Origin of the sequence: Virgibacillus sp. 6R (assembly GCF_001895305.1) — a bacterium.
Taxonomy (GTDB): domain Bacteria; phylum Bacillota; class Bacilli; order Bacillales; family Amphibacillaceae; genus Virgibacillus; species Virgibacillus pantothenticus.
Genome location: NZ_CP017762.1, coordinates 980418 through 1038088, shown reverse-complemented (window position 1 = coordinate 1038088; position 57671 = coordinate 980418). Strand labels below are relative to the sequence as shown.

General features: G+C 38.5%; 48 protein-coding genes, 1 other RNA gene, 1 pseudogene and 1 other annotated feature (1 of these 51 only partly in view). Of the genes and pseudogenes, 37 read left to right on the top strand and 13 right to left on the bottom strand.

Annotated elements, in window-relative coordinates:
- The 3 genes from BKP57_RS04760 to BKP57_RS04755 form a co-directional block, all read left to right on the top strand.
- Positions 1–179 carry the 3' portion of a GNAT family N-acetyltransferase gene (locus BKP57_RS04760; RefSeq protein WP_072741075.1) on the top strand. The gene continues 319 nt to the left of window position 1, outside the view, so 179 of the gene's 498 nt are visible here — the last part of the coding sequence; the start codon falls outside the window, past its left edge; the stop codon is at positions 177–179.
- Between the two features lie 71 nt (positions 180–250).
- Positions 251–397 (top strand): hypothetical protein, encoded by a 147-nt coding sequence (locus BKP57_RS21905; RefSeq protein WP_156875273.1) that lies wholly within the window; start codon positions 251–253, stop codon positions 395–397.
- A 241-nt stretch (positions 398–638) separates the two neighbouring features.
- A complete protein-coding gene (locus BKP57_RS04755) occupies positions 639–1145 on the top strand; it encodes a GNAT family N-acetyltransferase (RefSeq protein ID WP_050350108.1) in 507 nt (168 codons plus the stop codon).
- Here BKP57_RS04755 and BKP57_RS04750 read toward each other — a convergent pair.
- Positions 1140–1373 carry a hypothetical protein gene (locus BKP57_RS04750; RefSeq protein ID WP_050350109.1) on the bottom strand — a complete coding sequence of 78 codons (234 nt, stop codon included), beginning with the start codon at positions 1371–1373 and terminating at the stop codon, positions 1140–1142. The two genes, BKP57_RS04755 and BKP57_RS04750, sit on opposite strands and share 6 nt — an antisense overlap.
- A 125-nt stretch (positions 1374–1498) precedes the next feature.
- Here BKP57_RS04750 and BKP57_RS04745 point away from each other — a divergent pair.
- The 4 genes and pseudogenes from BKP57_RS04745 to BKP57_RS04730 all read left to right on the top strand — a co-directional run bounded on the left by BKP57_RS04745 (position 1499) and on the right by BKP57_RS04730 (position 4235).
- Positions 1499–1902, top strand: a pseudogene (locus tag BKP57_RS04745) (NUDIX hydrolase).
- Positions 1903–2389: 487 nt separating this feature from the next.
- Entirely contained in the window at positions 2390–2935 is a 546-nt protein-coding gene (locus tag BKP57_RS04740) for a GNAT family N-acetyltransferase (RefSeq protein WP_050350110.1), read from the top strand.
- A 92-nt stretch (positions 2936–3027) separates the two neighbouring features.
- A complete protein-coding gene (locus tag BKP57_RS04735; protein WP_072741074.1) occupies positions 3028–3957 on the top strand; it encodes a phosphotransferase in 930 nt (309 codons plus the stop codon).
- A 53-nt stretch (positions 3958–4010) separates the two neighbouring features.
- A complete protein-coding gene (locus BKP57_RS04730) occupies positions 4011–4235 on the top strand; it encodes a hypothetical protein (RefSeq protein WP_050350112.1) in 225 nt (74 codons plus the stop codon).
- Positions 4236–4737: 502 nt separating this feature from the next.
- On the opposite strand, the gene BKP57_RS04725 is transcribed toward BKP57_RS04730, so the two are convergent.
- Positions 4738–5094, bottom strand: coding sequence for a carboxymuconolactone decarboxylase family protein (locus BKP57_RS04725; protein ID WP_072741073.1), 357 nt, complete (start codon positions 5092–5094; stop codon positions 4738–4740).
- A 503-nt stretch (positions 5095–5597) separates the two neighbouring features.
- On the opposite strand from BKP57_RS04725, the gene BKP57_RS21900 reads away from it, so the two are divergent.
- From BKP57_RS21900 to fosM, 3 genes are all read left to right on the top strand, one after another.
- Entirely contained in the window at positions 5598–5798 is a 201-nt protein-coding gene (locus BKP57_RS21900) for a hypothetical protein (RefSeq protein ID WP_128743281.1), read from the top strand.
- Between the two features lie 226 nt (positions 5799–6024).
- The gene (locus BKP57_RS04720; RefSeq protein WP_050350114.1) at positions 6025–6576 is read left to right on the top strand and encodes an NADPH-dependent FMN reductase; all 552 of its coding nucleotides are present in this window, start codon (positions 6025–6027) and stop codon (positions 6574–6576) included.
- A 74-nt stretch (positions 6577–6650) separates the two neighbouring features.
- On the top strand, positions 6651–7076 hold the full coding sequence (gene fosM, locus BKP57_RS04715) for a FosM family fosfomycin resistance protein (RefSeq protein WP_072741072.1): 426 nt from the start codon (positions 6651–6653) through the stop codon (positions 7074–7076).
- Between the two features lie 347 nt (positions 7077–7423).
- On the opposite strand, the gene BKP57_RS04710 is transcribed toward fosM, so the two are convergent.
- The gene (locus tag BKP57_RS04710; RefSeq protein WP_083547191.1) at positions 7424–7834 is read right to left on the bottom strand and encodes a DUF6376 family protein; all 411 of its coding nucleotides are present in this window, start codon (positions 7832–7834) and stop codon (positions 7424–7426) included.
- A 260-nt stretch (positions 7835–8094) separates the two neighbouring features.
- Between BKP57_RS04710 and BKP57_RS04705 the strand changes: the two genes are divergently transcribed.
- The 9 genes from BKP57_RS04705 (at position 8095) to htpG (ending at position 20385) form a co-directional block, all read left to right on the top strand.
- Positions 8095–8832, top strand: a complete 738-nt coding sequence (locus BKP57_RS04705; protein WP_050350117.1) for a hypothetical protein — start codon at positions 8095–8097, stop codon at positions 8830–8832.
- A gap of 868 nt (positions 8833–9700) precedes the next feature.
- Entirely contained in the window at positions 9701–11122 is a 1422-nt protein-coding gene (locus tag BKP57_RS04700; protein WP_050350118.1) for an MDR family MFS transporter, read from the top strand.
- A gap of 229 nt (positions 11123–11351) precedes the next feature.
- Positions 11352–11563: a binding site (T-box leader), on the top strand.
- Between the two features lie 150 nt (positions 11564–11713).
- The gene (gene proB, locus BKP57_RS04695) at positions 11714–12805 is read left to right on the top strand and encodes a glutamate 5-kinase (RefSeq protein WP_072741070.1); all 1092 of its coding nucleotides are present in this window, start codon (positions 11714–11716) and stop codon (positions 12803–12805) included.
- A 403-nt stretch (positions 12806–13208) separates the two neighbouring features.
- A complete protein-coding gene (locus BKP57_RS04690) occupies positions 13209–14456 on the top strand; it encodes a glutamate-5-semialdehyde dehydrogenase (protein WP_050350120.1) in 1248 nt (415 codons plus the stop codon).
- A 331-nt stretch (positions 14457–14787) separates the two neighbouring features.
- Positions 14788–15117 (top strand): chaperone CsaA, encoded by a 330-nt coding sequence (gene csaA, locus BKP57_RS04685; protein ID WP_050350121.1) that lies wholly within the window; start codon positions 14788–14790, stop codon positions 15115–15117.
- An 88-nt stretch (positions 15118–15205) separates the two neighbouring features.
- Positions 15206–16567: an FAD-binding oxidoreductase gene (locus tag BKP57_RS04680; protein WP_232231323.1), complete on the top strand. Its 1362-nt coding sequence runs from the start codon at positions 15206–15208 to the stop codon at positions 16565–16567.
- 280 nt (positions 16568–16847) lie between these two features.
- Positions 16848–17117, top strand: a complete 270-nt coding sequence (locus BKP57_RS04675; protein ID WP_050350123.1) for a hypothetical protein — start codon at positions 16848–16850, stop codon at positions 17115–17117.
- Between the two features lie 356 nt (positions 17118–17473).
- Complete coding sequence (locus tag BKP57_RS04670; RefSeq protein WP_050350124.1) at positions 17474–18421, top strand: nucleoside hydrolase; 948 nt, start codon at positions 17474–17476, stop codon at positions 18419–18421.
- An 83-nt stretch (positions 18422–18504) separates the two neighbouring features.
- Positions 18505–20385: a molecular chaperone HtpG gene (htpG, locus tag BKP57_RS04665; protein WP_050350125.1), complete on the top strand. Its 1881-nt coding sequence runs from the start codon at positions 18505–18507 to the stop codon at positions 20383–20385.
- A 631-nt stretch (positions 20386–21016) separates the two neighbouring features.
- Here the strand turns inward: htpG and BKP57_RS04660 are convergent.
- The gene (locus BKP57_RS04660; protein ID WP_050350126.1) at positions 21017–22111 is read right to left on the bottom strand and encodes a branched-chain amino acid aminotransferase; all 1095 of its coding nucleotides are present in this window, start codon (positions 22109–22111) and stop codon (positions 21017–21019) included.
- Positions 22112–22258: 147 nt separating this feature from the next.
- Here BKP57_RS04660 and BKP57_RS04655 point away from each other — a divergent pair, with 147 nt between their 5' ends.
- Entirely contained in the window at positions 22259–23053 is a 795-nt protein-coding gene (locus BKP57_RS04655; protein WP_072741069.1) for an HAD family hydrolase, read from the top strand.
- A 699-nt stretch (positions 23054–23752) separates the two neighbouring features.
- On the opposite strand, the gene BKP57_RS04650 is transcribed toward BKP57_RS04655, so the two are convergent.
- The 4 genes from BKP57_RS04650 to BKP57_RS04635 form a co-directional block, all read right to left on the bottom strand.
- Positions 23753–24457: a hypothetical protein gene (locus BKP57_RS04650; RefSeq protein ID WP_072741068.1), complete on the bottom strand. Its 705-nt coding sequence runs from the start codon at positions 24455–24457 to the stop codon at positions 23753–23755.
- A gap of 321 nt (positions 24458–24778) precedes the next feature.
- Positions 24779–26209 carry a Na+/H+ antiporter NhaC gene (nhaC, locus tag BKP57_RS04645; protein WP_072741067.1) on the bottom strand — a complete coding sequence of 477 codons (1431 nt, stop codon included), beginning with the start codon at positions 26207–26209 and terminating at the stop codon, positions 24779–24781.
- Positions 26210–26819: 610 nt separating this feature from the next.
- Positions 26820–28406, bottom strand: coding sequence for a phosphoglycerate dehydrogenase (gene serA / locus BKP57_RS04640; protein ID WP_050350130.1), 1587 nt, complete (start codon positions 28404–28406; stop codon positions 26820–26822).
- A gap of 189 nt (positions 28407–28595) precedes the next feature.
- On the bottom strand, positions 28596–29750 hold the full coding sequence (locus BKP57_RS04635) for a pyridoxal-phosphate-dependent aminotransferase family protein (protein ID WP_050350131.1): 1155 nt from the start codon (positions 29748–29750) through the stop codon (positions 28596–28598).
- 405 nt (positions 29751–30155) lie between these two features.
- Between BKP57_RS04635 and BKP57_RS04630 the strand changes: the two genes are divergently transcribed.
- From BKP57_RS04630 to ssrS, 5 genes are all read left to right on the top strand, one after another.
- Positions 30156–30923 carry an HAD-IIB family hydrolase gene (locus BKP57_RS04630; protein WP_050350132.1) on the top strand — a complete coding sequence of 256 codons (768 nt, stop codon included), beginning with the start codon at positions 30156–30158 and terminating at the stop codon, positions 30921–30923.
- A gap of 110 nt (positions 30924–31033) precedes the next feature.
- Positions 31034–31732 (top strand): CBS domain-containing protein, encoded by a 699-nt coding sequence (locus BKP57_RS04625; protein ID WP_050350133.1) that lies wholly within the window; start codon positions 31034–31036, stop codon positions 31730–31732.
- A gap of 304 nt (positions 31733–32036) precedes the next feature.
- A complete protein-coding gene (locus tag BKP57_RS04620) occupies positions 32037–32651 on the top strand; it encodes a 3'-5' exonuclease (RefSeq protein ID WP_050350134.1) in 615 nt (204 codons plus the stop codon).
- 91 nt (positions 32652–32742) lie between these two features.
- On the top strand, positions 32743–32883 hold the full coding sequence (sspL, locus tag BKP57_RS04615; RefSeq protein ID WP_072741066.1) for a small, acid-soluble spore protein L: 141 nt from the start codon (positions 32743–32745) through the stop codon (positions 32881–32883).
- A 239-nt stretch (positions 32884–33122) separates the two neighbouring features.
- Positions 33123–33306: non-coding RNA, 6S RNA (gene ssrS / locus BKP57_RS04610), on the top strand.
- A gap of 274 nt (positions 33307–33580) precedes the next feature.
- Here ssrS and BKP57_RS04605 read toward each other — a convergent pair.
- Positions 33581–34474 (bottom strand): LysR family transcriptional regulator, encoded by an 894-nt coding sequence (locus BKP57_RS04605; protein ID WP_050350135.1) that lies wholly within the window; start codon positions 34472–34474, stop codon positions 33581–33583.
- A gap of 249 nt (positions 34475–34723) precedes the next feature.
- On the opposite strand from BKP57_RS04605, the gene hutG reads away from it, so the two are divergent.
- The 8 genes from hutG to BKP57_RS04565 all read left to right on the top strand — a co-directional run bounded on the left by hutG (position 34724) and on the right by BKP57_RS04565 (position 45010).
- Positions 34724–35680 carry a formimidoylglutamase gene (hutG, locus tag BKP57_RS04600; protein ID WP_050350439.1) on the top strand — a complete coding sequence of 319 codons (957 nt, stop codon included), beginning with the start codon at positions 34724–34726 and terminating at the stop codon, positions 35678–35680.
- Between the two features lie 105 nt (positions 35681–35785).
- A complete protein-coding gene (gene hutU / locus BKP57_RS04595) occupies positions 35786–37444 on the top strand; it encodes a urocanate hydratase (protein ID WP_072741065.1) in 1659 nt (552 codons plus the stop codon).
- Positions 37445–37743: 299 nt separating this feature from the next.
- Positions 37744–39024: an imidazolonepropionase gene (gene hutI / locus BKP57_RS04590; RefSeq protein ID WP_072741064.1), complete on the top strand. Its 1281-nt coding sequence runs from the start codon at positions 37744–37746 to the stop codon at positions 39022–39024.
- Positions 39025–39219: 195 nt separating this feature from the next.
- Positions 39220–39657: a histidine utilization transcription antiterminator HutP gene (hutP, locus tag BKP57_RS04585; RefSeq protein WP_050350138.1), complete on the top strand. Its 438-nt coding sequence runs from the start codon at positions 39220–39222 to the stop codon at positions 39655–39657.
- A 33-nt stretch (positions 39658–39690) separates the two neighbouring features.
- Positions 39691–39993, top strand: coding sequence for a hypothetical protein (locus tag BKP57_RS04580; protein ID WP_156875272.1), 303 nt, complete (start codon positions 39691–39693; stop codon positions 39991–39993).
- A gap of 27 nt (positions 39994–40020) precedes the next feature.
- Positions 40021–41502, top strand: coding sequence for a histidine ammonia-lyase (gene hutH, locus BKP57_RS04575; protein WP_050350139.1), 1482 nt, complete (start codon positions 40021–40023; stop codon positions 41500–41502).
- A gap of 903 nt (positions 41503–42405) precedes the next feature.
- Positions 42406–43392 (top strand): NAD(P)H-dependent flavin oxidoreductase, encoded by a 987-nt coding sequence (locus BKP57_RS04570; protein WP_050350140.1) that lies wholly within the window; start codon positions 42406–42408, stop codon positions 43390–43392.
- 28 nt (positions 43393–43420) lie between these two features.
- Positions 43421–45010: a long-chain-fatty-acid--CoA ligase gene (locus BKP57_RS04565; RefSeq protein ID WP_050350141.1), complete on the top strand. Its 1590-nt coding sequence runs from the start codon at positions 43421–43423 to the stop codon at positions 45008–45010.
- A 653-nt stretch (positions 45011–45663) separates the two neighbouring features.
- Here the strand turns inward: BKP57_RS04565 and BKP57_RS04560 are convergent.
- On the bottom strand, positions 45664–46569 hold the full coding sequence (locus BKP57_RS04560) for a glutamate biosynthesis transcriptional regulator GltC (RefSeq protein WP_072741062.1): 906 nt from the start codon (positions 46567–46569) through the stop codon (positions 45664–45666).
- Between the two features lie 148 nt (positions 46570–46717).
- Here BKP57_RS04560 and gdhA point away from each other — a divergent pair, with 148 nt between their 5' ends.
- Positions 46718–48100: an NADP-specific glutamate dehydrogenase gene (gdhA, locus tag BKP57_RS04555; protein ID WP_050350143.1), complete on the top strand. Its 1383-nt coding sequence runs from the start codon at positions 46718–46720 to the stop codon at positions 48098–48100.
- Positions 48101–49072: 972 nt separating this feature from the next.
- Complete coding sequence (locus tag BKP57_RS04550; protein WP_072741061.1) at positions 49073–50254, top strand: M20 family metallopeptidase; 1182 nt, start codon at positions 49073–49075, stop codon at positions 50252–50254.
- Between the two features lie 327 nt (positions 50255–50581).
- On the opposite strand, the gene BKP57_RS04545 is transcribed toward BKP57_RS04550, so the two are convergent.
- Both BKP57_RS04545 and BKP57_RS04540 read right to left on the bottom strand, forming a co-directional pair.
- A complete protein-coding gene (locus BKP57_RS04545; protein ID WP_072741060.1) occupies positions 50582–51349 on the bottom strand; it encodes a tyrosine-protein phosphatase in 768 nt (255 codons plus the stop codon).
- 730 nt (positions 51350–52079) lie between these two features.
- Positions 52080–52283, bottom strand: a complete 204-nt coding sequence (locus BKP57_RS04540; RefSeq protein WP_072741059.1) for a hypothetical protein — start codon at positions 52281–52283, stop codon at positions 52080–52082.
- Between the two features lie 188 nt (positions 52284–52471).
- Here BKP57_RS04540 and BKP57_RS04535 point away from each other — a divergent pair, with 188 nt between their 5' ends.
- Positions 52472–54238: a sigma 54-interacting transcriptional regulator gene (locus BKP57_RS04535; protein ID WP_232231320.1), complete on the top strand. Its 1767-nt coding sequence runs from the start codon at positions 52472–52474 to the stop codon at positions 54236–54238.
- A gap of 246 nt (positions 54239–54484) precedes the next feature.
- Here BKP57_RS04535 and BKP57_RS04530 read toward each other — a convergent pair whose 3' ends face one another.
- The gene (locus BKP57_RS04530; RefSeq protein ID WP_072741058.1) at positions 54485–55402 is read right to left on the bottom strand and encodes a class I SAM-dependent methyltransferase; all 918 of its coding nucleotides are present in this window, start codon (positions 55400–55402) and stop codon (positions 54485–54487) included.
- Positions 55403–55913: 511 nt separating this feature from the next.
- Here BKP57_RS04530 and BKP57_RS04525 point away from each other — a divergent pair.
- Complete coding sequence (locus BKP57_RS04525; RefSeq protein ID WP_128743289.1) at positions 55914–57575, top strand: acyl-CoA dehydrogenase family protein; 1662 nt, start codon at positions 55914–55916, stop codon at positions 57573–57575.
- The last annotated feature ends 96 nt before the right edge of the window (positions 57576–57671 follow it).

Sequence of the window (57671 nt, the reverse complement as noted above, 5' to 3'; positions counted from 1 at the left end):
GTATAGCTATAAGCGAGGGTGCAGAGATTTATATCAATGTCGAGAAAGAGAATACGATTGGCAGACGTTTTTATGAAAGGAAAGGCTTTAAAGTAGTAGAAGAATTCACGGAAAATTTTGCTGGGCATTTATTGCAAACGATTCGCATGGTGCTTTATCCGCATAGAGTGCAAAGCTGAGTCACTGCCTCCATATAGGTATACCATACAGACTCTGCAATTGGAGAGCTGTCGAAAGGATGAAAAGCCAGATGAGAATGTATCGTTTTTCAACAGACTATGGGATGCAAATCACACGGTATCAATCAAAACAGTTGAAGATTGCGCCGATATTACAACTTTGTAAAGCTTCACTTCAAATGAGCTGTATGTATATTGAACCAGGGTATAAATGGTGAACACCCTGCTTTGACGGATCAGTTGTTTTTAGTGGTTGCAAGGAAAAGGTGAAGTAAAAGGAAACAATCGGCATTTTATTTCTGTTCAACAAGGGGACGCTATTTTTTGACGACAAGGAGAACACCATGTAACACGATCGGAACAAGGGTTGTCATGGAAGCAGAGATCCCAAATCTACCACACTATATACGTGCAAGATAAATGACAGACCTGAAATAAAACAAGAAAGGTGGTGTGCTGTTGAAAATACGAAAGGCGAATATAGATGATGCTGCTTCCATAGCCAAAGTGCATGTGGATAGCTGGAAATCAACCTATGTAGGGATTTTACCTGAGGCATTTTTACAAACGTTAACGTATGAGCCAAAAAGATGGCAGGAAAATATAAGGAAACAAACTATCTATATAGCTGAAGATCAGAGTGGCCACATAGTTGGATTTGCTATCGGTGGCAAAGAAAGGACAGGGAATTATTCTGAATATGAGGGGGAACTCTATGCGATTTATCTATTAGAGGAGCATCAAGGAAATGGCATTGGAAAAAGGCTATTTCAAACAGTAGTGAACCAGCTTCATCAAGAGAGGATTAACTCGATGGTGGTGTGCGTATTGGCTGAGAATAAGGCAGCGTATTTTTACGAAGCAATGGGCGGGAAATTAATCCATCGTACACAGCTGAATATTGGTGGTCATGAATTACCGACGCTTGTATATGGGTGGAAAGATATAGCGTTTTATCCCTTATAGGTGCTGTAAGACTCCAACTTCAAGAAGTGGATAATCTGTATTGCAACCAAGTCTAAGTTTGAAGATAACAGCACCTACATACCCGATTTGTTCAGAGGCCTTTAGGTCATACCCTTGCGTTCTAACAATAAGTGGGGGATGAATGAAAACTTTCACTGATTGAAGATTCACTTTATTTGCAGGAGTAAGCTTCTTTTTAGAATCGACAGCGTAACCTTTAATGTGCATACTTCATTTGGTTATATGTGTATATACCCGCGGTGCTTGTGAATACCGCTCTAGTTAACAGATAAGGGAAATCGTCCGTCCGCAACATGAATTTAAAATAAAAACGAATAAAGGAGGTTTAAAGACTGAAAAGAATAACTGGTGCTGCAGGAGTTTGTGTAAACGACAGGAACCAAATGCTCATGGTGTTGCAGGGAAAACCTGAAGAGAAGAAGACATGGACAGTGCCAACTGGGATAACAGAACTTCACGAAACGGGAGAAGCCTGTTGTATTCGCGAGGTAGTTGAAGAAAAAGGGTATATTGCGAGAATTAGCAAACATCTGTATACAAAGAAAAGTGCAAGCATTGACACTATTATTTAGTTCAGGTAACAGGTGGAGATATGAAAATGGATGACCCAGATGGTCTAATCTATAATATTGCATGGAAAACGAAGGAGGAATTAGATCAATTGCTACTTACTTTTGAAGAAAACCGTAATTTTTTAAAGTCCTGTTTTCAAGCAGGTAGGGCCAATGAATGTTGATGATACTTTTATAGCTACGTGTGGAGTTCCAATGCCTGAGTATAGAAATGGGAGGCATATGGGCTCTATTAAAAAAGGAGAATGACCAATGATTTCTTATGATGGTCCACGTTTACTGGAAATACTTTTTTGTGTTTTGCTGGTCATTTTCATTGGTCATGTTTTTATAACGAAAATGCTCGCTCCAATATTTAGTGCATCGTAAAATTTTTTCTCGCAAACAAGAAGGAAATCGCAAACAAAAAAATAGTAATAGGGTTAAACGTATTCATGTCTATTGTTGGAGTGATCTCACTCACCTAAATAGGGAATGATCTCAATATCTATTTTCTACTAGTTCTATTCATCATCTATTATGTCGTTCAACTATATTTTGAATGGAATGACATGAACCATAATTTTGAGAGTGTGTGTTAATGGTTAGTGTTAGCGTGATTATTATTGAAACCAAAATTTTTGGTTTGCTATTTAAATAGGGGGGAGCAATTTGCAAACTAAGCTATCCATACGACCATTAACAAAGTTACATAAGCCATTACTTGTGAAATGGCTGTCTGATCCTGAGGTATTGCAATTTTACGAAGGAAGAGACAAGCCGTTTAACATAAATATCGTTGAGTCTGAATTCTATACAAACGAGCCTTTTTTATCCCGTCGTATCATATATTTCCATAAAGCTCCTATCGGCTACGTGCAATATTACCCCATTAATAAGACTACAAGTAATTTAACTGCCCTTGTAGGAAAATGCGCTTACGGTATGGATCAATTCATAGGAGAAGCTGATTATAGAAATAAAGGGATTGGAACAGTGCTTGTTAAAAAGATAGCAAAGTTTCTCATGGAAGAACAGGACGCTCATAAGGTTATCCTTGATCCACAAGTGGAGAATGAAAGAGCGGTGGCATGCTATGAAAAAGCTGGATTTAAACGCGTTAAAAAATTATTGGATCATGAGTTCCATGAAGGAAAATACCGCGATTGTTGGTTGATGGAATGTAAGAAAATAAATGAAGATGGCTCGGCAAAATAAAAACGATACAACAATTATCCATGTAACACACATTGCAATGCTGTGAATGCTTACAGCGGACTAAAAACAATTTATTGAAAGGTAAGAACAGTATGCAAGCTATTAAAATTCTTGAACAATTTCATATTTCAGCAACAAAGAAGCCTGTAAGTATATATCCTTATTCTCCTGTTTACCACGTCCATTATGAAGGTGAGGATGTCATTGTTAAGAAAACCCAAAAAACGCTTGAACGAGCGCGTGCATTAGCAGCATATACGCAGTTTTTGCAAGAAAATGGCGTCCTCGTTGTTTCACCAATAAAAATGGACGTAGACAATCCACAAGAAATTGGTCCGGATTGTTATGTTGTATACCCATTTATAAAAGGAGAAAAGTACCGTGCGTCAAACGAGCAAATATATACTGCTGGAGCTTTATTAGGGAAAATTCACGCGCTATCGCCTGCAAAAGATCCATACCTGCTTTCATCATATAATGTGTATGATTTTACCAACGAGGAGGTAGAAGAGAGTGTACAATCCATTGCAAAGCACGCACAAACCAATCATGTTTCTCTAAATATAGCGGTACTAAAAGAAAAATTACTATCCTGCGTGTCCATGCAAACAGAACTGCGACAGCTCTCATTACCTCACGTATTAACACCGCATGATTATAAAGCGAATAATTTAGTATATACACCTGAACCTTACTTGATTGATCCGGACAATGCTGCAAGGGTTCCGCGTATCTTTGATTTAGCTTTAGCATTACTACTATTTCATAATGAAATGAATACAGCACCTGATATTGTTTTTACTCTGGAGCAATGGAATGCTTTCTTAGCTGGTTATTATAATTATGTACAACTGACTGATTTGGAAAAACAATCATGGGATATCGCATTAAAGCATGTGTTTTTAGATGAAGTAATGTGGCTCATGGCAGAGGTCCCTGAAGACTGGGAAAAGCAATCGCAGCGAAAGCTTTTTTTAAGTGTGGTTGATTTGTTTTTAGAAAGTAAAGCTTATCAACTTTAACATATAGCGAGGGAGTAGTTTGGGGGAGACAGCCTAAATCATTATCTATTTACATGACACTTGGCATAATTAGCGTGCTACTTACAGCTTGCACGCAAAAAGATAAAATAGTGCTGGACAAAGCAGAACTTTCAATGTATGAAACAATTTTAACTGGTACCATTACAGGCGGTCATGTGGGTCTCCCATTAGATATAAAGGGAAAGAGAGATGATGACATTACCATTGCAATTGATCATTATCAGCATAGTAAGCGAGTAGAACGGTTTGAGAACTGACCGCTACTATTCCGGAAGATGAACTGAATCAACCTGTAGAGCTGTTTGTATTCAAACAAAGTCTGAGAAAAACTGGATGTCGGCAATCATGTCCGAGTCTGGACAAACGAAGCTAGAATCAGAAGTTCATATGAACGATAGTAAAAATGCTGCTTCTGCTAGGGCAGGGGTTTTAGAGACCATAGAGCTGTAATGATGATTTGGAGCAAGTGGCTGCTTCATTTGTATGTAGAAACCAAAACCATGCAGGAGTAAGAGATATCATTGAAACGGAAGAGGACTTACAAAATGGCAACCAATTATGAAAATATAATTATCGTATTCGTAGAAATTAATTAACTTGACTGCTTACATGATCTCGTCGTATGAATCGGAAATGAAACCCTATCAATAGGAGAGATAGAAGTCCTGTCTAGCAGAGTTTGGTTTCAAATCATACTGGCTAAGAAGATGATTATATAGTGATATTCCCTAAGAAGAAACTTTAGGGAATATCCTATTTTTAAGTGGTTAGCTCTGCGATGCATTCTTGGACAAGCGTTACTGCTGCTTGACTCATGGATGCACCACCACCAAATGCTGCTGTAACAGCAGTTGCTTCTAATATTTCTTGTTTTGTACAACCTTGATCTAAACAACCTTTCGTATGATAAATGATGCAATATTCATTCTGAGCATGAAGGCTAATTCCTAAGGCAATTAGTTGTTTTGCTTTAGCAGAAAGCTCACCTGCTTGAAAGCATGCTTCTGTAAAATCATTGTACTTATCTGTAAATGCTGGCATTTGCTTTGCAAAGTTGTCTACACCTTTTTTATATGCCAATAATGTTTGTTCTATAGAGCTCTTGGCTGCTCCCATGACTTCCACTCCTTTTCCGGAAAATATAGTGTTAGTTTGACCAAAAATAATTAGACTAAACAAGGCAAGTATAAAACAGTTACATTTGAAATCGTAATACTTCGTTTTAAAAGAATCGAAAAAGGGAAAGAATTTAAACAAGTTAATCACAATGTAGCTTTACACTGTTCCTATTTTGCTAGTACAGGCTGCAGTTTTATCCGTATACAAGGTGTTGTAAGACTCCGACTTTAGGAGTTGGATAAACTGTATAGCAACAACTCTAAGTAGGAGATAACAGCACCTAAATGCTCTATTTCGTAAACGGCCTTTAGGTCATACCATTACGGTACTAACAATCAGTGTGGGATGAAAGAAAGCCCCTGATGGAAGCTTCACTTTATGGCTGTAAATCCTTACCTTTAATAGGCAGTGAATATGGAATGCAGAATGAAGACAGCAAATAAACGCCATGCTCTCGATGCCGAAAAATAAACTTTAAAAGTTAAGTATCTCCCGCTTTCATGCAGGTAGGAGAATCGGAAAACGCCATTAGAACAAGTTTCACTTTAATTCAAATATGCGATAAACTAGAGATGCGAATTGGAGGAATATCTATGAAGAAATTAATTCGAAAATTAATCAAGTATGGACCAGTAATTTATCCAATAATTAAAAAATATCTTAATAAGCGAAAGGCTAAAAAGAAGTACCATGGCGAGTAATGCGAAAGTATTGGTGTGGCCAATTAAACTAGGTATACTTAAGTGGAAAAGTATACAATCATAGCGATAAATGAGGCAGCGGCTAAAAGTAAATTGGCTTACTCGTTAAGCGAAATGACAGGCGCCTGTAATTGCTCGTTCTCATCTAGAACAGTTTCCTTGCTATTTAAACTAGCTTTTGCTATCAATAAATAAGGCAAATACTTAAATGCAGGAGGCAATTAGAATGAAAATCGCAGCAATAGTAGGCAGTAATCGACAAAGCTCTTATAACATGAAGCTTGTACGATTTTTACAAGCAAGATATACGGATAAAGTGGAGATCGAAATTCTTCCAATAGATCAACTTCCGTTTTATAATCAGGACGAGGAATTAAATCCGCCAGTAATTGTAAACGAAATAAAAAATAAAATACAAGTAAGCGATGGGGTGCTAATTGCGACGCCGGAGTATAACAGCTCTATTTCCGGAATGTTAAAAAATGCACTCGATTGGTTTTCCAGAGTGGAACAGGTAATGGTGAATAAACCGACAATGATTATTGGTGCCTCCATGGGGATAATGGGGACTATTCGAGCACAAATGCAACTTCGGCAAATTTTAAATTCCCCTGGGATAGGTGCTTTAACTTTACCAGGAAATGAAGTGTTCATTGGTGCTATTCAAAATAAAATGGATGAGCAAGGACGTTTAACAGATGAGCCGACCATCCAGTTTATGGATACGGTTCTGGGTAACTTCATAGAATGGGCTGAAAAAACAAAGGTTTTTAGTTAAACACTTACTATTTAAAACTTGCTTTCTTTATGAAAGCAAGTTTTTGTATAACACTTCTAAAAAGGAGAATGTAAATGACACTCAAGGGGATTAATCACATTTTATTTTCAGTATCTGATTTAGAACGATCGATTACATTTTATCAGCACGTGTTTGCTGCTAAGTTATTAGTCAAGGGAAGGAGTACTGCATACTTTGATGTAAATGGGATTTGGCTAGCGTTAAATGAAGAAAAAGATATCCCTCGTCAGGAAATCCATCATTCGTATACACATATTGCTTTTTCAATTGACGAAGCGGATTTTGACAGGATGTACCAAAAATTACAAAGGTTGAACGTAAACATTTTAGAAGGAAGATCAAGGGACGAGAGAGATAAAAAATCCGTTTATTTTACTAATCCAGACGGGCATAAGTTTGAATTCCATACAGGTACACTAGCTGATCGATTAGCTTATTACAAAGAAGAAAAGCAGCATATGGAATTTTTTCTTGATTGAAGGGTGCCATAACACTCTAATTTCGGGGCGCCTGAACAGGCACAATGGGAGATAGTGGCACCTGAATTTCCGATTCGTTCAAAAGCTTTTAGGTTCCCTACCCTTGCAGTACGAACAATCCGATGAAATTCCCCCATGTTAAAAGGTTATTTTCTGAATATATAACGGCATCTTTTATCCAGAATGCCGTTATTTTAAAGGATAAAAATGGAGCGAATCACTTTTTTTCCACTTTTAAGATACTGGAGGCTGTTTTCTGTAATAGTTATAAAGAAGTACATAGGTGGACGAGAACTTGTACATGTCTTGTATTTATCATAGGGCAAAGGGAGATTCTATATTTCACTTTAAAGTTCGAGTTGCTCGATTTGATTTTGCAATGAATTAATGTTTTCAATGGTTTGGTATATTTCAGTATCTTTTACTTGTTCGAAAGTTAGCTCACCATGGTCAATTAAACGATTCATTTCATCTAATAATGGTTCACTTTTGCTTCTTAACTCCTGATGAATATCTTCTGCAAACTTTGGAGGATCAAGATTAATAAAATCTGTTATCGTTGTTTGTAAATTCTCTAAGCGCGTCATTAGCTGATCTTCTTCTAAGGAAGAAGCTTCCTCTATAAAATTGTTTAAGTCATTAAGATACGTTGTTGCTTCGTCTACATAGTTTAAGGAATTCGATGCTTCTTCTAAAATGCTGCATCCGCTCAATAATAAAAATGAAAAACATAACATGCTAAGAATAACTTTTTTCATACTAACTTAATCCTTTCTTTGTTCAGATTTGGAGTAGTTGTTCTTATAAAAACGGTAATCGTGTAACTTGCATAATATTATTTTTTGGCCTATCATGTGAATTTTTTTGAAATAGAAAACAAACAGATCTGTTTTTGACTGTCTACTCTAATCTATACGAAAAAGTTGCCCTTTAAGTTTCAAGTAATTGGTACTAATGCTTATTATAAGATATGGCAAAACTATTTAATTGAGAGCAATTACAGTAAAGGATGATTGGTATGAAAAATAAACGATACATCGTTATTATGGTACTTGGAATACTTTTTATATCAGGAGTTCAAGCAAAAGCATCCTCCTATACTTATGAACCTTTAACAGAAATAACGGAATTTAAAAACAAAGAGCATCAACGATATCATGAAGCTTTGTTAATGTATACAGCGAAAGAATTGGGAATTGATGTAGAAGGAAAGACAACAAAAGAATTAAAACAAGAAGTAGAGCAGATGACTTTGGAGCAAGCAACTAAAAAATTTGCGATTCAAGCAGAAGGGAAAGACAGAGAGCAATTAAAACAAGAAATTCTGCATGCGCAATTGGTGCAGAAGGCAAAACAGCTTGGAATTAAAAGCGATGGAAAATCGTCTGAAAAATTAGCGAAAGAGGTGAACGAGAAGTTAGTGAAAAGGAAAGCAGAACAATTAGGGATTAACATTGAAGGTAAAAAGTACCAACAGGTAAAACAGGAACTTATTCAATTGGAAGTAGAAACAGAAGCAAAACAGCTTGGAATTAAACCTCAAGGAGAGAAAATGGATCAATTGATTCAAAATGTACACGAGGCTAAATTATATCATACCGCAGAGCAGTTAGGGTTACTTACCATGAATAAGACTTCAGCTAAATTACTGGAGGAAATTATTGTAAATCATGCAACAGAAGCGAAAAAACTAAAACTATATCCATTTCAAAATGGAGAATTCCATAGCTACCTCCATTATAAATTTGAGGCTTAGAGCAAAGTTCCTGGAAGAACAATTTGTATTAGAATGGAAGCACCTTCTAACAAGCTCCATGATCGATTCACTCAATTAACCAAGAGTGGGGTAAAGACTCCGCTAATGGAAGTTTCCTTTTATCCCAATGGCTGTAAGTTTTCCCCTGCAAATTTAGAGAATGGAAACCAATAAAGCGACTAAACTGGAAAATTCAGCTGAAGTCTCATGCCCAATTCGCCCAATTAACCAAGAGCGGGGTCTCCCCTCCTGTTAACAAAAGTTTCTCTTCATGATAAAACGTATTGGTTTGTATCGTTTTTATGATATGGTATGATGTTAGTTATGTCACATAGCGGACAGGAATTTTTTGTGCTAAGATAAGAAAGTATAAAATTAGGTGCTTGGAGATAATGAAATAACCGACTAGCCACTTCCGGCGCATGAGCCCAGCAACGATGCGACTCTAAAAATGCGCCCTACGATAAGTCATCATCCATTCGTCGCTAAGAGGAAGGCCGACTAAAAGCGGGTTTGCGGCCCAGACGTCGGCATACCCCTGTTTTAGTGGCATCATTCCTTTATCTCCGTTGATTCGTTCCATTCGCTACGTTGCTAAACGGGCGCCCCGGCCTTTGTTCCACTATAGGAAAGTATAAGATTTTTTTGGTTTATAGTATAAGAAAAACAAAGGATTCCGCCATAAGTCTTGACGACAAGCCAAGTTTTTCTAATATTGGTTGGTATTGCCTTATACACGCGGATGGAAAGTGCTTGTATAAACTGTTACATTGGATGCAATATACAGAGTTTCCGTACGCCTAAGGAAACGGTTTTAGTTATATATCTTGCTTCCATAAATGCAGATATTTAGCCAGAAGGGAGAGGTTTGGTGAGTTCAGAAAACGCAACAGCAACAAATCCAAGAGAAATAAACAAAGTGCCACTGCTGATTGTCCTTATTTCAGGGGCGTTTGTCGCCATCTTAAATCAAACGTTATTAGCAACTGCATTACCCAAAATTATGCAAGATTTACAGTTAGATGCGAATACTGTTCAATGGTTGCAATCCATCTTTATGCTGGTAAACGGAATTATGATTCCAATTACGGCATTTTTGATCGAACGGTTTACGACAAGAGGTCTTTTTATAACTGCATTAAGTATATTTGCATTAGGAACAGCAATCTGTGCTATAGCTCCTAATTTTTCCGTATTAATGATCGGGAGAATCGGCCAAGCTGCAGCTGCTGGGATAATGATGCCGTTAATGCAAACAATATTGTTTCTCATTTATCCAATTGAAAAACGTGGAACTGCAATGGGAATGTTCGGGATGGTCATTGCCTTCGCTCCAGCTATAGGACCAACACTATCTGGTTGGTTAGTAGAACACTTTCCTTGGAGAAGTGTGTTTTATGTCGTATTACCAATTATCGTTATCGATATCATCGTTGCCTATTTTATTTTGAAAAATATTACCAACCAAACATTTCCAAAAGTCGATGTTATATCGATCATCCTGTCTACGTTAGGCTTTGGCGGTTTATTGTATGGATTTAGTGCGGCAGGTAATAGCGGTTGGGGAAGTGTACAGGTGGTTGCGTCCATAGTTGTTGGGGCGATCACGTTGACCATTTTTATTTGGCGGCAATTAAAATTAGAAGAGCCAATTTTGGAATTCCGTGTATTTCGTAATCCAGTTTTTTCATTGACAACTGCATTAGGAATGGTTACCTTTATGGCGATGATCGGTGCTGCAGTTATCATTCCTATCCTTGCACAAAATATGCTTGGGTTCACTGCTTTAGAATCTGGTTTAATGTTATTGCCTGGGGCGATTGTTATGGGTGTGATGAACCCAATCACTGGAAGGTTATTTGATCGGTTTGGTGCACGTTGGCTTTCAATAATTGGGCTATCCATTGTTACTGTAACAACATTTATGTTTACAAATTTATCAATAGATACATCATTTGCATATATCGCAATGGTTAACGCTATCCGTATGCTAGGAATAGCGATGGTGATGATGCCTGTTACAACAGCCGGTTTAAATAAACTCCCTATCCACCTCATTCCACATGGAACAGCGATGAATAACACGATGCGCCAAGTAGCTGGAGCTGTTGGAACAGCGTTGTTAGTAACGGTGATGACAAATGCTGCTCTACCAGAACAAGGTGTTCAAGGCATGATTCGTGGTGTGAATATTTCATTCATTGTAGCAGGATTGTTCGCGATTATTGCCCTTATCTTATCCTTTTTTATCAAATCAGGATCCGATTCGAAAGTTCGTATTGGAAGATAAAGCGAAACTCCAATCAGTTGGGGTTTTTTAATCCCTCTGATTGTTCGTACTATAGGGGCACATCCTAAAGGTATCCGAACCGAATTAGCATTTACTCGTTGTTGGAACCTCCACTTATTCTACGGAGTTTTAAGGGTGGAATTGGCATTTTTACTGCCAGCTGATGCGACATAAATTGAAAAAACAGTTGACATTCTTCGCTTTTCTATCCATAATATTATAAAAATACAGTTGAACGGTAAGAAAGGATTAGTATGTGGTCCATTCAGTGCCAGAGATGGGGAGTTAACAGCTGGAAGCTCCCTACACGTGAATCCACAGAACCTGCCTTTTGAGTCCCATTGAAAATGGGCGCTATATTCGGCGTTATAGAAGAAAGCGGGATGTCTTTACGACATTCAACATAGGTGGTACCGCGGAAGAAGCTCTTTCGTCCTTTTATACAGGATGAATAGGGCTTTTTTTACAATCATATAAATGAATTGATCAATAACGCAGCTTAGTAGCAGTTACCCTTTTATAAAATAACCTAGAGGTACTGCTTTTAAATTCATAGAATATAAAAAGATATTGGGAATAGGAGTATGCAAATTGAGTAAACAGAGAGTCGTTGTGAAAATTGGAAGTAGCTCGTTGACAAATGCGCATGGGGAGATGGACGAAGCAAAGTTAGCGGAACATGTCCAGGCCATTGCAAAGCTTCGCCAATTGAACCATGATGTTATTTTAGTTTCGTCAGGCGCTGTGGCTGCCGGTTTTTCACAAATAGGCTATGCCTCTAGACCTGTCACATTGAAAGGAAAACAAGCAGCAGCTGCTGCAGGGCAAGGGTTGTTAATCCAAGCATATATGGAGAAATTTGCAGAACATGATTTACGAGCTGCGCAATTACTTTTAACACGAGACGATTTTAAAGATCGAGAACGATATAAAAACGCGTTTAATACATTGATGGAATTATTAGAACGCAGAGTCATTCCGATTATTAATGAAAACGACACCGTATCCATTAAAGAACTTACGTTTGGAGATAATGATATGCTGTCTGCTCTAGTAAGCGGTATTGTACATGCAGACCAATTAATTATGTTAACCGACATTAATGGTTTATATAATGAGAATCCGCGCCAAAATCCACATGCGATAAAATACGATTATTTAGATCGCATTACAGAAGAAATGATTGCCCAAGCTGATCAGCATGGATCGTCTGTTGGTACAGGTGGAATGAAATCAAAGCTGGAGGCAGCAAAAATGGCCTTATCATTGGGGGTCAGTGTATTTATCGGTACTGGTAAAGGAGGCGAAAAGCTGTCGCAAATTATTGAAGGAAGTGGCGATGGCACCTATATTACTAATCCTACCAAAGGCTCCATTACAACGAATAAACAATGGATTGCCCTTCATTCGGAGCCAGTAGGTCAAGTATATGTAGATCATGGCGCTGAAGAAGCTATCCTATATCAAGGGGCGAGTCTTTTAGCTGCTGGAATACGTAAAGTACAAGGTGATTTTATAGCGGGAGATGTCGTAGAAGTGTATGGCAAAAATGGATTAATTGGGAAGGGAGAGGTAAGCTGTTCGGCAGATGTCGTTATGAAAGAGCTACAATTAAGAAGTTCTGATAAAGATTGTCTATCCTCACGGGTGATTCATCGAGACCGCTGGGTAAGGTTAACCTAAACAAAAGTAGTGTAACTATAGGATTATGGTTACTAGAAAAGGATTATTTAAATATGAAATGTAAAAAGGCCTGCGGTGATATGTCAAGTAGAAAATAAATATGAAGTTATCAAGGTACAATTTGTTTAAAAAAGGCATTAGGAAACTAGACCAATAATTAAATGTAAAGTACTGGAAATGGATGACGCAAGGCGGTAACTCCTGTGGGAAAAGCATGAGCCCCGGACCCTGCAACGAGCGCTCGAGGGAGGAGGCTCAAGCAGAGCTTCGGAAAGCGTCCGCCTGTAGTGTAAAGCAACGGTTTCAGGCGCACGTATAAATTCTCAAGCAGTAAAACAAATAAAATATAAGAAACAATGGGCGAAAAAATAACGCCGAATATAATCTACGAGGAGGTATTTCTATGTCTGAAGTACAGCAAAAAGGAAAATTGGCAAAAGCAGCGAGTTATCAGTTAAATGGTGTAACAACAGAGGAAAAAAACCAAGCGTTGCAGTACATTGCAGAACAGCTGATACAGGATAAGGAAGTAATTCTAAAAGAGAACCAAAAGGATTTACAAGAAGGGGAAAATAACGGCATTTCAAAAGCAATTTTAGACCGGATTATGCTGGACGATACTAGAATTGAAGCTATGCACGATGCAATTTTTCAACTGATTGATTTAAATGATCCAATTGGTGAGGTACTCGAAAGCTTAGAAAAGGATAATGGTCTTCGTGTGGAAAGAAAGCGGGTGCCTATTGGTGTTATTGGAATGATTTATGAAGCACGTCCAAATGTAACGATCGATGCAGCAACACTGTCATTAAAAACGGGTAACGCAGTTATCTTGCGGGGAAGTTCATCAGCTAAGTATTCCAATCAAGCTTTAGTAGCTTCCATTCATCAAGCACTCGCGAAAAGTAAACTTCCAGTGGATGCTGTCCAGCTAATTGAGGATACGAGCAGAGAAACCGCCCAGCAATTATTTACATTAAATGAATACTTAGATGTGTTAATCCCCCGAGGAGGAAAAAAACTGATTCAGTCGGTTTTACAATCCTCTACGGTGCCTGTTATTGAAACCGGAGCAGGTAATTGTCATATATTCATTGATGCTTCCGCAGAAAAAAAATTAGCTATGAAGCTTGTTTTAAATGCAAAATTACAGCGTCCATCTGTATGTAATGCAATTGAATCGTTACTAATCCATAAAGATTGGTTTAAAGAACATGGGCTTGCACTATTGAAAACATTAGCTGAGAATCAAGTTGCGATTTATGGGGATGAAAATGTGTGTGCAGTCTTTTCAAAGGCTAAGCAGGCAACCGAAGAGGATTGGTATACGGAATATCTGGATTTAGCAATCAGCGTTAAATTAGTATCCTCATGCGAAGAAGCAGTAAATCATATTAATAAGTATGGGACACGACATTCCGAGGCCATTATTACAACTGACCATGCCAATGCAGTTTATTTCCAGCAACATGTGGATGCAGCTGCCGTGTATCATAATGCTTCTACAAGATTTACAGATGGATTTGAATTTGGCTATGGAGCAGAAATAGGCATCAGTACACAAAAATTGCATGCAAGAGGACCGATGGGTTTACCAGCGCTTACCTCGAGTAAGTTTTATATTTATGGTCAAGGGCAAATAAGGGAATAGTAGAAAAAAGAAGAGGCGCGCTAAGCCTTGAAGATTCGCGCGCCTCGCTGCGATTCCTTTTTGCGATAGAATTTATCCTGTATATAAGTTGCTGTAAGGCTCCCACATCAGGAGTTGGATAATCTGTACTGCAACAAGTCTAAGTGAGAGTTAATGGTACCTAAATGTCCTAGTCCGTAAGAGGTCTTTAGGTCATATCCTTGGGCTACTAACCATCAGCGGAGGATGAATGAAAACTCCCACTGATGGGAGATTCACTTTATCGTGGATGTAAGATGTATAACACTTCTGCATCATGATGAAAGGTTTAATTTAAAATGGAGGCGTTAACATGGCGAGTATAGAAGATTTTCAACAATTGGATATGCGAATAGGAACGGTGAAAAAGGCAGAACCTTTCAAAGAGGCAAGAACACCTGCAATTAAGCTCCAGATTGACTTTGGAGAATTGGGCATAAAACAGTCTTCTGCTCAGATTACCAAGCGCTATGAGCCAGAAGATTTAGTAGGAAGGCAAGTAGCAGCAGTTGTTAATTTTCCACCTCTGCGAATAGCTGGCTTTAAGTCTGAAGTGCTTGTTTTAGGCGGAGTACCTGAGCAAGGGGACGTTATCTTATTAGCACCTGATGTCGAAGTAGCAAATGGCACACGTATTTTATAAGGATGGGGAAAGCAGCAAGAGCTTATGTATATACATTGTTTTTTGATTATTTCAATTATAAAGAATGGGGGAACTGGGGTTGATATTTATGAATGAATTAAAACAGATACTTCCGTCGGATCGAATAAGTGATAATGCAACGATATTAGAGCAGCACAGCACAGATGAATCATACCATGCACCAGCTTTGCCAAATACGGTTGTTTTTCCGAAAACGACAACAGAAGTAAGTCGTGTCGTGAAGCTGGCTGCTAAGGTTAACGTGCCAGTAGTTTCTTTTGGGCTAGGGACGAGTTTAGAGGGCAGTGTTATCCCATATCAAGGGGGAATTATGATTGATTTTTCCCTGATGAATCAAGTCTTGGAAGTACGGCCGGATGATTTTTTAGTTAAAGTCCAACCCGGTGTGACGAGAAAACAATTGGAAAAAGAGTTAAAAACGTACGGATTATTTTTCTCCGTTGACCCTGGGGCAGATGCAACGTTAGGTGGAATGGCAGCGACAAATGCCAGTGGAACAACATCTGTTAAGTATGGTGTGATGCGGGATCAAGTTCGGGATTTGCAAGTAGTACTAGCAGACGGGAGTGTCATTCATACGGGAAATATGGCAGCTAAATCTTCTTCTGGATTGCATTTAAATGGATTGTTCATTGGTTCAGAAGGGACGCTTGGTTGTTTTACGGAACTTACGTTAAAAGTACACGGAATACCAGAAAAAGTAGTGGCAGGAAGAGCGGCATTTACTACGTTAGATAATGCGGTGGAGGCTGTCATTCACATTTTACAAGCTGGTATTCCTGTTGCTAGGGTGGAACTCGTAGATGCACCATCTATAAAACAAATCAATCTATTTAGTGATACGTATTACTTGGAAGTACCGACAATTTTTATTGAATTTCACGGAAATGAGGCGGGACTCCAAGAAGACGTTGACTTTACAACAGAAATTTTACAGGAACACCAATGCCAAGATCTAGCATTTGAGGCAAATACTGCAGGTAGAAATCAATTGTGGGAAGCACGACATCAAACTGCATACGCTTTTTTGCATCATTATCCAGGAAAAAAACAGATGGTAACGGATGTTTGTGTGCCCATCTCTCAATTAGCAAACGCTATTAAACATGGGAGAGATGCGGTGGAGGCTTCAGCGCTTCCAGGAGGGATTGTGGGACATGTTGGCGATGGCAATTATCATATTTTAATGATGATTGATCCTCAGAATCCTGAAGATATCGCGAAAGCAAATGAAGTAAATGAACAAATTGTTTCCTATGCTTTATCATGTGGGGGAACATGTACTGGTGAACATGGTGTTGGGGTTGGTAAAGCAAAATATCAACTAGCAGAGCATGGGGCAGCCTTTGAAGTGATGAAAAGAATAAAAGACAGTTTAGATCCGCAGCATATTTTTAATCCTGGTAAAATATTTGCTTTAACGGATTAATTCCAGCATAGCTCTTTTAACGGAAATTCCTAAACTATTTTTTAGATTTCCCTCCACCATAGCGGTAGTGGAAACGCTTATAATTGTTTCGCGTTAGCAAGGAGTTGTTTTTTAAATTTCGAGATGAATTTAGAATAGATTAAATGAACGCTGCAAGTGCTGGTTAAAAGTATATATAGTCCTTACCCAACGTATGAAAGTAATGTTTTTGGGAAAACAATACATATATCATTACAAAAAATACATGGCAAGCATTTTTGATACGTTTGGAGGTTATATAATGGAAAAGCAAGCGTTACATCAGCAACTAGAGCTAGCTGCACAGCAATTTACTAATGCTTATCAGCTTATACAGCAAGCTAAAACGAATGGGGACGAACAAGAATTACTGCAAGCACAAGATCAGTTGTTACAGCTGGATCATCTATTGAAAAGCGCCCAAATTCAAGCAGGTGAAGAGGCGTTAGAGAATGCCCAATTTCAACAGACCTTTGAAAAATTGCATAACGCCAGACAGGAAATTGAAGAATTCCGACAAAATCAACATTAAAGTAAATTTATCCCGTATATAAGGTGCTGTAAAACTCCCACTTCAGGAGTTGGTTAATCTGTAATGTAACAAGTCTAAGTGGAAGATAACAGCACCTAACTGTCCTATTTTTAGGTCATACATTACGGTACTAACAATTAGGGGCGGATGTATAAGCACCTACTAATAGAAGATTCATTCACTTTATAAACTGCACCTCTCTTTTTATCGGGGAGGTGCTTTTTTGTATCCTTTTCGACATGATTTATCAACATAGACTAATGTTCACTGTATTATTTGTAAAGAACTGCAAAACTTGAGACAATAAGTCGTATATACATGGTAAGTTGATTAATTGGAGGAGGTCGTTCGTATCGATGAAGAAGAAAGTGTATTTAAACCATGATGGCGGCGTTGATGATCTAGTTTCATTATTTCTACTATTGCAAATGGATGATGTAGATGTTATAGGTGTTGGTGTCACCCCAGCAGATTGTTATTTGGAACCTGCTATGTACGCGAGTCGTAAAATCATCGACCGATTCGGGAAGGGGAAACAGGTTGAAGTGGCAGCTTCCACATCACGTGGGAAAAATCCTTTTCCAAAGGATTGGCGGATGCATGCTTTTTATGTAGATGCGCTGCCAATATTAAATGAGCAGTTGCCGATAAAAACGAAAAAAGCAGAGTTACCAGGGCATCAGCATTTGATTCAAACGCTTCGAAATAGCGATGAACCAGTTACTTTACTATTTGTCGGTCCATTAACGGATTTGGCGAGGGCTTTGGAAGAGGCACCTGACATTGAGAAACAGATTGAAAAGCTTGTTTGGATGGGGGGAACGTTTTTACCTACTGGAAATGTGGAGGAACCAGAACATGATGGAACTGCTGAATGGAATGCCTTTTGGGACCCTGAGGCTGCAAAAAGAGTTTGGGATAGCGAGATGACAATTGATTTGGTTGCATTAGAGAGTACAAATCAAGTGCCGTTAACGGTTGATGTTCGTAATATGTGGGCGCAAGAAAGAGCGGATATAGGGATTGACTTCTTAGGTCAATGCTATGCAGTGGTACCGCCGCTTGTCCATTTCCAGACCAATTCAACGTATTTTTTATGGGATGTACTTACAACCGCAACGATAGGAAAAGCAGAGTTAGTCAAGAAGAAAACGGTTCGGTGCGTCGTTCATCCAGATGGCAAGAGTCAAGGTAGAACGGAACTACATAAAGATGGACGTGAAGTAAACCTTGTTTATGAAGTGGAGCGCGACATGTTTTTTACGTATATGACAGAGTTAGCTAGACAGCAGCATAATGACTAAAAAGGTAGCTTGTGCTGGAATATTGACATAATTTATCGTTTATGGTATTAAAACATATGAGTTTAAGTAGAGGAGAGGATCATATGGCGAAAAAGCAGTTTAAAGCAGAATCGAAACGTTTACTAGAATTAATGATTAATTCAATTTATTCCCAACGTGAAGTATTTTTACGGGAGCTGATATCCAATGCAAGTGATGCCATGGATAAAATGTATTACCGCAGCTTAACAGACGATAATTTAACCTTTAACCAAGAAGATTATTATATTAAAGTTATCCCTAATAAAGAGGAACGTACGTTGCAAGTCATCGATACAGGTATTGGCATGACAAAAGAAGAACTAGAAACCAATTTGGGGACGATAGCTAAAAGTGGGTCATTTGCATTTAAAAATGATACCGAGCTAAAAGATGGTCATGATATTATCGGACAATTCGGTGTCGGTTTTTATGCGGCGTTTATGGTGGCAGATAAAGTGACTGTTATTAGTAAATCTGTGGATAGCGATCAGGCTTATCAATGGGAGTCCACTGGAACGGACGGCTACACCATTATTCCTGTTGATAAAGAACACGTCGGAACTGAAATTATACTAAAAATCAAAGAAAACACAGACGAAGATTCGTTTGATGCCTTTTTAGACGAGTACCAATTGCAGGAAATCATTAAAAAGTATTCTGATTTTATTCGTTACCCGATTAAAATGGATATTACGAAAAGCAAGCCGAAAGATGATGAAAGTGAAGAATACGTGGATTATGTAGAAGAGGAAACCATCAATAGCATGGTACCAATCTGGAAAAAGAATAAAAGTGAATTAACCGAAGAGGATTACATTAATTTTTATCAGGAAAAACGGTATGGGTTTGATAAACCTTTAAAATCCATGCATATTAATGTAGACGGTACAGTGCGTTATAATGCTATTTTATTTATCCCGGAAAATGCCCCATTTGATTATTATTCACAGGAATTTGAAAAAGGCCTTGAACTTTATTCAAATGGCGTATTAATCATGAATAAATGTGCGGATTTGCTGCCAGATTATTTTAGCTTTGTTAAAGGAATGGTAGATTCAGAGGATTTATCCTTAAATATTTCGCGAGAGATGTTACAGCACGACAGACAGCTAAAAGTCATCGCCAAAAATATTACTAAGAAAATTAAAACACAGCTACTGCACCTATTGCGAGATGATCGTGAAAAATATGAAACATTTTACCATGCATTTGGCAGACAACTGAAGTTTGGTGTGTATAATGACTTTGGTGCCAATAAAGATACATTGCAGGATCTGCTTATGTTTTATTCCTCAAAGGAAAAGAAACTAGTCACTTTAGACGAATATGTACAACGTATGCCAGAAGATCAGGCTTATATTTATTATGCTGCAGGCGAATCCATTGATCGTATCGAGAAGTTACCGCAAACGGAAATGGTAGCAGATAAAGGGTATGAAATTTTATATTTCACTGAAGAAGTGGATGAATTTGCTATTAAGATGCTGCGGGACTATAAAGAAAAAGAATTCAAGTCTGTTTCCAGTGGTGATCTCGGCTTAGAGGATGAATCAAATGATGAAGTAGATGAAAAGAGTCAGGAAGAGAATAAAGCACTATTTGCTGCGATGAAGGAGCATTTGGGAGATAAAATTAAAGATGTCCGAGCTTCCAAACGATTAAAATCACATCCTGTTTGTTTAACAGCAGACGGTGATATTTCTTTAGAAATGGAAAAAGTGTTAAATGCAATGCCGAATAATCAGCAAATAAAAGCGGATAAAGTATTAGAAATCAATGTGAATCATGAAGTATTTCAAGCATTAAAAGAGGCGCATCATCATGATAAGGAAAAATTAAAACTATATACAAACCTATTATATAATCAGGCGCTGTTAATTGAAGGCATGCCTGTAAATGATCCAGTTGCCTTTACTAACGATATTTGTAAAGTAATGGTTTAAATTAAAAGAGCACGAATAATAGAAAACCAGACGCTTTTCTCCATGAAAATGCGTCTGGTTTATTTTTTTACAGATAAGAAACCATCATGGCTCGCCAAGAGCGCAAGCCACCATCTATGATGAAAAATTTTGCTTTATAATGTTTAGATGCTTGAAATACTACCTAAAATAAATAAGTTATATAATGGTAAATGGCGTTTTTTTCATACAAAAGCATAAAATAATGAGGTGCTTGTGGATAACGTAATAACCGAATAGCCACGACCAGCTCCATCGTCCAGCAACGATGCGACTTTAGAAATGCGCCCTACGAAAGTCATCATCGGTTCGTCGCTAAGGGGAAGGCCGACTAAAAACGGGCTTGCCGCCCGACGTCGTCATACCCCTGGTTGCAGGGGCATGATTCCTAAATCTTTAGTTGATTCGTTCCATTCGCTACGTTGCTAAACGGGCGCCCTGCGCCTTTGTTCGTCTTTAGAATTGCATTTTTTGTTTATTTCCCAATCGCTTCTATGCTTCTAAGGATCGTTCATATATAAATCTCACAATAGCTTAACAATAAATTTTATTTGAACATATGCGTTCTAATTTACTATTGAACAATAATATGAGTTCCATAAAATAAGTGCATTTACTGTTTCACAGCATACGCTTTGCTAACTTTTTCTACCCAATTGAATGGATCTGCTTCTTTACCATATTGAATATTAGTTAGTGTCGTATATAATGATTTAGCCAGCTTACCAGTTTGGGAATCGTTAATTATTAAATCCTTGCCTTCCCAGCTCAGTTGACCGATGGGAGAAATAACCGCTGCTGTCCCTGTACCAAAAGCCTCTTCTAAATTACCGTCTACATATGCCTGATATAAATCTTCCATGGATATTCTTTCTTCAATAACAGGAATATCCCAGTGTTGTAACAATTGTATAACGGAATTTCGCGTAACGCCTTCCAAAATGCTTCCATTTAGTGCAGGAGTATAGACTTTTCCGTTTATTTTAAAGAACACATTCATGCTACCGACTTCTTCAATATATTTCTTTTCCACCCCATCAAGCCAGAGCACTTGTGCAAATCCTTTTTGGGCGCATATTTCCTGTGCTTTGAGACTTGATGCATAATTTCCGCCAGTTTTTGCTTCACCGGTTCCACCTTTTACAGCCCGAACGTATTGGTTTTCCACCGCAATTTTCACCGGGTTAATTCCTTCTTTATAATAAGCACCAACAGGCGATAAAATGATCACGAACTTGTACTGATGTGAAGGCGCTACACCAATATAGGGTTCTGTAGAAATAATGAATGGACGGATATAAAGGGAAGTTCCTTCAGCAGTCGGTATCCACTCTTTATCCAAATAGATTAGCTGCTTTAAAGCTTCCAATATAAAGGCTTCATCAACCGCTGGAATGCATAAACGGTCATTGGATTTATTCAACCGCTGCAAATTCTTTTCTGGGCGAAATAACTGGATTTCTCCTTCTGGCGTTTGATATGCTTTTAGCCCTTCAAAAACGGATTGACCATAGTGAAAGATCATTGCGGATGGATCAATACTTAAAGGCTGGTATGGAATAATACGGGCATCATGCCAACCTAAAGGCTCTGAATAATCCATGACAAACATATGGTCGGTAAATACTCTTCCGAATTCTAGTTGATCTGTATGAGGCTTTTCTTTCTTTACTGCACAACGATTTATTTTAACTGTCCATTCTTCCATGATACTATCCCCTTAGCTGTAAAAATTTTAATAACTATATTAGTCTATATTTTCAATAAAATCAACCCTAAATAGTCAGTTTCTCTATTTTTCTTAAAATGTTGTATACTTTAAGTTAATGTATGCAGAAAAAAAGGGGATGTATGGATGCTTAAAGCAATCATTTTTGATTTGGACGATACACTTTTATGGGATAAAAAAAGCGTTGCTGAATCATTTAAAGCAGTTTGTCATATGGCCAAAGAAATTCACCCTGAACTAGACCCAGAACATTTGGAGCGAAATGTTAGAAAGGAGGCACGCGCCTTATATGCATCTTTTCCAACATACTCGTTTACACAAATGATTGGTATCAATCCGTTTGAAGGACTTTGGGGAGAGTTTCAAGATGAAGGGAAAGAATTTGAGAAATTAAAAGAAATTGCTCCATTCTATCGACAAGCAGCTTGGGAAAAAGGCTTGGAGACGACCGGTATTCGGGATGAGTCGTTGGCTGCAGAATTGGCGGATGCATTTCCACAGCTTAGAAAGCAAAAACCATTCGTGTTTACAGATACATTTGCTGTATTAGATGCTTTACGAGCAGATTATAAACTGGCGCTATTAACGAATGGTTCGCCAGACTTACAGCAAACAAAATTAGATATGACGCCACAATTAGAACCTTATTTTGACGAAATTGTCGTCTCCGGAGCATTTGGCAGAGGAAAACCAGATCCCACCATTTTTCAATATATGCTTGCAAAATTGGGCGTCGATAAAACCGAAGCAGTCATGGTAGGAGATAATTTAAATACAGATATATTAGGCGCTTCCCATATTGAGATGGCCTCGATCTGGATTAATTGGCAGAACATGGAGAATAATGGATTACCTACTTTTGAAGTAGAAAACTTATCACAGGTGACAGATCTAGTGAATGTACAGCTTAAGGAAGCTTAGTCGTTAAAATGCATAATAGCGTATCTGCTAACTGCTTGCTTCATCACGCTTGTAAAATGAGCGAGAAGGGGTAGAGAGTTCGAACCTTGAAGGAGCTTGTTCGAAAAGAGGAGAAGTCTACTTGAACTATGGCATGACATGCTCGTAAAAGAGAGTGGTATGCTCAAATCACAGCGTGATATGCCCAGGAAAAGGAAGTATGCTGCTGGAACTATGGCATGACATGCTCGCAATAAAGAGTGGAATGCGCTCGGATCACAGTGTGACATGCTCGGAAAGTAGAGTAGTATGCTCGAACTACCGCATAACATGCTACGGAAAGTAGAGTAGTTGCAGAATCATTTTCCATACGAGATAAAAAAGCTGAAAACCGGCTGATGATAAACGGGTTTAGCTGTATATTGTCCCGCATAAAGGTGCTGTAAGCTTCCCACTCCAAGAATTGGAGATTCCTATACTCTAACAAGTCTACGTCGGGGATAGCAGCACCTAAATGCCCTATTTCGAAGAGGACTTTAAGTCATACCCAAGTAGTACTAACAATCAGTGGGAATTGAAAGAAAACCCCACTGATGGAAGATTCACTTCATTAGAGAGAAGTTAAGGGCCTGTCGCTGTTGATAAGGAGTGAATGTAGTGATTTTAGCAACAACCGTCCAGCATACTACTTCTTCTTGCTCCCATCACGGCCAAACGTTTTCAATGCTTTACGTATGTGACCCAATAGGTATCATTCGTTTGAGAGATAGAATTTCCTTGATAGCCATGTTGCAGCAACTGTTGCTGTCTTGCAATATCATTCATGTTAACTTCCTGTTTATCAGTATATGATTTTCCATTTTTTATTGTATGGAGGTCACGAAATAAAATATATCGTAGTTTACCATTGTATTTTTCTTTTAAAGCATGAATTTCCATATCTAACGCAAGTTTGTCTTTTAAGCTAGCAATATTAAATGGAGCAACCGTAGTGGCAACATATTGAAATGATTGTTGGTCAATTTGAGCGAATAATAATTTTCCCATATAAGTTTGCAGGCGGTTGCCTCTGAAATCTGGATGGACATTTGATATTTCAGAGTAAAGCATTTTCTGACGATGTAATTCATTTAATCCGAGATCTATCCCTAAGTGTTCCGTGTCATTCATTTCTGGAAACAGCATAGCTCGAAAAGCAATTAACCTATCATCTACAAACACTCCGATCATAGAGCCGTTTCCATTTAAAATATGCTCGTACTCTTGAACCGTTAGTGGTTGAAGAAAATCAGCTACTTCCAATGATTGCCTCACCATATTTTGCAAATGTAAAATCTCAAAGATATCTGGCTTGTTTAAGAAGCGAACATAAAAGGGTTGCTCCTTTGAGGGTAGTTTTCCTGTTGCAATGATGGATGTATTCATGCAGTCACCTACTTTATATAATCGGTTAATTTTTGTAATATATTCATCTTTCCCTTGGGGCTCTAACTGTGCCGCTGCGTTATTTAAAGTAATAGACAGTGTAGCAAATCACTCTTCTTGTGTTACTGTTTATCCTGTATATAAGGTGCTGTAAGCCCTCGCCTTCAGGAATAGGATGATTTGTACTGCAACAAGTCTAAGTGGGAGATAACAGCACCTAAATGCCCTGTTTCGTAAGAGGTCCCTTAGGTCATGCCATTACGGTACTAACAAGCCGTGGAGGATGAATGAAAACCCCACTGATGGAAGATTCCCTTTATTTTAACCGCTAGCATCTTTTGCTTTTTCGGAATGCAATACGAGAGATGGTTTTTCTATTTTAGTAATGGTGAATCCAGTATAGGCATAAATAAGCGCAACAATTGGAACAGTGAAATTTAACATAGCGTAAGGTGCATAGCTAAATGCGTGTACTTCCAATGTTGTGTAAATAAATACCCCACATGTATTCCAAGGAATAAAGACAGAAGTTAATGTTCCTCCATCTTCTAAAGAACGTGATAAATTTTTTGAATGTAACCCTTTCTTTTTATATACGGTAGCAAACATTCTAGCTGGGACTACGATAGAGATATACTGCTCTGAGCAGGTTGCATTTGTTAAGAAGGCTGCTCCTAATGTAGAAGCAATCAAATTCCCAGTTGATTTTACGACCTTCAATAGTTGATCCATCATCGCTTTTAGCATTCCAGAATACTCCATAATACCACCAAATGCCATTGCAACGATAGTCATCGACACGGTGTACATCATGGACATTAACCCACCGCGATTAAACAATTCCGAAACCATTTCATTGTTCGTATTAATCGTATAACCATTTTGTAACACTTGCAGTGCGTAGGATGAAGCATCTCCTTGGATAAATATTTGTGAGAAAAAACCCATTACAATCCCAGTTGCTATCGCTGGGACAGCAGGTACTTTGAACATAACGAGCACAATGACAAGCAATGGAATTAGCAACAGATATGGCGATATGACAAAATTCGCCTGCATATCAGCAATCGTTTGGGCAATCCTTTCGTTTTCAATCGCATCTTTTCCGAAATCTTTCCCTATGTATGCAAAAACGAGCAAAGCAATGATTAAACTAGGGACTGTTGTATACAGCATATGTTTAATATGAACGAATAAATCCGTATTTGTCAAACCAGAGGCGAGATTCGTGGTATCCGATAACGGGGACATCTTGTCTCCAAAATAAGACCCTGAAATGACCGCACCTGCAACCATAGGCGCTGGTATACCCATACTCATGCCTATTCCCATCCCAGCAACACCAATGGTTCCCATCGTTGCCCAGGAGCTTCCAACCGTTAATGCAACAACACCACAAATAATTGTAATCGTTACCAAAAATATAGACGGCGATATAATTTTCAACCCATAATAGATCATTGTAGCCACAATACCGCCTCCAATCCATGCGCCAATGGTTAAGCCAACAAGCATAATAATAATGATAGCGGGAAGTGCTAATCGTATACCCCGAAACATCATTTCCTCCATTTGCTTCCAAGTATATCCTTGCTTCCAGGCTACAAGTGCAGCGGTTCCTGTGCCTATAATAAGCGGTACGTGTGGTTCTCCTTGGAAAACGACTATCGTTAACACCATGGCAACAATCATAACGACTAGAGGTATTAGTGCCCACCAAATGTTAATTTCTCTTTTAGGAATATCAGTCATGAAGAAACCCCTTTCCAGACGATGCAATTTTTCAGAACGATAAAATTTATTTTAATTAGAAATGGGTAAATTGTCAATTTTAAAAAAATATAATGAATAGTGGGATTTATAATAAACGAGATATATTAAAGCGACTAGGGAATCTTACTAGACGGATTAAAGGTGTTGCGGAATAGAGTTAAAGGGAATTTTTCTTCGGCAAACAGTAGCAAAAGAGGTCTAATAAAATTCTTTTTATTCATTCCAAACCAAAAATGCGGCCGAGACATAACTAAAACAGCTGATTAAAAAAACGAACCATAAACCGCTAATTGTGTATACGCAAGTTTTAGCGTAGTCAAAATATGTAGACTCCTGCGGAAACAGCGCTAGCTGAAGAACGTGCAGGAAAGCGAAGTATTTTGACATAGTGGTGATAGAAATTTTTTAATGTTAGAAAAACTTGGCTTGTCGCCAAGTCTTATGGCGGAAGCCTTTGTTTTTCTTATACTATAAACCAAAAAAACCTTATACTTTCCTATAGTGCAAATAAGCCGAACAATGATAAATAGATTGTTCGGCCTTTGCTATATAGTATTTGCTTATGTCCCAGCCCATCTAAATAAACCTTTTATAGATCTATAGAAATGGCATCATGAATTTCTTCTAGCTGCTTCAAAGCTTCCAGCACATTCTTTTCAATATGCCGGTCCACAGTCATCACCATAATGGCGTTGCCTCCAATATCCGCACGATCTACTTGCATAGTTGCAATATTAATATGCTTTGTAGCTAAGAAGCTACCCATTTTACCGATAACACCAGGTTGATCTTGGTGATGAATAACTAGAAGATGACCTTTTGGTGTTACATCAACGCTATAATGGTCTACTTTAACAATTCTTGGCCCTAACCCGTTAAGCAACGTTCCAGCCACACTTCTCTTTTTTGACTTGGTAACTATTTCGACTCGAATTAAATTCGTAAAGCCTTGTGTTGAAGAAGTTTTGTTTTCATGAATGGTTACGCCTCTTTTTTCCGCAAGATAAAGTGCATTTACATCATTCACATGGTCTCCCAAGTGGCGAGTTAACAGCCCTTTTACCGCATTTCGCGTAATTGGACCAATCTTTGTTTTAGCCACATCTCCAGAATAGTAAAGATTTATCTGTTCAACGGGCTCATCTGCTAAAAGTATAAGAAACTGACCAAGTTTTTCTGCTAAGAGGAAATAGGGTTCAATTTCACTTAAAGCTTCTCTTGGGATGGAAGGCAGATTGACCGGATTCCGAACTGCCTCCCCATGCACGTAGCGGATTACATCTTCACTCACATCAATAGCGACACTTTCCTGTGCTTCAATCGTACTTGCACCTAAGTGAGGGGTAGCAATTACTTCAGGTAATTCTAATAATTGGTGCTCATAAAATGGCTCTTCTTCAAACACGTCGAGAGCAGCTCCAGCTACTTTTTTAGCTTGGATTGCTTCATACAGTGCTTCCTCATCGATAATTCCGCCTCGGGCGCAATTAATAATCTGAACACCATCTTTCATCGCTTCGAAAGCCTGTTTGTTTAAAAGATGTCGTGTTTCTTTTAATAACGGTGTATGAATGGTAATAAAATCAGCATGCTGATACACGTCTTCAATGTTCCCTTTTTTAATTCCTAATTTATTTGCGTGATCTTCACTTAAAAACGGATCGTAAGCTATAATGTTCATACGCTGCCCCCTTGCTCGATAAGCAACTTCTGCGCCAATTCGACCAAGTCCGATAATACCTAATGTCTTATTTTTTAGTTCGATACCGATATATTTTTTTCGGTCCCATTGTCTGTTTTTGAGAGACAGATAAGCTTGTGGAATTTTTCTAGATAGAGCCATCATCATTGCCATCGTGTGTTCAGCAGCGGAATTCGTATTTCCGTTCGGTGCATTGATCACAATGATTCCATGCTCTGTAGCAGCATCTAAATCGATATTATCGACACCTACACCAGCTCTACCAATGATTTTTAAATTCGTTGCTTTCGTAATAAGATCACGGGTTACCTGTGTTTGACTTCGTACTAATAGTGCATCGTAATCGGAGATTCGTTCAAGCAGTTCTTGATTTGTCCATTCTGTCCCTAAATCAAGATGAATATCGTCTGATTCTAGTAATGGTGCAATTCCTTCTTCACTCAAAGGATCTGCTATTAATACTCTAAATCCCATCTCTCTTCCTCCCAATAGAATTCGTTTTACAATAGATGTGCTTCATTAACTCAAATAAAAAGATTGATAACTTCCAAGATATGATTACATCTTAGAAGAAATAAGTAGCTCTATAAAAATCGTTGTCGAATGTATTTATGAGATATATAAGAAATAGTCACTTTAATAGGTAGCAGAAATATAATAGCTTCAAAGCTTCATTTCTAAATAAGCGGTTTGCGCTGCTTTTACTCCTAAACCTAAATCAATTGTTTTGCCAATTTGCTGGAGGCCAATTTCAATAATGCCTATTACTTGTAATATATCAGCTGGAGAACAATAGCCCATATGACCAATTCGAAAAATTTGCCCTTTTAAATGTTGCTGCCCTCCAGCTAAGGTTAAGCCAAAATTCGTTTTGACAACTTTTCTTAATTCTTCAGCTGCAAAGTCGTCTGGTTTTACAGCAGTAACTGTAGGTGAAGCATGAACATCTGCCGTCAGTAATGGAATAGATAAAGCTTTAAAGGCTGCTCGAGTCATGACTTTCATTGTTTCATGGCGCTCGTAAATAGAATGAAGTCCTTCTGCGTCCATTAAAGCTAAAGCTTGTTTTAATCCTTGTAACAAAGAGACAGCCGGTGTAAATGGGGTTGAGTCTTTTTGAAGCTTATCACGATATTTTCGCATATCTAAGTAAAATCTGGCATGTGGATTTGCTTCAATGACTTTCCATGCGCGGTTACTGGCAGCTATAAAGGCAAGCCCTGCTGGCAGCATCATCGCCTTTTGCGAGCCTGTAACAACGATATCCAACCCCCATTCATCCATCTTTGTTTCGGTTCCTCCAATACAAGATACCCCATCGACAATGAATAATGCATCGGATTCACGGTGAACTACCTTAGCTAGTTCTTTAATGGGGTTTAAAACGGCTGTAGAAGTTTCACAAAAAGTCGCAAATACAGCTTTTACGTTGGGTAATTTTTGTAATAAAACTGCCAATTGTTCTGGTTCAGCACCCTCTCCCCAAGTGACCTCGTATTTATGTACTTTCATGTGATATTCATCACAAATTTTAGTAAAACGATCGCCGAATGCTCCTGTAACAATAATGAGTACTTCATCTCCGGGCTGAACGGCATTTATAACCGCGGTTTCCAGTGCTGCAGTACCACTTGCGGTATAAATCAATACATCTTCTTGTGTTCCGAAGATAGGCTTCAGTTTTTCTTTTACCGTGTTTATTAGTTCCTTCATTTCTTGCCCGCGATGACCAATCATTGGTTGAGACATTGCGCGTTGGACACTAGGCGGAATAGGTGTAGGTCCAGGAATTCGAAGTAGTTGTTTATCAGCTTGCATGGTTTTCTCCTTTCAAAATGGATAAATTCGTTGTGTTTTTTCTGAATAATAGTTTACAGCATAGCAGAACTTTGCATATTGTCAATAAATTTAAGCTATTTGTTAACTAAAATTATTGTTTTAGGATGATTTGTGCTAATTGCTAAAGTCGTATCTTAGGGATATGATATAGCTATGCAATATTTTTTTCGTTATATAGGACTATAAAATGAGGTGCTTGTGGATAACGAAATAACCGACTAGTCACGTCCGGCGCATGAGCCCAGCAACGATGCGACCTTAGAAATGCGCCCTACGATAAGTCATCATCGGTTCGTCTCCCATACTTACTTTATGCACTATTTTAGCTAGACGAATAAGAAGCTTCAAGCTTTTTTACAACAAATAGGCCGACGAGGTGTAACCATGAAATTTGTGTTTGATTTGGATGGAACAATTTGTTTTAAAGGAAAGCCTCTTTCTAATGGTATTGTCCAATGTTTAAAAGATTTGAATAAGGAAGATGTTATGTTTGCATCTGCCAGACCAATAAGGGATATGCTTCCCGTTTTACCGAAGGATTTTCATTCCTATACACTTATTGGCGGAAATGGGTCATTAATTTATAAAAACGGCAAGTTATTGTATGCACGAACATTTACTAAAGATCAACTCCAGACGGTTTTACAATTAATAGAGGAGCAAGAAGCTACCTTCCTCATTGATGGTGATTGGAATTATGCCTATACAGGACCAATAGATCACCCGATTGTTAATAATATCGATCAAGGGAAATTGGCACAGCAAGTCTCAGTTGAACAATTGTCATCTGTAGTGAAAGTATTAATCGTTACCATGAATGATTACGTCACATTTGTCGATCAATTACAACAATTGGATATAACGGTTCACGAACATTGTAACGAACGCTTAATTGACTTAAGCCCTAACCATATTCATAAATGGAATGCCTTACAAACATTAGGAATTACTGAGAACAGCTATATTGCTTTTGGAAATGATGCAAATGATATTTCCATGTTTCAGTATGCTGCTTATGCGGTGATGATTGATTACCATGATCGTTTAGCTCCATTTGCTGATGAGCAGATCGCTTATCAAACGAATGGGGAGCAGGCGATCGTGGATAAAATTCGAGCATTAGCACAAACAGGCATGCTTAAAACGAACTGATTATATATGGGCTGCTGGTTAATGGAGATTTGGGTTGTCCGTCTTTTTAATTCGTTTGATAATGGATACAATAAAAATAAAGTCGTATTTCATGTTGGGAGAAGGGACATATGTACAAAAACTCAGAACGGTTTTTAACCTCTTTTAATCGAATAGAAAAAATGCTTCGTTCGTTAATGATACATAAGAAAGATGCTAGCTTTTCCAAGGCAGTAAAGATTTTACGAAATTCAAACGCATTAGTACGTCAATATAGTGATGAGCTGCTTGAATTTGCGGAGCTTCGCAATGCAATCGTTCATAATAAAGTGGACATGTCCTATGCAATAGCAGAACCACACGATGAAATTGTTGAAAAAATAGAGGCTATTGAAGAGGAACTGCGAAAACCTAAGCTCGTTACTCCAACGTTTGAGAAGTATGTGTATTGCTTTCAAAGTGATAACGAATTAAGTAAATTATTAAAAGTAATCCATGAAAAGAAACTATCTAAGTTTCCTATTTATGAAAGCAAGACGTACCTGGGGTTACTTACACAAAAAGGAATTACCAATTGGCTGGCAAGTATTGGCCAGCGCGAGGAAACTCTTGAAAGTACCTATCAATTAAAGGATATTCTACCTTTTGAAAACAATGAAAATTCCCGATTTATTGCTCAAGATACAACGCTGTATGAGGCCATTGAATTATTTAAAGAGCACACAAGTAGAGGTAAGCGTTTAGAAGCGTTACTTATAACAACGGATGGGGAACCTTCTTCCCGTTTATTAGGAATTATAACAGCGTGGGATATATTAGAGATCTCGTAAAACGGATTTTTTAACAGAATAAGAAAGTATAAACTTAGGTGCTTATGGATAATGAAATAACCGAATAGTCACGTCCAGCTCATGAGCCCAGCAACGATGCGACTTTAGAAATGCGCCCTACGATAAGGCCTCATCGGTTCGTCGCCTCACCGTGATTCCTTTATCTTAGTTGATTCGTTCCATTCGCTATGTTGCTAAACGGGCGCCCCGCGCCTTTGTTCCACTTGGGTTTCAAAAGCTCCTAGACTTTTACCTTTTTTCTAATATGAACTACAAGATTTCAATCATAGAAAGTGGTGAATAAATGACATTCGTATCGATTGATTTTGAAACTGCAAATGAAAAACGGACAAGCCCTTGCGCAGTTGGTATTGTCGTCTCTAATGGACTACAAATAGTAGATGAATATTATAGCTTAATCAATCCACTTACAGATTTTCGAACAATGAATATGCAAATACATGGTATTACGCCAGAGCATGTCCGATATGCTCCAACGTTTTCTGATATTTGGCCAGTCCTCCAAACATATTTACAGCAAGGCATGGTTATTGCACACAATGCTAGCTTTGATATGAGTGTCTTAAGACATACATTAGATCATTTTCAATTAGCTTATCCAGATCTGGGTTATCTTTGCACAGTGATGCTTTCGAAACAACTATGGCCACAATTACATAATTACAAGTTAGATACTTTGGCAGCATACCATCAAATTCCTTTCGATCATCACCACGCTTTAGAAGACGCACGTGTAGCAGCGAAGCTTCTTTCAAAAGCGTTACACGAAAGTGGACAACATACGATCGAGGGGTTATTGACAGCTTACCAGATTCAAAGTGGCAAGATTTTTCAGCATGGCTATACACCGCCTAAGAAGAAGAAATCGCATCAACGTAAACGCATCTATCTTTCCTAAATGACCCACCTTTGTGTATTGTCCATATAAAGCAAAAAAGCTGCATATGAAATGGACTACTAGATCACAATAATGTATGGAGGTGTGGTCTATGAAAAGTGAAAATAATCCATATAGTAAGAAACGTATTCAAAGCAGTGTAAACCCTCAAGGCTTGACGGAGGATGAAAAAGATCAACGTCCGAAGTCACAGCTTGAAGATAGGGCAAAAAAGAAAAATACAAAAATTTAGAACAAGAGTTATGGGAGCATTATTTTCTGATGTGCGATTGGCGAAAACACTTGTTAAAATGAGATGGGGCGAGGCTTGCCAGAGTAAGAAAATAAATTCTGGTTCCTTTTTTTTAGTGTATGAATGCACATATGTACAAATGTGAACAGCTTATGAAAGACAAGTGTGCTTCTATGTAGAAATAGCTTCATTAGTTACCTTTCTTATTGAATTTTTATTGGATGGTGGTATAATAAATTTACAAGCTGCAATGTACGTATTTCATTAAGTTTTAACCTCTAATGAAGGAATAGGGAGTTTTATATCGGAGTTTTAATGTCGTGCCGTCTTTGAGCGGAAGACAGAACAGCTTCTGCAAACACCCACTTGGCGAAGTGGTGGTTTAAAACTTTTTATTACAAATACGGCAATTGTGGCCTGTAAAGCAAATAATCCAGTCGACCAGTTCTTTTTTAGGAACTGGTCGTTTTAATTTGGAAAAAATTTGATTAAGTGCTTATGGCGTATCGTTTTTTATATACGCCTTCATTCAGCCATTTACCTTTTATTTTCTCGTTAGATAGCTTTCCGTTAGCGGATGAGCAAACTAAGTTATTAGAGTGGTGGTATGAAATTTTACGCTTACGTTAGACAAAGTAACCAAGTTTACTCAACTATACAAGTTGTAGATAAGATGCTGATAGTATGGGGAAAATTGCTAATCTGATTCAGAGAAAAAGTTCTTAATTAAGTCGATAAAATGTACTACGATGGGCGGTAAATAATGATTTTTTTCATATGCGATGTAAACATGACGTGAGATGTTGGAATCAGATATCGATTTGATCTGATAGGTACCATTGATTTCATGCTTTACATAGGTTTCTGGTAGAATAGTAATTCCTAAACCCTCATCAACGAGCCGACAAGCCGTTTCAAATCGTTCAATTTCAAAAGCAAAAGCAGGAGTGATACCAGCTTTATTAAACGCATTTAAAATATCCGCGCGTGTTTGAAATCCTTCTTTGCAAATAATAAATGCTTCGTCTTGAAAATCCTTCATTTCTAAGGCTGTTTGCTTTTGCAATAATCGATGCTTCCTAGGTAGAATGGCAACTAATTGTTCTTCATAAATGGGAGTGGCTTCGATATCGTGACTCTTTACATATTGATTTGTTATCGCAAGGTGAATATCAAAATGATGTAAGGATTTTTCCACATCAGTAAGGCTTAAGACCTCGTGCAGCTTAATTTTTGCTTGAGGGTACGTTTTTCTAAATCGCTGGAGTATCTTTGGTACCCAAAAATTGGCTGATTCAATTAAGCCAATGGAAAGCTCCTGTGGTCCATGTTGTTTTAAGCGCTGTATTTCTTTGTTAACATGGTTGTAATGATGAAATAGTTTTTTGGCTTCTTGATAAACAATATATCCTTCTTTGGTAACTTCCAGACTCCTTGTATTTCTTTTTAGTAATTGCAGACCTGTATTTATTTCCAATTTTTTTATCGAAGCGCTTAATGATGGTTGGGAAACATGCAAAGCAGTTGCAGCTTTTGTAAACGTTCCATGCTCAACAACTGTAATAAAATAGATTAACTGTCTGAAATCCATATTTAGTCCTCCGATTTGATGTAAATTATTCCGAACCAATCGCTTTTTTTATCCTATATTTTCCGAAAAATGAAAGTTTTATTTAAGCGAGACTGCTATTAGTTTTGCCCTATCACAAAAAGCATTTATCAATTCAAGCTATAAATATATAGATAATATGTATTTGTAATTATATATTATCCTATTTAAAATAAAAATTAAAGGAAGTTTGTATTTTCGAAAAAATATGCCCTTTTAGAGGTGGTTGTTATTTATAAAGAACTTAATAAAGATATATGGACAGGAAGAATAGATAGTCTAGAAGAAGTTGATAGCTATCGAGTGCACCAAGTAATTAAGGAGAAACATGTTGACCGTTTGCCGGAAGTAAAAAAGGGCCTCTCAGTTGGATTAATTGGCTTTGAGTGTGATGAAGGTGTGCGGCGGAATAAAGGAAGAATTGGAGCCGCGAAAGGGCCGAATGAAATAAGAAAACGTTTATCCAGTCTGCCTTTTTATTTAGCGATTGATCAGGTAGTTGATGTTGGAAATGTAACTTGTTTAGAACACAAGATGGAAGAAGCTCAGCAAGTATTAGGCACTTGTGTATCTAAAATGCTAGATGAGCGATATGTACCGATTATCTTAGGGGGCGGGCATGAAACGTTTTACGGACACTATTTAGGAGTGCGCCAATTTATTCCTTCAAATGCTACATTAGGAATAATTAATATTGACGCCCATTTTGATTTACGAGATGAAGCTATTCCTTCTTCTGGAACAATGTTTAGACAAGTTTTACAACAGGATCAATATGCCGGTTACTTATGTTTAGGGATTCAGCCATTTGGCAATACACGAAGCCTTTTTCAAACAGCAGATGAGTATGGATGTACTTATTTGACGGAGGAGGAAGTTCAAAATAGCACACATACATTTCAGGTGATTGATAAATTCGCCAGTGAATTTGATTATCTCATTTTGACGCTTTGTATGGATGCTATAAAAGCTGCAGAAGCACCTGGGGTAAGTGCGCCATCTCCGTTTGGCTTAGATGCGAAGCTAGTACGTAGTCTGATTCGTTATATAGCGGGAAAGGAAAGATTGCTAAGTTTTGATATTTCCGAGACGAATCCGGTGTTAGATGAAAATGGCAAGACTACGAAACTAGCAGCTTATTATATAGCAGAATTTATGCAAGGGCTTACAAAAAGAGAGGAAATATAGACAAATAAAAGTCCCCTAAGTAAAACTGCATTACCTGCACAACTGATGGATGAGCACCATTTAGCTTTTGAATAAATAAATTTTAACATAAGGAGGCAGTTATATATGCAAGCTAAGTCTGCAATCAATATAGAGCAATATAAAGGAACACAGCTCCATACAAAAGGGTGGTTACAAGAAGCGGCTTTACGAATGCTGAACAATAATATAAGTCCAGAAGTAGCAGAAAATCCAGAGGAATTAGTTGTTTATGGGGGAATTGGAAAAGCGGCTAGAAACTGGGAATGTTATCAAGCGATTGTTCATGAGTTGAAACAATTAGAAGATGATGAAACTTTATTAATCCAATCGGGAAAGCCAGTTGCAGTATTTCGCACGCATAAAGATGCTCCAAGAGTATTGATTGCCAATTCTAATTTAGTTCCTAAATGGGCCAACTGGGCTCATTTTCATGAGCTCGATCAAAAGGGATTAATGATGTATGGGCAAATGACAGCTGGAAGTTGGATTTATATTGGTAGTCAAGGAATCGTGCAAGGAACATATGAAACTTTTGCTGAATGCGCGAGACAGCATTTTTCTGGAACGCTACAAGGAACAATTACAGTAACTGCAGGACTTGGTGGTATGGGTGGGGCTCAGCCTCTAGCAGTCACTTTGAATGAAGGAGTTTGTATCGCCATCGAAGTGGATCCAGTACGAATAAAACGTCGATTAGAGACGAAGTACTTAGACACCTCCACGGAGAGTCTAGATGAAGCAATACAGCTTGCAAAGGAAGCAAAAATGGAGGGGAAATCACTTTCCATTGGATTGTTAGGGAATGCTGCGGAGATTCTACCGGTTATGTTGGAAAAAGGATTTGTACCAGACGTTTTAACAGACCAAACTTCAGCTCATGATCCGCTTCACGGCTATGTACCAGTTGCTATGACACTAGAGAAAGCAACTGCATTGCGGAACAGCAATCCAGAAAACTACGTTGCGCAAGCTAAACAAAGTATTGCAAAACATGTGCAAGCCATGTTGGATATGCAACAACAAGGCGCAATTACTTTTGATTATGGAAATAACATTCGCCAAGTTGCTAAAGATGAAGGGATAGAAAATGCCTTCAATTTCCCAGGTTTTGTACCAGCTTATATTCGGCCTCAATTTTGTGAAGGTAAGGGTCCATTTCGTTGGGTAGCATTGTCTGGGGATCCAGAGGATATTTATAAAACAGATGAAGTTATTTTACGAGAATTTAGTTATAATGAATCACTTTGTAAATGGATTCGAATGGCGAAAGACAAAATTCAATTTCAAGGTCTTCCTTCTCGTATTTGTTGGCTTGGCTATGGTGAACGAGCGCGGTTTGGAAAAATTATTAATAACATGGTTGCAAATGGAGATTTAAAAGCACCAATCGTAATCGGTCGGGATCATTTAGATTCGGGTTCTGTGGCATCACCAAATCGGGAGACAGAATCTATGAAGGATGGTAGTGATGCGGTGGCGGATTGGCCGATTTTAAATGCATTGATTAATAGTGTTGGAGGAGCTAGCTGGGTAAGTGTGCATCATGGCGGAGGCGTTGGCATGGGGTATTCGCTACACGCAGGTATGGTTATTGTTGCTGATGGAACAAAGGACGCTGAAAAAAGACTAGAACGGGTATTAACGACAGACCCTGGAATGGGAGTCGTCCGTCATGTTGATGCGGGCTATGAACTTGCTGAAAAGACAGCGAAAGAAAAAGGGATTCATATACCAATGCTTTAGTTAAATAGCTTTTTAATAGTCTAGGAAATGACACGATGAATTATCCCGCATATAAGGTGCTGTAAGACTCCCATTTCAAGAATTGGCGAATCTATAATACAACAAGTCTATGTGGGAGATAACAGCACCTAAATGCCCTATTTCGTAAGCGGTCTTTAGGTCATACCCTTGGACTACAAACCCCCACTGCTGGAAGGTTCACTTTATAACACTTTTTACTTATAAAAACGTACCTTATTATCATTTCTAATTAACTTCATAGATTTTGAACGAATTTTTGGAATAAAGGAGCGTTATACATGTCAAATACTGTATTTGTAAAAAACGCAGCACAACTGATTACAATGCAAGGTCATTCGGAAAAATCCGCTAAGAGAGAAGCGATGCAAAACATAGGCTTGATTGAAAATGGAAGCGTACTAGCAAAGGATGGTAAAATTATCGCCGTAGGGTCAGAAGCAGAGATAAGAAATGCTTATCCTGAAATAGTTGTTATTGCGAAAGAAGTTAATGCAAAAGGAAAAACGGTTACTCCTGGTCTAATTGATCCACATACGCATCTCGTTCATGCTGGCACGAGAGAGAATGAATATGCAATGCGATTAAAAGGGAAAACGTATATGGATATTATGAATGCTGGCGGCGGTATTCATGCAACAACGGAGGCAACGCAAAAAGCTAGCTTTGAGCAACTATATCAAGAATCAAAAAAGAGATTGGATACATTTTTGCTAAACGGTGTAACAACAGTGGAAGCGAAAAGTGGTTATGGACTCACTACAGAGCACGAAATAAAGCAACTTGAAGTAGCAGAAAAGTTAAATCAGGATCATGTGGTGGATATTGTATCAACATTTATGGGAGCACATGCGGTTCCAATCTCAGAAAAGGATCAGCCAGAGGAGTTTGTTGATAAAGTAATCAACGAGATGCTTCCAGCAGTAGCTGAACGTCATTTAGCTAAATTTAATGATGTGTTCTGTGAGCGTGGAGTATTTACGCCTGAACAATCAAGGCGCATTTTAGAAGCTGGTAAACAATACGGGCTTATCCCTAAAATTCATGCTGATGAAATTGAACCATATGGCGGGGCTGAATTAGCTGCAGAAGTTGGTGCTATTTCTGCCGATCATTTACTAAAAGCGTCCGAAGCGGGAATTCAGCAAATGGCAGAAAAAGATGTTGTTGGCGTGCTACTTCCAGGTACTGCATTCTTTCTAATGGCTGAATTTGCTCAAGCACGGAAAATGATTGATAGCGGCGTTGCTGTTGCGTTATCGACAGATGCCAATCCAGGGTCTTCACCTACCCTGTCGTTGCAATTCATTATGAATTTAGGCTGTTTAAAGATGGGAATGACACCTGAGGAAGTAATAACAGCGACGACCATGAATGCTGCGCATGCCATTGGTAGTGCTCATGAAGTTGGCAGTCTTGAAGTCGGTAAAAAAGCGGATCTGACAATATTTGATGTCCCTAATTACTTAACCCTTTCATATCAATATGGGATGAATCATGTAGATACAGTGATTAAAAATGGGCAAATTGTTGTTGAACACAGGCATTTAGTAACGAGTTAATAAAGGTATTATGAAGAAAAAATGGAAGTAGAGATACAAAATCAGAAGCAGTAGGGACAGAGGCCTGAAGTCGTTATAATTCGAGTTACAGATAATATTCACAATGTTGACGAATGTTTTTAGCAGTACGTATACTAGGAGTAGTTAAATAGTGATTAGTGATTAGAAACTGTTTCGCATTTAGGAGCAAATAAGATGAACAATCAATTACGTATTGGAAAGATTGCGACTTTACTAGTTATGCTTGAAGAGGAAGAGCGTTCCTTTTTTGCACCTACCTTTGAAGCTGTTCAAGTTTGTGAAGGAAAGGTAGGCTCCATGGATTTGCAAAAGGTTATATCCGCTGTCGAAACTGCTGTCAAACGGAGCGGTCTTATTGAAGAAAAAGTGTATCGCGAAACCCACGCATTATACCATGCCATTTTGGAAGCGCTTGAAGGTGTTACAAGAGGACAGTGGGCGCTTGGAGAAATGATGCGCACCGTTGGCTTGCGTTTTGCTGTTGTTCGTGGAGAGCCATACCTTCACAAGCGGGAAGGTGAATGGTTAGCTGTGGCTTTCTATGGAACAATTGGTGCACCAATAAAAGGGTTAGAGCATGAAGCAATTGGTTTAGGAATCAATCATATTTAATCATTACCTAGAGTTGGTAGAAAATAGGAGGTGATGATGGCTATTTTGTATGCCATTATTACCTTCTTTTTTTGCACTATAGGAAAGTATAAGATTTTTTTGGTTTATAGTATAAGAAAAACAAAGGCTTCCGCCATAAGACTTGGCGACAAGCCAAGTTTTTCTAATGTTTATGAGAGAAACGTTTCCTTTTATCATGAGGTGGTTTTGAAATCTTCTGCCCAAGGCCATAGAAGATGCGACTTCAGCACCGTCGAGAGCCTTTATGCTAGAACGCTTTTTGGGATGCTAACGCACTTGCATTTTTGGGGTTGCTATACATTACCTAATGGATAGGAGATAGATGAAAAAGGGGGAATTTAGATGATTGAATTAACTGGTCATTCATTAACCATTGATGAAGTAAGGCGTGTCTGCCTTAATCTGGAAAAGGTAACCATATCCAATGAAAGTATGGAAAAAGTAAAAGCAAGTCGTGAAGGTGTTAATCAAATAGTAATGAATCATGAAACGGTATATGGAATAAATACAGGTTTTGGAAAATTTAGTGATGTCATAATTGATAATGGGGACGTCAGAGATTTACAGCTTAACTTAATCCGTTCTCATGCATGTGGCGTCGGGGAGCCATTTTCAGAAACAATTGCACGAGCTATGTTGCTGCTACGATTAAATGCATTGATTAAAGGTTTTTCTGGAGTTCGACCAGAGTTGGTCAAATTGCTAGCTGAACTTATTAACAAACAGGTACATCCTGTTATTCCGCAACAAGGATCTTTAGGAGCATCGGGGGATTTAGCACCTTTAGCTCATTTGGCTTTAGTCATGATTGGGGAAGGAAAAGTGTTTGGAGAGCATGGAGAAATAGTTGATACAAAAACGGTATTTTCGCAAAAAGAAATAACTCCAATTACGTTACAATCTAAGGAAGGCCTTGCCTTGATTAATGGTACACAGGCAATGGTTGCTGTAGGAATAATTAGCTATATCGAAGCAGAAAAATTAGCTTATGATAGTGAATGGATTGCCGCGATGACCATGGAGGGCTTGCAAGGCATTATTGATGCCTTTCATCCAGCTGTACATGAAGCGCGCGGTTATCCACAGCAAATAGCTGTAGCGAAGCGTATGAAAATGTGGCTTCAAGGGAGTGGACTTATTACTCATCAAGGCCAAAAGCGGGTGCAGGATGCTTATTCATTAAGATGCATCCCGCAAGTTCATGGTGCTTCATGGCAAGCGCTTGACTATGTGAAGGAAAAGCTGGAAATTGAAATTAATGCAGCGACAGATAACCCGTTAATTTTGCAAGAAGGGAAGCAAATTATTTCTGGTGGTAATTTCCATGGTCAACCAATTGCATTAGCAATGGATTTTTTAAAGATTGCGGTTGCAGAGCTTGCAAATATTTCTGAACGCAGAATTGAACGATTAGTCAATCCACAGTTAAATGATTTACCTGCGTTTTTAAGTCCTTCGCCAGGGTTGCAATCTGGAGCAATGATTATGCAATATGTGGCTGCATCGCTTGTGTCTGAAAATAAAACATTAGCCCATCCAGCTAGTGTAGATTCTATACCATCTTCTGCAAATCAGGAAGACCATGTAAGCATGGGGACGATTGGAGCCAGACACGCCAATATGATCATTCACAATATGAGGAAAGTGATCGCTATCGAATGTATATGTGCTCTTCAGGCTGTAGAATATAGAGGAATTGATAAAATGGCTCCTAAGCTAAGAGAGAAATGGGAGAAATATCGAGACATTGTACCGAGTATTACGAACGATCGCATATTTGCAGAAGATATAGATAGAATGTCGATAGCATTACAAAGTAATTAAGCCATTTCATATATAACCGAAGTGATAATGAGCTTCGGTTTTTCTTTATACATTTTCTAACCGTGAATGGCAGTTTATAAAGTGGCATGCTACATTCAACTTAAGCGTTCAAATGGTCGAAAACTTTGAACTCCTCCACACGATTGCTCGTCATCATTTTCTCTTATTGCTTGGTTCCTGTATCTCATCAGAGTTCTCTCTAATGAGCACTTTTGCTTAGCTCCTTGCTATTTAATGTTAAAAGAATGTTAAAAGATAGAATCGTAGTAGCCTCTGCAGGTATGATTCACGAACCAAGACGCCGGTATCAAGGGATATTGACTCACACTTTTTTTTACCGTATAACATCTCCTAAAGACTTTCCCTTACGAAACAGTGAAGAGGCTTTTGTTCTTGAAGTGAGATAGATCAGTCTACGAATTTATAGAGGAATTGCAGGAGTTTACTGGAAAATCGCCGAAGTTCACGAGCAATTCGCCGGAGTTTACAAGTAGGTTGCTTGAAGTTCACAACTTTTTCGCCGGAGTTCACAATTTACCGCTTATATAACTGGTAATAAGTTCAACCTTTCAACGTTGATAGTTGGCATATAGGAAGATAAGTGGAAGATTGAACTAGATCTGATTCCAAACTCTGTACATCCTAAGAGAACCCTCCCTCAATAAATGGAGAGATTAATTGTCAAAAAAATAAATTGGTGTACGTATTTAAAAGCAGAAATAAAAGCTATTTTAGTCTGAAGCTGGATTTCATTAACAGACGAGACTTGACAATTATTGGAATAATTATTAGAATTATCAGTAATTATACGTGGGATTTAGTCAAAAGAAAGTTGTGTTTTACGTAATTTGAAAACGATTACGTTTAGCAAAAATAAAACGAGACAAAGGGGTATTAGAGCATATGAACAATTCCAATGAAACAATGAACCAAATGAAGGAATCTATGCGTTTGCCAGTCATCATGGCACCAATGTTTTTAGTTTCCAATCCAAAAATGGTGACAGAGGCTTGTGCAGCAGGCATTGTAGGAACATTTCCAGCTTTAAATGCAAGAACGAAAGAAATATTGGAACAATGGATGGAGCAGATTACTAGCGAATTGGATGAAATGAAAAAGAACGATCCAAAGCAGCAAATTGCGCCCTGGGGAATTAATTTTATTACACACCGCTCGAACAAGCGGTATACAGAGGATTTACAGTTAATTGAAAAATATAAGCCGCCAATTGTAATTACTTCTTTGGGCGACCCTAGTCCGGTCGTGAAGATTGCGCATGAATACGGTGGGCTTGTTTTTTCAGATGTTATCAATATAAAGTTTGCAAAAAAAGCGATCGAGAAAGGTGCAGATGGGCTTGTATTAGTAGCAAGTGGAGCAGGTGGTCACGCAGGTGAATTAAATCCGATTTCATTTATTCATGAGGTAAGATCATTCTTTTCTGGTCCAATCATTTTGGCAGGGGGAATGTCAAAGGGAGAAGATATTTTAGCTTCGGAAATACTTGGAGCAGATTTTGTTTATATGGGAACACGGTTTATTCCGTCTGAAGAAAGCGCGGCATCACAAGAGTATAAGCAAATGATTGTTGAATCTGCAATTGAAGATATTATTTATACAGATGCTTTTAGCGGGGTAAACGCTAATTATCTTATCCCAAGTATTGCGAAGGCAGGTTTAGATCCCGCTAATTTACAAACGAAGCAGAAGATAGATTTTAATAAGCTCCAGACCGATGCAAAGGCTTGGAAGGATATTTGGGGAGCAGGGCAAGGGATTGGTCCAATTAAAGAAATACAACCTATTCATGCGATTGTAGATGAACTGGAAGCAGCATATGAGCAAGCGAAAATGAAGGTAAGACAGCGTAATGGGGTTTCTATGCAGTGAAAAATTTTACATACAAAGGGGCAGGATGATGCATTATCCACTTACACCTATCGATTGGAAACGAAGAGCAATAAAATACTATCCTAGTAAAGTAGCGGTAATCGATGAAGAAAAAACATTTACCTATGCACAGTTTGGAGAAAGAACCGACCGCTTATCACAGGCTTTGTTGAAAGCAGGCATTAATGAGGGAGAGCACGTAGCGGTTATGCTACCAAATACACATTATATGCTGGAATGTTTTTATGGTATTTGTCAAATGGGTGCGGTTATGGTCCCTCTGAATTATCGAATTTCATCTCAAGATATGGAATATATTATTAATCATAGTGATGCAAAGTTGTTAATTGTGGATGCAGCATTTACTTCTTCCATTCAAGAAATCCGGGCAAATTTGAATGTGGAGGAGATTGTAGTTGTAGCAGTTCCTGGTTATGAATGCAAGGTTCAAGGAATAGATTATGAAGATTTTATTCAACATGTGGATTCTGTGTCATTTTCACCTATTAATTTAGATGAAAACCAGTTATTAACGATTAATTATACAAGCGGTACAACGTCCAAGCCTAAAGGGGTGATGCAAACACATCGCAGTAATTATATGAATGCAGCCGATTTTATGTTCCATTTAGGGGTTCGACATCAGGATGTGTATTTGCATACGCTCCCAATGTTTCATGTGAATGGCTGGGGTGGCGTGTGGGCAATTACTGCTGTTGGAGGTGTCCATGTTTGCTTACGAAAAGTGGAACCGAAAGTGATTTTAGACCTATTTGAACAACAGCAAATAACGCTACTATGTGGCGCGCCTATAGTAATTAATATGCTTGTGAATGAGCCAAAAGTAAAAGAAATTGCTATTCAGGTAAAACCACGAATGGCTATAGCAGGTTCTCCTCCAGCATCAGCGTTAATTCAACAGGCTCAGGATCTGCTAGGCTTGGATATTGTGCATGTGTATGGTATGACAGAAACATCGCCATTTATTCTATACAATGAATGGAAGCCTTTATTTGATCAAGCGTCGGTGGAAAAACAAGCTGTCTTAAAGGCAAGGCAAGGGATTGAAATGGTATTTAATGGAGAAACGAAGGTTGTAAGTCAGGATGGTAAGGAAGTTGCATGGAACGGGGAAGAGCTTGGGGAAATTGTAACAAGAGGAAACGTTGTTATGAAAGGGTATTATAAAGATAGGGAGCAGACGCAAGCAGCATTTAGAGATGGCTGGTTTCATACAGGTGATTTAGCTGTTATCCATCCTGATGGTTATATTGAAATACGTGATCGAGCAAAAGATATCATTATCTCTGGAGGTGAAAATATTTCATCTACAGAAATTGAAGGAATCTTGTATAAGCATCCAGCTGTGTTAGAAGCAGCTGTCATTGCGGTGCCAGATGATAAATGGGGAGAGGTTCCATTAGCAATTATCGTTTTAAAGGAGAATTATCGTGTTACAGAAGAGGATGTGATCACGTATTGTCGCGACAATATGGCACATTTTAAAGCGCCAAAAAAAGTAGAGTTTGTAAACGAGTTACCAAAGACGGCAACAGGGAAATTACAGAAGTTTCGCTTACGTAAAATGTATTGGAATAGCGAAAAACAAGTAAATTGAATATGAATAGAAGATAGCATGACCGTGATGCTATGTAACCAAATGACGTGATCCAAAACCAAAAATATTCGAAATGGGCAACAACTCCATACAAAAGCTTCGTTTTATTCCGTATATAAAGTATTGTAAGACTCCCGCTTCAGGAGTAGGATAATCTGTACTGCAATAAGTCTGAGTGGGAGATAACAGCACCTAAATGCCAATTCTTTTAGAGACCTTTAGGTCATACCAATACGGTACTAACAAGCCGTGGGAGATGAATGAAAACCCCTGCTGATTGGTGATTCACTTTATATAAAAAGATGACAATCCAAACAGCCTTCCGATAGAGCAGGATGCTTTTCGTGGGAGGCTGCCTTTTTTAAAGAATAAGAAAGTATAAACTTAGATGCTTATGGATAATGAAATAACCGAATAGTCACGTCCAGCGCATGAGCCCAGCAACTAGGCGACTTTAGAAATGCGCCCTACGATAAGGCCTCATCGGTTCGTCGCTAAGGGGAAGGCCGACTAAAAACGGGCTTGCCGCTCAGGCGTGGGCATACCCCTGTTTTTAGTGGCATGATTCCTAAATCTTTAGTTGATTCGTTCCATTCGCTACGTTGCTAAACGGGCGCCCCGCGCCTTTGTTCGTTTACGAGAATGGATAGAAATTAATGACTAAAGAAGTTTAACCTGGAAAAGAATTGCAGTAAAAATTGATAAAAAATTTCTTCCGTTGGCAATAATTGTCGCTGCGCCGGAGTGATGACACCAACTGTTCGAGTAATATTATTTTCGGATAATGGAATGGTAACTGTTGAACGCGGTGTATTATCAATTAATGTAACTTCTGGCATCAGAGCGATTCCAAGACCAGCAGAAACTAAGCCTTTTAAAGCGTCTGTATCATCCCCCTCAAAGCCAATCGCGGGAGAAAACCCATGTGCGTGGCAAGCATGTTCTACTATATCCCTTAATACAAATCCCTCTGGCAAAACAATAAACGGCTCATCCTTTAATTCCCTAAGTCGAATAGAAGTCTTGTTCGCTAACGGGTGATGTAGTGGTAACAGTGCTACCATTTTTTCTGTAAATAAAGCCTTCCGATGAAACTTTTTATTTTCCTTAGGTAATGGTCCAATTAACGCTAAATTAAAGTCGCCATCTATAATTCCATGCATTAACTCAGGATAGAGTGCCTGTTTAAGTTGGAATTTCGCTTCCGGATACTCTGTTCGAAATGCATGAATGACTGTGGGTAATGTATAAGCTGCAAGACTAATTGGGTAGGCGATACGAATGGTACCTTTTTTTGGATCTAAATATTCTTCCACTTCTCTTGTGGCATGATTAATAACGTTCATAGCCTGCTTCATTCGTTCATGAAAAATTCTACCGATTGGAGTCAATTTTATTTGTCTGCTTTCTCTGACAAATAAATCCGCACCTAACTCAGCTTCTAAATTAGCAATTTGTCTGCTGACAGAAGATTGGGCAACATGCAGCGCTGTTGCAGCTTCTGTAACGTGTTCTCTTGAAGCTACTTCCATGAAATAACGTATTTGCCTCAGTTCCATTTTAAGTCCATCTCCTCATCCATGCATATAACGCATTGATTTTATCGTTTCTTTATATTGATTCGATGCTTTGTTTAATTATAAAATATTCCTTATAAGGAAATCTACTATATTTTGAAAATTTATGACGCATAAGGGAATGACTTGAATGAAAACAGTGGACAAAATGGAATTCACGTATGTGCAAAAAGCAAATGAATATGTAGAATCGGTCTATGAAACGGTTAAAGCACGTAACCCTCATCAGGTAGAGTTTCAACAAGCTGTTAAAGAAGTATTTGCCTCTTTGATACCAGTTTTAGAGAAACATCCAGAGTATATGAAACAGTCTATCCTTGAACGTATCGTTGAACCGGAAAGAATGATTTCGTTTCGTGTACCTTGGCTCGATGATGAAGGGAAAATTCAGGTGAATCGTGGTTATCGAGTCCAATTTAATAGTGCTCTCGGACCTTATAAGGGTGGAATACGCTTTCATCCATCTGTTAATGAAAGTATTATTAAATTTTTAGGATTCGAACAAATTTTTAAAAATGCTTTAACTGGTCAACCAATTGGTGGTGCAAAAGGTGGAGCGGATTTTGATCCGAAAGGGAAATCAGATGCAGAAATCATGCGCTTTACGCAAAGCTTTATGACAGAGCTCAGTAATTATATTGGACCCGACCAGGATGTACCAGCTGGAGATATTGGTGTAGGTGCCAGGGAGATAGGCTATATGTTTGGTCAGTATAAAAAAATGCGTGGAGGCTACCAAGCTGGTGTGTTGACTGGAAAAGGAGTAGGCTATGGAGGTAGCTTAGGTCGTAAAGAAGCAACCGGATATGGAACGGCTTATTTTATGGATGCCATGCTGAAGGATAACGGTTTAACTATTGACGGATGTACGGCAATTGTTTCTGGTTCAGGCAATGTTTCCATTTACGCGATGGAAAAGATGACCCAACTAGGGGCAAAGGTGATTGCTTGCAGTGATTCGAACGGATATATTTATGATGAAGGTGGCATTAACCTTACAACTGTTAAGCGTCTTAAAGAAGAGGGGAATTGTCGAATCAGTGAATATGTAAATGAGCATCCGCAAGCAACTTTTCATGAAGGCTGTTCTGGAATTTGGTCGCTTCCATGTGATATTGCTCTTCCATGTGCGACGCAAAATGAAATAGATAATGAAGCAGCTAAACAACTAGTTGCCAATGGAGTAAAAGCAGTAGGAGAAGGCGCGAATATGCCATCTACTTTAGAAGCAATAGAGATTTTTATGAGCCATCAAGTTTTGTTTGCTCCAGCTAAGGCAGCAAATGCGGGCGGAGTAGCTGTATCGGCTTTGGAAATGGCACAAAATAGCGCACGGATTGCTTGGAGTTTTGAAGAAGTTGATGGAAAATTGCATCAGATCATGCAAAATATTTATCAAGCATCTATTCAAGCTGCGGAAGAATATGGACAGCCGAGGAATTTAGTACTGGGAGCTAATATTTCCGGATTCAAGAAAGTTGCGGCAGCAATGATTTCACAAGGTGTTATCTAAGATAATAAAGGATGAGAATGTCATTAAATTTTCCTAACTACTTCTCATCTATTTTGTCAGTATCGAAAACAGTAGAAAAGTATTATCAGACTGAATAAACAAGGCACCAATCTTGGACCTTGTTTATTCATTTATTTTTATCCCGTAGATAAGGTGCTGTAAGGCTCCCACTTCACAACAAGCCTAAGTAGGGGATAACAGCACCTAAATGCCCTGTTTTGTAAGAGGCCTTTAGGTCATACCCTTGGGCTACTAACAATCAGTGGGGGATAAAAAACCCCACTGATGGAAGATTCACTTTATAAAGGGTGTCTTCATTTGTAAGATGGTTTCAGTGGATTTTACAACTATTGTTGCAAGAAGAGTTTTATAGTTGAATATTCTAAAATAAGCGTTTTTGATTTATACTTGATATTAGAAAAACTTGGCTTGTCGCCAAGTCTTATGGCGGAAGACTTTGTTTTTCTTATACTATAAACCAAAAAAATCTTATACTTTCCTATAGTGGAACAAAGGCGCGGGGCGCCCGTTTAGCAACGTAGCGAATGGAACGAATCAACTAAAGATAAAGGAATCATGCCCCTACAAACAGGGGTATGCCGACGTCTGGGCGGCAAGCCCGTTTTTAGTTGGCCTTCCTCTTAGAGGCGAACCGATGATACTTATCGTAGGGCGCATTTCTAAAGTCGCATCATTGCTGGGCTCATGTGCCAGACGTGGCTATTCGGTTATTTCGTTATCTCCAAGCACCTCATTTTATACTTTTGTATGAAAAAACAACTCTATTTAACTTATCTAACTCATTTATTTTAGACAGTATTTTAAGAATTTAAACATTATAAAGCAAAAGTTTTTTCATGATAGATGGTGGCTCGCGCTCAAGGCGAGCCATGGTGGTTTCTTATCTTATAAGAAAAAATGGTTTAGAGAAGTTACTGGATTATTAAACATCATATACAAGGGGGAATGTAAATGGAGAAGTTATATTGCGGGCTTGATGCTATTTATGAGGAAATGGTAGAGGTACGCCGCTACCTACACCAGTATCCTGAATTATCTTTTCAAGAGACCAATACTGCCGCTTACATCGCAGATTATCATGCGCAATTGGGGCATAAGGTTCGTAGGCATGTTGGTGGAAATGGAGTCGTTGCGTATTTGCAGGGAGCTAAACCCGGGCCAACTGTTGCTTTACGAGCAGATTTTGATGCGTTGCCCATTCAGGAGGAGGCGGATGTACCATTTAAATCTAAGCATGATGGTGTCATGCATGCCTGTGGACATGATGGGCATACAGCTACATTACTGGGTCTTGCTAAAGTATTAAATGGGATGAAAGAAGAACTGGCAGGAACGGTTGTTTTTCTCCATCAACACGCGGAAGAATTGCCGCCAGGCGGAGCAATTGCCATGATAGAGGATAGTTGCTTAGAGGGTGTGGATGTTATTTTTGGCACACATTTACAGGCGCAGCAGCCATTGGGAGTGATTTCTTATCGTTCTGGTGCCCTGCAGGCCGCTGCTGATAATTTTGATATCATGATTCAAGGTTCTGGAGGACATGGTGCTGCTCCTCATGAGACGAAGGATAGTATAGCAATTGGTGCACAGCTCATTAATAGCTTGCAGCACATTGTCAGTAGGAAGGTAGACCCACTGGATTCCGCAGTCGTGTCCGTTTGTAATTTTGTTGCCGAAAATCCTTACAATGTGATTGCGAATACAGCTCAATTAACTGGGACAGTTCGGACATTAAAAGAGGAAACGCGAAAGTTTATCGAAGAAGAGATAGAACGTACAATAAAGGCTACATGTGATATGTTCCAAGCAGGCTATGAATATACGTATTCCCAAGGATATCCTGTTTTAGTAAACCACCCCAAAGAAACAGCATTTGTTGCGCAAGTTGCCAAGCAGGTTCCTGGTATTGAACAGGTTTCTGAAACACTTCCAATTATGGGAGGCGAGGATTACGCTTATTATTTACAGCATGTGAAAGGGACGTTTTTCTTTACAGGAGCGGGGAATCCTGACTGGGATAAAGCATATCCGCACCATCATCCGAAGTTCGATATGGATGAACGTGCTTTACTACATGCAGCTAAAGTGTTAGGCGCAGCTACTCTACAGTATATGAGAAGAGATGAAAGATAAGCTAATATGCAAGACGTGAGGCGTTAGCGGTTTGACTGGTTTTATATCCCGTATATAAGATACTGTAAGACTCCCGCTTCAGGAGTAGGATAATCTGTACGGAACAAGTCTAAGCGGGAGATGAGAGCACCTAAATGCCCGGATTCGTTTCGAGGCCTTTAGGTCATCCCCCTTGGCTACTAAACAATCAGTGGGGATGAATGAAAACCTCCGCTGAGGAAGATTCACTTTATGGAGATATGTCGTGTTTCATGTTCGTTTCTATATTAAGTTTGTAATTTAAAAAGACCAAAGGGAATGAAAAATTCCCCTTTGGTCTTTTGGTAATCATTCAACAAGTAATGATGCGCGCAATGTTTCAACATCAGATTTGCTTAAACCAATCGCTTCATGAATATATTGGTCAACGGAACCGAATTGTGTCTGCACTTCATCAAAAAAAGCTTGCAGATATTCACGTCGAGCTTCTAGCATTGCTTGCATTAGTGCTTGGTCTACTTGCGCAGCTTCAGGTTGTAAATTTGCACGAAGAGCATCGAGAAAGTTGTTTGTATATAAGTAATCTGCAAAGATAAATTCTTCTGGTACATCAAGTGTGTGCAAGGTTAACGCCGCCATGACACCTGTCCTATCTTTTCCAGCCATACAATGAAATAACACTGGAGACTTAGGATCTGTAAGCAATGTAGCGAAAAAGTCTTTGTATACTTTCGTGTTTTTCGTTACTTCCCGATAGAGTTTCTCTAATATTGTTCCAGGATCTTGCAAAGATTCGGCGTACTTTGCTAGGTCTTTAGGTTGACGCACCATATCTCTGTCAATTTCAATTAATGGAACATGCTTTGTTATGATCCCTGAAAGTGAAGGAGTGGGGTAATTCTTTACTTCGTCACTTCCCCGAAGATCGAATATTGTCTTTAGACCAGTCTGTTTTATCTTTTCGATATCCTTATCTGTGATATTTTGCAAGTTCCCTGAACGATACAATACCCCTGTTTTAACCTTTTTTCCAGATAGCGTTTCGTAGCCGCCTAAATCACGAAAATTAAAGCTTCCTTCCAAATTAATGGTTCGTACAACAATGTTCTTCTCCATACTAACTCTCCTCGCCTCTACGTTAAAAAATTTCATGCGCATGGTTTGGTCGTAAATAAATCTTTTTATGAAGTGATAGCTTTCAAACGTGTTTAAAAAGAGGAAAAAATAAATCGGTATAGATTTAGATGCGCTTGCGAATTGCAGTTGTGCGCTGTCGGGCATTTTTGTTGCAACACCGATATTAGCATGTTTATTCTGGACTGAAAAGATTTGATGTGGTTTATTCTTCATGTCTATGCAGAAATAGAAGGGTTTATGGCAAACGCCCCCACTTACGAAAACGCATTGCCCATGACTGATTTGCAATCTTAAGCTTATGGGTTAACGCATAATGCAGCTAATTCTCTTTTTCAACACGTGCTCTACCAGTATTGTCAGTGTGAATGGGATAAAAGTCAAGCAGAGACATAGCTCGCATCTATGGCCTCGTTTTTATTGAAGCGTTAAGCGATGGATAGTACTTTATGAAGATGCACTGCATGACGAACAAGTAGCAACTAAAAAAAGCACCAAAAAACTTACCGTGTGACAGCGAAGGTCCGCACGGTAAGCGTATTTGAGCATGTTAATTACCTGGAGGGCGATTGCGCTTATATTTATAGAATAAGAAAGTATAAATTGAGGTGCTTGGAGATAACGAAATAACCGAAGCCACGTCCGGCTCTATCGTCCAGCAACTAGGCGACTTTAGAAATGCGCCCTACGATAAGGCCTCATCGGTTCGTCGCTAAGGGGAAGGCCGACTAAAAACGGGCTTGCCGCCCAGGCGTCGGCATACCCCTGTTTTTAGTGGCATGATTCCTTTATTTAGTTGATTCGTTCCATTCGCTACGTTGCTAAACGGGCGCCCTGCGCCTTTGTTCTTTTGCTGCTTCATATCATTTATTTCCTGTTTACTTTTATTTTTAGATTTTGTCTTATCTTTAGCCATGTTGAACCTCCTTTTGCCACTATTTTGCTTCAATGGAGTGAAATCATGTAAATACTCTAGTTGTTTGCTGTCTGAAAGTAACAGTGTTATAATTCAGAAAAATACGTCTATTGACTGTAACCCAAAATGGACGATAAAAACTCTATATACATTTTCATTAAGTAAACTGACTGGAGGAAGATGTTACGTTGAAAAAGGATTTACTTGTCGAACATTGGATGAATACGACACCGTTATTTATTTCGCCGTCCATATCTATTGAATCTGCTGCCATTATGTTCAGTAATCACGCAATCACCGAGATCCCAGTTGTTTTTGAAGGGTGTATACAAGGTGTTGTATCTATCTATGAGCTTTTTAAAAGTCTGAAAACCGGAAACGTTGATAAATCAGTAGCAACGATTATGCATCATCATTATGCTACCGCTTTCGCAGATTCATTTATGCATGATATTCATCAAGTACCTGTTTACGTAGTGGAGCGCAGTACAGGAAAATTAGTTGGAGAGCTAACAACAAAGGAATTGATTTTATTCCAACATTATCTCACTCATACGTTAAAACAAATAAATGAGGTGGTGAAGTGGTATGAATTAATTTTTGATACCGCATATGAAGGGTTGACGGTTGTAGACGACCAAGGAGTTATTCAATTGTTTAACCAAGCATATAGTCGGTACGTAGGGGTAGCTAAGGAAGCAGCTATAGGGAAGAAGGCAGATGAAGTTATAGAAAATACTAGATTGCCTGTCGTATTAAAAACGGGTATTCCGGAACGAAGTCAGCCACATCGGCTCCAAGGGCAAAATTTGGTCGTCCACCGTATACCAATATGGAAAGACAATCGAATCATTGGCGCAGCGGGCATACTGGTATATGAGGGCGTATCAGAAATATATCGAGTGATACAAAAAATGGAGCAGTTGGATAAAAATAGTAAGGTGGATAGACCACTTATTAGTTCAGATAATACAGAAATGGGGACCGTGAAATTCGAAGACATTTTAGGTGAGAGCAGATCGCTTTCTCAAGCCAAGAAAATTGCCCGAAAAGCGGCTGCTTCTAGTGCGCCGGTATTGTTAACAGGGGAAAGCGGTGTCGGAAAAGAACAATTTGCTAAAGCCATTCATGATGCCAGCACTGTTCAAAGCGGAAGCTTTATTAGTGTGAACTGTGCTGCTATACCAGATGGTTTAATGGAGTCTGAGCTGTTTGGCTATGAAAAGGGAGCGTTTACTGGCGCCGATCGAGAAGGGAAACCAGGTAAATTTGAATTAGCGCATCAAGGTACAATTTTCTTAGATGAAATTGGGGATATGCCATTTAATATGCAAGCAAAAATACTACGCGTACTACAAGACAAGAAAATTGAGCGCGTAGGTGGGAAGAAATCAACTTCCGTACAATTCCGCTTAATTACAGCAACAAATAAAAATTTGCAGCAAATGGTGAGGGATGGGGAGTTTCGTGAAGATTTATATTATCGTCTGTATGTAATCCCGATACATATACCACCATTACGTGAACGAATGGGGGATTTACCGATTTTAATCGCTCACAAACTGCAACAACTGGCGAAGCACTATAATGAAACAGAGAAAACAATTGACCAACAAGTATTGCAATGGATGAAGCAGCATCATTGGCCAGGTAATGTTCGTGAACTAATGAATGTGATAGAACGATTATTTGTATTAACAGATGGAGATCATATTACGTTTGAACATTTGCCAGATTCAATGAAAGAGTCATTTTTTCTTGTAAAAAACAAGAGCAAAACACGAAGCCACATCCATCAGAAGAAAGAACTCATAGAGGAAGCTGCAAAACAAGAACAGGAAGCCATTGAGCAAACATTAAAGCAAGTACAGGGGAATAAAACAAAAGCAGCTAAACTATTAGGTGTGTCAAGATCTACATTGTATAACAAACTAGCTCGTTATAAAAAGTTATAAAACACATACGATGTTGAAACAACGGTCTTCGTCAATCAGATAGAACTTAACGAATTTTTTGTGTTACTTATAAGAGGTTTATGAACTAAACCAAGCAAAGGATAGAACTGATTCTGGTAGAAATAAAACATAATGGAGACTCGATGAGTTAACAGGTGCCAAAGTTGAGCAGTAATAGAATAATATGCCAAATCAAACAAAAAACCGCCCAATTAGCTTCTGTCTTGGGCGGAATGTAAATGATAGTTATTTCTTTACAGCATGGATATAATGAATCGTTTCAAATGCCGTTAAATAGTCTGACCGATTATTAAAGAAACGTTCATTGATCTTTGTTGGTGATAAATGTTCATAAATGAGTAAACCTGCTTTTTCTAACATATTTTCGAGTTCGTCGTAAGAGAAACACGATTGCATCGGTTCTCCACCTGCTGATGCCATCTTTAGCATGTTTTCAACTCGGTTGTACATTCCTTTTTCTTCAAAAAGCTTTTCGTCTGCATAATCAAGAACGATTGAGCTACCTGGTGGGACATTGGTAAATAAATGGTTGAACAAGCTTGAAATCTCCTCTTTTGTTATATAATAAGAAACACCCAGAAGGCTAAAGAACGTTTTTTTGTCACCATCAAATTCATCGTCTAGGAGGCTTAGGTCGGACCATTTATTCGAGAAGTCCATCGGAATAAAATGAAGATGGCCGGGAATTTGAAAATGTTTATCAGCTAATCTTTTCTTTTTAAATTCCTGTGTAGCTGGATGGTCAATTTCAAATATTTTTAGACTGTTTTCTAACTCGGGATACCTGAAGCAAAAAGTATCTAAACCAGCTCCAAGAATTACATATTGTTTTACACCTAATACCACTTCATGAAGTAACACTTGTTCACAAAATGCAGCACGGGCCAATGGTGTTGGGGAAAGTTGTACTTGAGTTATCCATTTTAAAATTTCATCTGTTTGATTTTGAAACTTCCGACCAATATCTTGATTGATAAACGATATACCTTGAATCATATTTTCACTGATCTTTGAAAACTCTTCTTCGGTAATGAGATCTTTTGCAATAAAATCATCGAAAATCTTTGGTGTATCGTATTGACTATGGTAGGCTCGAGCGAAAGCTGAAATTAAGGAAGTAATACTAGATTTATTTTGCTCCATTCTGTTACCCTCCGTATAAAAAAAAGATTCCCCTGGCCAGGAGAATCTCATTATACACATAAAATATACAAATGTAAATTATAGCATAAATTATTTTTCTTGTCAAATTTTTAGATTGTAATTTACAATAATAATCCAACGGAAGTGTAGCATTGGGTACAAATAATGTCACTGTTGGTTGTTTGTTCTTGAGTAATCAGATAATTAATGAATCAAGGTCCATGTTTAAGCTGTTTTTGGCTAAAGATTATTCCGAATACTCTGTAGTTTCTCTATAGAAAGTTTTTGGGGAAAAATGTGAATTTCTAAAGCTTGTGTTTGTATAACTGTTTAGACAGTTGGTCAATTTTGGCTGTTGTATCTTTCTATAAGGAGATATTAGTTTTCAAATTTCATGTAAACAAACAATTGTACAGTGTTTTCATGGAAGGCTGTACTTAAATTATTTTGAATTATTATTGCTAATCTTTAGTTTGGTATGAAATTTGCAATAATATATATAAAGGGGGGGATAACAGTGGAAAAGTTAAGTTTTCATGACAAGTATTCTGTTTTTCCGAATAAACAGCATTTTTTGCAGCAGCATTCCGCAAATCCTTTTGCTGAGGAAGAAGAACTTCTCGCCTCGATGATTGACAAGTTTGTGGAAGAACAAGTGACTCCAAATTTAGATAAACTAGAAGCACATGATTATGACGTTGCTCGTGAATTGTTTCGAGCTACAGGTGAACTAGGTTTGTTAGGAGCTGAAGTACCTGAAGCATATGGTGGTTTGGAAATGGGCAAGCGGACAGCGGGTATCATTGCCGAGAAATTGGGATATGGTGGGTCGTTTAGCGTATCTTTCAATATCCATACAGGTGTGGGCACATTACCATTTGTGTATTTTGGAACGGAAAAGCAAAAAGCACGCTATTTACCGAAACTGGTGTCCGGAGAGTGGATCGGAGCATATGCATTAACAGAACCAGACGCTGGATCAGATGCACTATCTCCTAAAACAATTGCCAAGAAAACAGAGTCGGGATGGGTATTAAATGGGGAAAAACAATGGATAACGAACGCTCATATTGCACAAGTGTACGTCGTATTTGCGAATACCATAGAAGGAATTACCGCTTTTATCGTGGAGCGTGACCAACCAGGTGTGTCTATAGGTCCAGAAGAAAAGAAGCTTGGGATCAAAGGTTCTTCGACAGCAACCTTGATTTTAGAAGATGTTCCATTGGTAAATGATGCTATTCTTGGCGAAGTTGGAAAAGGGCACAAAATTGCTCTGAACATATTAAATTTAGCCCGTTTAAAGCTCGCTTTTGCAAATATTGGGACTTCCAAGCAAGCGCTTCGTATTGCTGTAGAATATGGGAAGGAACGAAAGCAGTTTAAGCAAGCAATTATTCACTTTGAGATGGTGCAGGAAAAACTAGCCAATATGGCGCTTGAAATTTATGGAGCCGAAAGTGCTGCGTATTATACTGCGAGTATGTTAGACGAGTTGGATCAAGATACAGAAGAGATATTGGAAAGACTCAGCGACTATGCGATGGCTTGCTCTATTAACAAAGTAAAAGCTTCAGAAGCCTTGGATTATGTTATCGATGAAGCAGTGCAAATTCACGGTGGGTATGGATATATGCAAGAGTACGAAGTGGAGCGTATCTATAGGGACGCCAGAATTAATCGAATCTTTGAAGGGACGAATGAAATTAATCGTCTCACAACTGCTAAAGCATTTTTAAAGCAATATACAAAAGATAGTTCTGTTGTTCCGCCTGCTGAAAATGAAGAAAATATGTTTATTCGTTATGCAAATCAGTTGTTGCGCTATGTTTTGAATGCGCTTTCTGAAATGGGTAATCTCCAGCAGATGAATCAATTTTATTTGCATCGAATAGCTCTTATATTAGAAGATATTTATCTGATGAAAGCTGCAGAGATTAAAGCTGCATCGGAAAAGAACTCGTTAGCTGCGCAATTAACCGACGTTTTATGTGAGGAAACATTCAGGCGGATTGAAAATCATACAACAATGTTTTTGGCTTCTATCCCAGCCAAAAGTGAACAATATGAGGAACAAATAAGCGATATCCGCTCATTACCTGTGACGTATTCGAATGTATTTGCCAAGAAGCAGGCAATTGCCAAAGAGATTATTGACCATAACGGCTATTAAACTCTACTTCAATGGAAGCTTTTACTTCATAGAGGCATTGTATGAGTAAATGAACACACTAAAAACTAGTACGAAATATCTTTAGGAAGAAGTAAA

Coding starts and splice junctions, on each gene's coding strand:
- csaA (WP_050350121.1), top strand. CDS start 14,788: ATGGCGAGTATAGAAGATTTTCAACAATTGGATATGCGAATAGGAACG.
- hutP (WP_050350138.1), top strand. CDS start 39,220: ATGAACAATCAATTACGTATTGGAAAGATTGCGACTTTACTAGTTATG.
- BKP57_RS04635 (WP_050350131.1), bottom strand. CDS start 29,750: ATGCAAGCTGATAAACAACTACTTCGAATTCCTGGACCTACACCTATT.
- BKP57_RS04720 (WP_050350114.1), top strand. CDS start 6,025: ATGAAAATCGCAGCAATAGTAGGCAGTAATCGACAAAGCTCTTATAAC.
- BKP57_RS04730 (WP_050350112.1), top strand. CDS start 4,011: ATGACACTTGGCATAATTAGCGTGCTACTTACAGCTTGCACGCAAAAA.
- BKP57_RS04550 (WP_072741061.1), top strand. CDS start 49,073: ATGGAGAAGTTATATTGCGGGCTTGATGCTATTTATGAGGAAATGGTA.
- gdhA (WP_050350143.1), top strand. CDS start 46,718: ATGAAAACAGTGGACAAAATGGAATTCACGTATGTGCAAAAAGCAAAT.
- BKP57_RS04540 (WP_072741059.1), bottom strand. CDS start 52,283: ATGGCTAAAGATAAGACAAAATCTAAAAATAAAAGTAAACAGGAAATA.
- BKP57_RS04565 (WP_050350141.1), top strand. CDS start 43,421: ATGCATTATCCACTTACACCTATCGATTGGAAACGAAGAGCAATAAAA.
- BKP57_RS04725 (WP_072741073.1), bottom strand. CDS start 5,094: ATGGGAGCAGCCAAGAGCTCTATAGAACAAACATTATTGGCATATAAA.
- BKP57_RS04735 (WP_072741074.1), top strand. CDS start 3,028: ATGCAAGCTATTAAAATTCTTGAACAATTTCATATTTCAGCAACAAAG.
- sspL (WP_072741066.1), top strand. CDS start 32,743: ATGAAAAGTGAAAATAATCCATATAGTAAGAAACGTATTCAAAGCAGT.
- fosM (WP_072741072.1), top strand. CDS start 6,651: ATGACACTCAAGGGGATTAATCACATTTTATTTTCAGTATCTGATTTA.
- hutH (WP_050350139.1), top strand. CDS start 40,021: ATGATTGAATTAACTGGTCATTCATTAACCATTGATGAAGTAAGGCGT.
- BKP57_RS04580 (WP_156875272.1), top strand. CDS start 39,691: ATGATGGCTATTTTGTATGCCATTATTACCTTCTTTTTTTGCACTATA.
- BKP57_RS04570 (WP_050350140.1), top strand. CDS start 42,406: ATGAACAATTCCAATGAAACAATGAACCAAATGAAGGAATCTATGCGT.
- BKP57_RS04545 (WP_072741060.1), bottom strand. CDS start 51,349: ATGGAGAAGAACATTGTTGTACGAACCATTAATTTGGAAGGAAGCTTT.
- BKP57_RS04625 (WP_050350133.1), top strand. CDS start 31,034: ATGTACAAAAACTCAGAACGGTTTTTAACCTCTTTTAATCGAATAGAA.
- BKP57_RS04660 (WP_050350126.1), bottom strand. CDS start 22,111: ATGGAAGAATGGACAGTTAAAATAAATCGTTGTGCAGTAAAGAAAGAA.
- BKP57_RS04680 (WP_232231323.1), top strand. CDS start 15,206: ATGAATGAATTAAAACAGATACTTCCGTCGGATCGAATAAGTGATAAT.
- BKP57_RS04560 (WP_072741062.1), bottom strand. CDS start 46,569: ATGGAACTGAGGCAAATACGTTATTTCATGGAAGTAGCTTCAAGAGAA.
- serA (WP_050350130.1), bottom strand. CDS start 28,406: ATGGGATTTAGAGTATTAATAGCAGATCCTTTGAGTGAAGAAGGAATT.
- BKP57_RS21905 (WP_156875273.1), top strand. CDS start 251: ATGAGAATGTATCGTTTTTCAACAGACTATGGGATGCAAATCACACGG.
- BKP57_RS04605 (WP_050350135.1), bottom strand. CDS start 34,474: ATGGATTTCAGACAGTTAATCTATTTTATTACAGTTGTTGAGCATGGA.
- htpG (WP_050350125.1), top strand. CDS start 18,505: ATGGCGAAAAAGCAGTTTAAAGCAGAATCGAAACGTTTACTAGAATTA.
- BKP57_RS04650 (WP_072741068.1), bottom strand. CDS start 24,457: ATGAATACATCCATCATTGCAACAGGAAAACTACCCTCAAAGGAGCAA.
- nhaC (WP_072741067.1), bottom strand. CDS start 26,209: ATGACTGATATTCCTAAAAGAGAAATTAACATTTGGTGGGCACTAATA.
- BKP57_RS04655 (WP_072741069.1), top strand. CDS start 22,259: ATGCTTAAAGCAATCATTTTTGATTTGGACGATACACTTTTATGGGAT.
- hutU (WP_072741065.1), top strand. CDS start 35,786: ATGCAAGCTAAGTCTGCAATCAATATAGAGCAATATAAAGGAACACAG.
- BKP57_RS21900 (WP_128743281.1), top strand. CDS start 5,598: ATGCAGGTAGGAGAATCGGAAAACGCCATTAGAACAAGTTTCACTTTA.
- BKP57_RS04620 (WP_050350134.1), top strand. CDS start 32,037: ATGACATTCGTATCGATTGATTTTGAAACTGCAAATGAAAAACGGACA.
- BKP57_RS04530 (WP_072741058.1), bottom strand. CDS start 55,402: ATGGAGCAAAATAAATCTAGTATTACTTCCTTAATTTCAGCTTTCGCT.
- BKP57_RS04630 (WP_050350132.1), top strand. CDS start 30,156: ATGAAATTTGTGTTTGATTTGGATGGAACAATTTGTTTTAAAGGAAAG.
- hutI (WP_072741064.1), top strand. CDS start 37,744: ATGTCAAATACTGTATTTGTAAAAAACGCAGCACAACTGATTACAATG.
- BKP57_RS04670 (WP_050350124.1), top strand. CDS start 17,474: ATGAAGAAGAAAGTGTATTTAAACCATGATGGCGGCGTTGATGATCTA.
- BKP57_RS04750 (WP_050350109.1), bottom strand. CDS start 1,373: ATGCACATTAAAGGTTACGCTGTCGATTCTAAAAAGAAGCTTACTCCT.
- BKP57_RS04675 (WP_050350123.1), top strand. CDS start 16,848: ATGGAAAAGCAAGCGTTACATCAGCAACTAGAGCTAGCTGCACAGCAA.
- BKP57_RS04690 (WP_050350120.1), top strand. CDS start 13,209: ATGTCTGAAGTACAGCAAAAAGGAAAATTGGCAAAAGCAGCGAGTTAT.
- BKP57_RS04705 (WP_050350117.1), top strand. CDS start 8,095: ATGAAAAATAAACGATACATCGTTATTATGGTACTTGGAATACTTTTT.
- BKP57_RS04710 (WP_083547191.1), bottom strand. CDS start 7,834: ATGAAAAAAGTTATTCTTAGCATGTTATGTTTTTCATTTTTATTATTG.